This is a genomic window from Acidovorax sp. FG27 (assembly GCF_040365715.1).
Classification (GTDB): domain Bacteria; phylum Pseudomonadota; class Gammaproteobacteria; order Burkholderiales; family Burkholderiaceae_C; genus Paracidovorax.
Window position 1 is genome coordinate 1 of record NZ_BAABVY010000011.1, and the last position, 55,811, is coordinate 55,811.

Below are 55,811 nucleotides of genomic sequence, written 5' to 3' on the forward strand. Positions count from 1 at the left end.
ACGCGGCGGGCCTGGTTCACGATGTCGTCCATGGTGCTGCCGGCCTCGGCCACCAGCTGCGAGCCGGTCTCCACCTTGGAGACGCTCTCGCCGATCAGGCCCTTGATCTCCTTGGCGGCCTGGGCCGAGCGTTGCGCCAGGCTGCGCACTTCCGACGCCACCACGGCGAAGCCCCGGCCCTGCTCGCCCGCCCGTGCCGCCTCCACGGCCGCGTTGAGCGCCAGGATGTTGGTCTGGAAGGCGATGCCGTCGATCACGCCGATGATGTCGCCGATCCTGCGCGAGCTGCTCGTGATCTCGTCCATCGTGCGCACCACGTTGCCCACCACTTCACCGCCGCGGGTGGCCGTCTGGCTGGCGGACGTGGCCAGCTGCGAGGCCGTGCGCACGGTGTCCGCGTTCTGCTTCAGGGTGGAGTTCATCTCCTCCATCGACGCGGCGGTCTGCTGCAGGTTGGACGCCTGCTCCTCGGTGCGCTGGCTCAGGTCGGCATTGCCCGATGCGATCTGCGAGGCGCCGGTGGCGATCGATTCGCTGGAGAGCCGCACCTCGGACACCACCTGCGCCAGGTTGGCCCGCATCATGCCCATGGCTGCCAGCACGCTGGACGTGTCGCCGGCGCGCACGTCCACCCGCACGGCGAGGTTGCCGCGCGCCACCTCCTGGGCGATGGCGGCGGCATAGGCCGGCTCGCCGCCCAGCTGGCGCTTGACGTGGCGCGTGATGGCCCAGGCGATGAGCGCGCCCAGCAAGGTGGCGCCGATGGCCACGCCCAGCAGCACGGTGGCGGCGCGGTCCGCATCCGCGCGGGACCGGGCGACGGTGTCCGTCGTCTGCTTCTGCTGGTAGGTGCTCAGCGCCTCCAGTGAAGTGAAGTAGACGTTCTGCAGCTGCCGCGCCTCGTTCAGCAGCAGGGTGCGCGCCGCCTCGGCCTGGTTCGACAGCCCCAGCTCGGTCGCCCGGCGGATGCTGGCGAGGTATGGACCGCGTGCTTCGGTGGTCTTGTCGAAGAGGGTTCGCGCCTCCCCGGGTTCGATCATGCTGTCGAGCTGCTTCAGGACTTCGGAATTCTTGCGCGCCATCTCGTCGATGCGCGCCTTCTCCACCTGGATCAGCCGCTCGTCGGTCAGCATCGCGACGTTGCGCACCGCACGGGCTGCCACGTTCACGTTGTCCTTCACCTGCTGGATCAGCAGGATCTTGGCCAGACGCTCTTCGGAGATCTCCCGCACGACCGCGCTCGCCGCGACGAGGTAAGAACGCCCGAGAAGGGCCAGCGCGAGCCCGATAAGGATCACGGTGGCGAAACCGGCGCCCAGCATGGTGCCGAGCTGCATACGCGCCAAAAAGTTCTTCATCCGAATTCCTCCAGCCTGGTGATGTAACGAGATTCCTTAATTGTAAATATACGTTACATTCCACTGGAGATCAGGGGATTTACCTACTGCTGCGTCACGGGTGGCAGCCACCGCCCCAGGGCTCAGACCAGGGCGATGGCGAGCAGCCCGGCCAGCCCCGCGGCGTGCTGCGCGTTCGGCGGTTCAGCCGTTGCGAAAAAGAAAGCTGTAGGCATTGAGCGCCGGCACACCGCCCAGGTGCGCGTACAGCACCTTCGAGCCGGCCGGGAATTCGCCCAGGCGCACTTTCTCGATCATCCCGTGCATGGACTTGCCCTCGTACACCGGGTCGGTGAGCATGCCCTCGGTGCGGGCGCAGAGGCGGATCGCTTCCAGCGTGCCTTCATTGGGCAGGCCGTACTCGGGGCCGCCGAAGCGTTCGTCCAGCACGATGTCGGCATGCGTCATCTCCCGGCCCAGTTCGACCAGCCGGGCCGTGTTCTGGGCGATGCGCAGGATCTGCGTACGCGTCTGCGCCGGCTTGGCCGATGCGTCGATGCCGATCACCCGGTCCGCCCGCCCATCCGCCGCGAAGCCCACCGCCATGCCGGCGTGCGTGCTGCCGGTGACCGAGCAGACGACGATGTAGTCGAACCGGAAGCCCAGTTCCTTTTCCTGCTGGCGCACTTCCTCGGCGAAGCCGACGAAGCCCAGGCCACCGTACGGGTGTTCGGAACAGCCCGCCGGAATGGGGAAGGGCTTGCCGCCCGCCTTCTTCACGTCCTCCATGGCCTGCTCCCAGCTGGGGCGGATGCCGATGTCGAAGCCCGCGGCATCCAGGCGCACGTCCGCGCCCATGATGCGGCTCATCTCGATGTTGCCGACGCGGTCGTACACGGCGTCTGAGTAGTTCACCCAGTTCTCCTGCACCAGCACGCACTTCATGCCCAGGTGCGCGGCCACGGCGGCGACCTGGCGCGTCTGGTTGGACTGGATGCCGCCGATCGAGACCAGCGTGTCGTAGCCGCCCGCGATCGCTTCCGGAATGAGGTATTCCAGCTTGCGCGTCTTGTTGCCGCCGAATGCCAGGCCGGAGTTGCAGTCCTCCCGCTTGGCATACAGATCGACCTGGCCGCCCAGGTGGGCCGACAGGCGCTTGAGCGGCTGGATCGGGGTGGGGCCGAAGGTGAGCGGGTAGCGTTCGAATTGCTGCAGGTTCATGGAAGGCTTTCGGTGGTGATGGCGAGCGAGGAAAGAGGGATTCGGCGGCGGGCCGTCGTTGCATGACGCACCCTGTCGCACTGGCCACCATCGTAGGAAAATGCGTACGCAACAGGGTTGCAAAAGTGCTGCCACCGGCGCGCTGAAAAGCGGCTCATCAGCCATTCCACATATTTTTCATTGCTTCAAACAAGCCATGTGCGCAACAAAATCAAGATTCTCGTCGGGCGCGGCGCAGGCCGTCGACCGGCTCGGCGAACTCGACCGCACCGACCGCGCCATCCTTCGCGCCCTGCAGCGCGACGCCTCCATCTCCAACGTGGCGCTGGCGGCCAAGGTGCATCTGAGCGCGCCCGCCTGCCTGCGGCGGGTGGAGCGGCTCAAGCGCCTGGGCCTGATCGACGGGGTGGTGGCGCTGCTCAACCCCAAGGCCGCCGGGGCGGGCATGCTGGTGATGATCGGCGTGGTGCTGGACCGCTCCACGCCGGAGTCGTTCGCCGAGTTCGAGAAGGCGGCGGTGAAGATCTCCGGCTGCATGGAATGCCATGTCGTGACCGGCGAATTCGATTACTTCCTGCTGGTGCGCACGAAGGACGGCGAGAGCTTCAACCGCCTGCATGCCGAGCAGCTGCTGTACCTGCCCGGCGTACGGCAGGTGCGCTCGTTCATGGTGATCCGCAGCGTGCTGTCCACCACCGAGTTGCCGCTCGCGGTGTGACCGCCCGGGCGCACGCACCCGGCGCCCAGCCTGGGCGCGGGCTCCGGTGGCGGCACGCCCTCAAGGCGGGGAAAGTATCGCGTCGCGATACCCGGCAGCGTGCACAAAGCCACTGGCGGCATCGAATGCGGACGGCAACGCGATGCGCGGCGACGATTCGCTCCGTGTCCCACCACGGCCTTCGCGGCCCCTGCCTTCCATGACTTCCACAGACACCTTTCTCGTTCAGCGTGACACCCGTGCCTGGCAGCTGCAGGTCTGGGTGTCGTTCGGCCTCGCCGTCTTCCTCTGCGGCGTGGGCCTGGCCTGGCTGCCCGGTGCGCAGCTGGAGCGGGCCTTCATGGTGATGGGCTACGTGTTCTGCCTGTCGGCCGCGTTTGGGCTCGCCAAGTTCGTGCGCGACAGCGAAAGCGCCGCGCGCCGGGGCGGCGGCGACACGCCGCTCTGGAAGCTGGTGGTCTGGGGCGGCTTCGCCGTGGCCATGGGCCTGACGGGCTGGGGGCTGCTGGGCATGCAGATCAACGTGACCTACAAGGCCTTCCTGGGTGTGGGCTGGCTCTACCTCATCACCACCGCGTTCACGCTGGCCAAGATGCTGCGCGACCGCCATGAAGCCGACCTGGCCGACGCCCGCCTGCAGGGGCGGCGAGAGGCTGCGCGGGCGCCTGCGAGCGTGCCATGACACAGGGCCAGTCCCTCCCCGCAGCGACCTGAAGGAGTCCACACCATGATCCATTCGACCGTTTTTCGCCCGGCCTTCGCCCAAGCGTCACTCGCACTGGCCTGCCTGTGCTGCGCGGTGGCCGGGCCGGCCCGCGCGCAGAGCGAGGCGTCGGCCGCGCTGTCGCTGATGCCGGTGGCCTCGGCCGTCGGCTCGGCGGGTGCCGCCTCGGCGGCGGCCGGGGCCGTGGCGGCCTTGCCGGTGGCTCTGTCGGTGGGCGGCGCGGTGCTCACGGTCAAGGCCGTGCAGGCCTCGGCCACCGGCACCGTGTATCTGCTGGAGCGCGCATCGGACGGCGCGCAGGCCAGCATCGAAGTCACCGGCCGGGCGGCCTCGGCCGCCGCGCACGGCGTGGGCACGGTGGTGTCCTGCAGCGTGATCGGCACGGGCGTCGTCCTCTCGGCGGCGGGCGAGGTGCTGGCCTTCGTGCCCAATGCACTCGGCCGTGCGCTGCTGCACAACGAGCGTCTGTGATGCCGTGCGCCACCATCGCCTACGCCTGCGCCATCGCCCGGCGCAGCCTGCCCTCGGTCGGGGCCGCCGTCATCGCCGCGCTGGCCTTCGCCGGCACCGCCCGGGCCGGGCGCACCTGCGAGCAGCGCCCGCCCTCCGCGCAGGTCGTCGAGCGCGGCATGCAGCTGGCCGAGCGCACGGCCCGGGCCCTGGACGCGGAGCATGCGCGTTCCGGCACCCGGGTGGTGGTGCTGGCGCGGGCCGGGCAGGACCTGTCGAAGTACGGACTGCACTGGTCGCACCTGGGCTGGGCCTACCGCACGCCCGAGGGCCCGTGGCGCGTGGTGCACAAGCTCAACGCCTGCGGCACCGCCGTCGCCCACGTGTACCGGCAGGGGCTGGGCGAATTCTTCCTCGACGACCTCTGGCGCCATGAAGCCGCCTGGGCCGTGCCCACGCCCGCCGTGCAGCAGCAACTGCTGCCGTTGCTGGCCGATGGCGCCCGCGCCAAGGCCCTGCACGAGCCGGCCTACAGCATGGTCAGCTATGCCTGGGGCACGCGCTACCAGCAATCAAACCAGTGGGCGCTGGAGACGCTGGCCGCCGCCATGGAGCCCGCCACCGTGCGCACGCGCAGCCAGGCGCAGGCGTGGCTGCGGTTCAAGGGCTACGAGCCCGCCACGCTGAAGATCGGCCCGCTCACCCGCCTTGGCGGCCGTGTCGCGTCGGCCAACGTGGCGTTCGACGACCACCCGGGCGAAAGGCGCTTCGCCGACCGCATCGACACCGTGACGGTGGAGTCGGTCTTCGCGTGGCTGCAGCGCGTGCCGCTGGCCGGCCCGCCAGTGTGGCTGCAGGCCGGGCCGTGAAGCAGCCGGGCCGGCCACGGGCTTCGAATTGGCGTCAAAATGGCCGCGGGCGCTTGTGCTTCAAGCGCATGCAGCTATTAAAAACATAGCATCAACAGCAAGGAGTCCGCATGAGCAAGGGTTTGCGTCTGTCCGAGAAATGGTTTCGCCGGGGCCTTTGGCTGGTGGCGGTGGTGTTCGCCAGCTTCCTGATCGGCCTGGGCGGCACGGTGGTGGGCGATCTGCCGCGGGTGGAAGCGCCGCTGCAGCTCGACGACTACCTGGACCGCAACGCCGCCGAGGCGCTGCGTGCACAGGTCGCCGCCGCAGAGCGCGCCCAGTCCGCCGCCGAAGACGCGCTGGAACAGGCCCGGCTGCAGCGCGACAAGGCCCGCAGCGAGACCGCCGCCGAGCGCGAGACCTTCGACAACTGGCTGGCCACCCGCAGCGCCACGCAGCAGGCCGAGCACAACCCCGAGGTGGTGCGCCGCACGCAGGCGCTGGACGCGCTCAAGCAGCGCGAGCGCCAGGCGCAGCAGGCCGTGCAGGCGCAGCAGCAGGCGCACTTGGACGCCCGCCAGGGCGCCGCCGCCGCGCGCCAGCGCCTGAGCGCGCTGGAGGACGGCGGCTACCAGCGCATGCAGCAGGCCATGCGCCGGGTCGAGCTGCGCGTCTTCCTCTACCGCCTGGCGCTCACCCTGCCGCTGCTGGTCGCCGCCGGCTGGCTCTTCGCCAGGAAGCGCAAGAGCACCTGGTGGCCGTTCGTGTGGGGCTTCATCTTCTTCGCGCTGTTCGCCTTCTTCGTCGAGCTGGTGCCCTACCTGCCCAGCTACGGCGGCTACGTGCGTTACGTGGTGGGCATCGTCGTGACGGTGCTGGTGGGCCGCTACGCCATCGTGGCGCTCAACCGCTACCTGGAGCGCCAGCGCCAGGCCGAGGCCCTGCCCGACCAGCAGCGCCGCAAGGATCTGAGCTACGACGTGGCCCTGGCCCGGCTGGCCAAGGGCGTCTGCCCGGGCTGCGAGCGCGCCGTCGACCTGAAGAACGAGGCCATCGACTTCTGCCCGCACTGCGGCATCGGCCTCTTCGACCACTGCGGCGCCTGCAGCACCCGCAAGAGCGCCTTCGCCCGGTTCTGCCATGCGTGCGGAACGCCGGCCGAGGCCTCGGGCACAGCATCGGCCGCTCCACATTGAGGGGCGCAGGCGTGGACGACAATCCGGCATGGCCAAACTCTCCGACACCCTTTACGCGGACTTGCGCCGGCGCCTCATGTCCGGCTACTACGAGCCGGGAGCCAGGTTGCGTGAAGAGCACATCGCCGAGGAAATGAAGGTCAGCCGCACGCCGGTGCGCGCGGCGCTGCAGCGGCTGGTGGAAGACGGCCTGCTGGTGGCCGCCGCACGCGGCGCCACCGTGGCGGAATGGACCCGCTGGGACGTGGCCGAAGTGTTCGAGCTGCGCATGCTGCTGGAGCCCCACGCGGCGGGCCTGGCCGCCGAACGGGCCACGCCCGAGCAGGTGGCCGAGATGGAGGCGCTCAACGACGAGATGCTGGAATGGGTGAAGTCGCGCAAGGACGACCGCCTGGCCCGCATCCAGGCCGTGAACAACCGCTTCCACCACCTGCTGGTGGAAGCCGCCCGCTCGGGCCGCCTGAAGGCCATGCTGCAGAACTTCCTGGACATGCCGATCATGATCGGCTCGTTCTACTTCTACACCGAGCAGGACATGCTCAACAGCGTGGAGCACCACCGCCAGGTGACCGAGGCCATCCGCCGCCGGGACCGGCGCCATGCCGAGCAGGCCATGGCATTCCACCTGCGGGCCTCGTTCCTGCGCTTCGAGAGGCAGCGCGTGGCCTCGGCGGACGTCACTCCTGAATCGGACAGCCCAGGCGCTTGAGCGTCTCGTCGATCCAGGGTGCGCTGTACGTGCCCGCCGCGATGTCGGCCACCATCTTCGCCTCGACGACCTGCTTGCCATGCGCGGCTTGCAGCAGCGCCTCGGCCTGGCCGAAGGGCACGCACAGCAGGCCGTCGTCGTCGCCGATCACCAGGTCGCCCGGCTCGATCACCATGCCGTCGATGGCGATGGGCACGTTGATCTCGCCCGGCCCGTCCTTGTAGGGTCCGCGGTGCGTGACGCCTGCCGCGAACACGGGGAAGCTGCCGGCCCGGATCCAGGCCGCATCGCGGATCGCGCCGTGGATGACGATGCCGCCGAGCTGCCGGCGCATCGCGTCACCCACCATGATCTCGCCGATCAGCGCATTGGTGAGGTCGCCGCCCGCGTCCACCACGATCACGTCGCCGGGGCAGGCCATCTGCAGCGCCTTGTGGATCATCAGGTTGTCGCCCGGGCGGGTCTTGATGGTGAGCGCCGGGCCGGCCATGCGGCCGCCGGCATGCATGGGCCGCAGGCGGGCGCCGCCGGCCGTCATGCGGGCCATGCAGTCGCTCACGTTGGCGACGGGAACGTCCAGGTAACGCTGGGCGAGGTCGAGGCTGACGGCGCGCTGGCGCTTGAGGATTTGGAGGCCGATCATGGTGTTGCTTCAGGTTGGGATGGAAGAGAGGGAGGAAGGGCGGGTGCCGGGAACCGGTAGAGGCGCGCGGGGTTGTCCACCAGCACGCGCTGCCGCTCCCCGGGCGAGAGCCAGCGCGCGAGCCGCTGCATGAGCGCTGCGTCGTCGGGTGGGTCCGGCTCCGTGACATGCGGCCAGTCGGTGCCCCAGACCAGCCGGTCCGGCGACGCGTCGGCCAGCCGACGCACGAAGCCGTCCAGCGCCGCAGCGGGCTCGAGGCCCGGCGCGGCGATGTAGGGGGCCGAGAGCTTCAGCCACACCTTGCGGCTGGCCAGCAGGCGCGCCACCGTGTCCTCCACCGGTCCTGCCGCCACCCCGTCGGCATGCACGCGGGCGAAGTGGTCGATGACCAGCGGCACCGGCAGCGCCAGGATGCGATCGGTGAGCCCGACCAGCTCGGTGGACCGCACATGCAGCTGGATGTGCCAGCCGAGCGGCTCGATCCGGCGCGCCACCGGCTCAAGCATGTCCAGCGTCGTGGCGCCGGCCTGCACCAGGTTGAACCGGACGCCCACGACGCCGTGGTCGCGCAGCACCTGCAGCTCGGCCGGGCTGGCGTGCGGGTCGATCACCGCCACACCCCGTGCGCTGCCGCCCAGGCGGCGCAGGCCCGCCAGCAGCACGCGGTGGTCCCGCCCGTAGCTGGAGGGCTGCACCAGCACGTTGCGCTCGATGCCGAGGCGGCCCGCGAGCCGCCGGTACTGCGCCACGCTGGCCTCGGCGGGCCGCAGCAGGGCGCCGGGCGCGAAGGGCAGGGCGGGGTCGAAGAGGTGCATGTGGCAGTCGCACGCCCCGGCGGGCATGTCGAACGGCGCCGCGGGCCCTGGCGGCGCATGCCGTGCCCGGGCCGTCATGGGGTGGGCTTGGCGGCGTGCCAGAACCTGTAGGACCGGGCCAGTTCCGCGGCGGACTGCTCCAGGTCGGTGGGTGCGAGCTCCAGGGACATGTCCTGCACCTTGGCCTGCACCTCGGGGTCTTTCAGCACGCTGTGCAGCGCGGCGTTGAACTTCTCGGCCAGCGGGGCGGGCAGGCCCTTGGGCGCGAAGAAAGCGTTGAAGCTGCTCACGTTCACGCCGCTGAAGCCCTGTTCCTCGAAAGTGGGCACCTCGGGCAGCAGCGCCGATCGCTTGCCGCCCGAGATGGCCAGGATGCGCACCTTGCCGCCGCGCGACATGGTCACGCCTTCGGGCTCGCCGGTCACGCCCGAGGCCAGCTGCCCGCCGATCAGCTGCGGCATCATCTGCGCCGAGCCGCCGAAGGCGATGGCCTCCATCTTCACGTGGGCCTTGCGGCTGATCGCTGCGCCGATGATGTCTGGCACGCCGCCGATCAGCGGCATGCCGTAATTGCCCAGCTGCGGGTTCTGGCGCACCGCCTCGACGAATTCCGGCAGGGTCTTAGCCGGGCTGGTCAGCGGCACGGCGAAGGTCCACTGGAAGCGGGCCACCTGGCCGACGGGCATGAAGTCCCGCACCGCGTCGTAGCCCGCGCTCGGTGTGATGAGCGGCACGACGACGACCGAATGGTCGAGCGCCAGCAGAAAGGTGGAACCGTCCGGCGCCGCCGTCTTGACGAAGGCGGTGCCGATCTGGCCGCTGGCGCCGGGCTTGTTCTCGATGACGACGGTCTGGGACAGCTCCTTGCCCAGCCGTGGGCCCAGCAGCCGCGCCAGGGCGTCGGTGGCGCCGCCGGGCGCGAAGGGCACGACGATCTTGATCGGGTTCTTGAAGTCCTGCGCGGCGGCGCCGGCGGCCAGGGCGGCGAGGATCGCGCCGGCGAAGAGGGTGCGGAGTGTCTGCATGGTCCGTACGAGGTGAGAGCGGGCGGAGGGGCCGTGTGGTTCAGTCGAGCTTGGTGCCCGAATCGCGCACCACGGGAGCCAGGCGCGCCCGGTCGGCGGCGTAGAGGTCGCCCATTTCCTTGGGCGTGCTGCCCAGGATGTCGGCGCCGCTCGCGAGGATCTTGGCGCGCGTGTCGGGCTGCTGCAGCACCTGGTTGACGGCGGCGTTGACGCGGCTCACCACCTCGGGCGGGGTGCCGGCCGGGGCCATCACGCCCCAGACGCTCGCCAGCTCCACGCCGGCGATGCCCGATTCGGTGTACGTGGGCACGTTGGGCAGCACGGGTGAGCGCTTGGCGGTGGTGACGCCCAGCGCCCGCACCTTGCCACCCTGGATGTGGCTCTGCAGCGTGGGGATGGAGCCCATGTACATGTCGACCTGGCCGCCGATGAGGTCGGGCAGCGCCTGCGCCATGCCCCGGTAGGGCACGTGCGTGAGCTTCATCCCCGAGCTTTTCTGCCACAGCTCGCTGATCAGGTGGGCCACCGTGCCGGTGCCGGGCGAGGCGAACGTCAGGTGGCCGGGCTGGGCCTTGGCCGCCGCGATCACGTCGGCCAGCGTCTTGTAGGGCGAGTCGGCCCGCACCACCAGCACGGCCGGGCCGCTGGCGACCAGGCCCACGGGGACGAGGTCCTTCACGAGGTCGTAGGTCAGCCTGGAATAGAGCAGCGGGTTCAGCACCACGTTGTCGGTCTGCGCCATGACCAGCGTGTAACCGTCGGCCGGCGCCTTGGCCGTGGTGTCCAGCGCCAGGTTGCCGCCCGCGCCGGGCTTGTTCTCGACCACCACGGTCCACTGCAGGGTGTCGGCCAGCTTGGTGGCGACCAGCCGCGTCAGGTTGTCGGTGCCGCCGCCGGGCGGGAACGGCACGATGAACTTGATCGGCTTGGCGGGATAGCCTTGCGCGAGGGCGGTGGCGCCCGCCGCCAGCAGGCAGGCGGCGGCGAGGATGCGTTGAAGAATAGGGCGCATGGTGGTCTTGTCTCCGTGTGGGTGGGGTTCAGGCGAAAGGGGAATTCATGCGCGGCCCGCTGGCGGGGTGCGCGCCAGCGTGGCCAGCCAGGCCAGGGCATCGGCCGTGCTGCTGCCGGCGTAGGGCGCGTCGACCTGGCCCTGCACCGTGTGCTCGAACAGTTGCTGCACGCCAGGCAGCACGATGGGCTCGACGCCCGCCAGGCGCATCTGGCGCTGGGCCTCGACCACCTCGTTGCGCCGGCGGCCGGCGTGGGGGATGTGGGTGCGCACCATCGATTCCATGGTCTCGCGCAGCGATCCCTGGTCGATGTCCAGCAGCACGTCGTGCAACTCGGCGCGCAGCCCCTGCTGCTCGGCCGTCACCAGGCATTCCACCGCCAGCGCTTCCATGCCCTTGGTGAAGATGCTGCGCAGCAGCTTCAGCGCTGCGGCGTCGCCGGGCCGGGCGCCTACGGTGCGCACCGGCGCGCCGCAGGCGCCCAGCAGCGCGGCCACTTCCGGCGCCGCCGTGCCGGAACACAGCACCGGGGTGCGCGCCCCGCTCAGGTTCACCGCGCCGGTGATGGCCACGTCCACGAAGCGGTGCCCGCCTGCCTCGGCCTCGCGTGCCGCCTGCCGCATGTCGTCGGGGTCGGCGGTGGTCATGTCGACATACAGCGCGCCCGGGGGGAGATGGGCGAACGCCTGGCGGGCGACCTGCAGCGCGACGGTGCCGAACACGGCGCTCACGGCCATCTGTGCCGCATGCAGCCACGCGCCTGGCGCGGCATGCACGCCGGCCCCGAGACGCTGCGCCAGCCCGCGCAGCGCGGCGCCGGGCTGCGGGTCGACGAAGCCGGCGATGGTGTGCCCCTGGGCGGCAAGGGCCTCGGCGTAGCACTGCCCGACCACGCCTCCGCCAAAAATGACTATGTTCATAAAAATACAATAAAAGTACAAAAAAGATTGGACATGGCGAGATGTACGTCGTCAATCGCTTGAATCGACGTTTTCATTAGGGTTTGTGTTTATTTCTTGTACTTTTCAAACATGCCGTACGCGCTTGGCCGTGCGTGCGTGGCGCAGCCGCCGCCGCGTGCCGACAAGGATTGGGGCGGGTTCTCCTACAGCTCGGGCACGCCGGCGCTTCCCAGACTGCGGGGCTGGAGGCGCCCCTTCACGGCGCCCGATTCGTTTGTCCATAACCCCTCGCAGGAGCCTGTTCCATGCCTCTCGATCCCCGCACCGCCGGCCCCCGGCCCCCGTTCTCCGACCAGCAGCCCCTGACGCCGCCCGGCGCCGAAACCGACATGAATCCACGGCCCGATTACGGCGCCGACTCGTACCAGGGCTCGGGCAAGCTCAAGGGGCGCAGGGCCGTCATCACGGGCGGCGACAGCGGCATCGGGCGGGCGGTGGCGCTGGCCTATGCGCGCGAGGGCGCGGACGTGCTGATCGCCTACCTGCCCGAGGAGGAGGGCGATGCGCGCCACACGCTGGAGATGGTCGAGGCCGAGGGCCGCCGCGCCATCGGCGTGCCGGGCGACATCCGCGAGGAAGCGCACTGCAACGGCATCATCGAGCGCGCGGTGAAGGAGCTGGGCGGCATCGACATCCTGGTCAACAACGCGGCCTACCAGATGTCGCACGACAGCATCGACGAGCTCACGGCCGAGGAGTTCGACCGCACCTTCCGCACCAACGTCTACGCCACCTTCTACCTGAGCAAGGCAGCGGCGCGGCACATGCCGCCGGGCAGCGCGATCATCAATACGGTGTCGGTGAATGCGGACAAGCCGAACAAGACGCTGCTGGCCTATGCCTCGACCAAGGGCGCGTTGCAGAACTTCACCGGCGGGCTGGCGCAGCTGCTGGCCGACAAGGGCATTCGCGTGAACTGCGTGGCGCCGGGGCCGATCTGGACGCCGCTGATCCCCTCCACGCTGGACATAGAGCGTGCGCGCGAGTTCGGCAAGCAGGTGCCCTTCCAGCGCCCCGGCCAGCCGGCGGAACTGGCGCCCGCCTACGTGCTGCTGGCGTCCGACCAGGCGAGCTACATCTCCGGCGCGACCATCGCCGTCACGGGCGGCGTGCCGATCATCTGACGGGGCGCGCTGGTCAGGCCGACATGACGACCGGCCCGCCCTTGTCCAGCGCCCGCTGGTATGCGGGCCGGGCGCGCACGCGGTCGCGATAGGCGCGCAGGTGGGGGTGGCGGTCGGCGCCCTCGGCACGCGAGAGGGCGGCCTCCACCGGGAAGCTCATCTGGAAGTCCGCCAGGCTGAGGTCGTCGCCCGCGAACCAGGTGTGGTGCGACAGGTGTTCGTCCATGAAGGCGAGCGCGGTGGCCAGGTTCGGATCGACGAGCTTTTGCTGCGCCTGGCCGCAAATGCCGCGTGCCACCGGCCGCACGAAGAACGGCATGGGCCGGGTCGGCAGCGTCTTGAACACCAGCTTCAGCATCAGCCAGTTCATCAGCGAGCCCTCGGCGTAGTGCATCCAGAAGCGGCACTGCCGCAGTGCGGGCGTGCCCCGGGCGGGTACCAAGTGCGCCAGCTCGGGCGGTGCGGCGTCGCCGAAACGGTCGGCCAGGTATTCGAGGATGGCACCCGACTCGGCCACCGTGTCGCCCTCATCCGTGATGACGGGCGACTTGCCCAGCGGGTGGATGCGCTTGAGCTCGGGCGGCGCGAGCCGCGTGCGCGGGTCGCGCTGATACCGCTTCAGCGTGTAGGGCACGCCCAGCTCCTCCAGCAGCCACAGAACGCGCTGCGAGCGCGAGGTTTCGAGATGGTGGACGGTGATCATGGCTGCATGCTAGCCAGGGGTGCCGCAGCGGGTGCGTACGACAAGTTCGCCAGGCTCTGCGCGACGCCTGGGCTCCGAGCGGGTTGGCTTGCTGCGCGGGCTGGCTGCACCGCCCCTGGCGGCGAAGGCATGCCCTTCGATTCAGACGCCGCGCGCCCGGTCGGCCGCGAAGCGTTGGCGGAAGGCCGCGAACTCGCCCGCGTCCAGCGCTTGCCGCACTTCGCGCATCAGGTTCAGGTAGTAGTGCAGGTTGTGGATGGTGGTGAGCATGGGGCCCAGCATCTCGCCGCAGCGGTCGAGGTGGTGCAGGTAGGCGCGGCTGAAGCCGCCCCGGCCGCCGTCGGCCCAGGCCACGCCGTCCTTGCCGGCGCAGGCGTGGCAGGTGCAGGTGGCGTCCAGCGGCTGGTGGTCGGCCTTGTGGCGGGCGTTGCGCAGTTTCAGGTCGCCGTAGCGCGTGAAGATGGTGCCGTTGCGCGCATTGCGGGTGGGCATCACGCAGTCGAACATGTCCACGCCGTCGGCCACGCCCTGCACCAGGTCCTCGGGCGTGCCTACGCCCATCAGGTAGCGGGGTTTGTTGGCCGGCAGCAGGTGCGGCGTGTGGGCCATGATCTCCAGCATCTCGTCCTTGGGCTCGCCCACGCTGACGCCGCCCACGGCGTAGCCGGGAAAGTCCATCTCGACCAGGGCCTGCAGCGATTCCTCGCGCAGGTTCGTGTACATGCCGCCCTGCACGATGCCGAAGAGCGCGTTCGGGTTGCCCAGCCGCTCGAACTCGTTTTTGGAGCGCACGGCCCAGCGGCGGCTCATCTCCATTGACTTGCGCGCCTCGGCCTCGGTGGTCTTCTGGCCCTTGGTCTCGTACGGCGTGCACTCGTCCAGCTGCATCACGATGTCGGAGTTGAGCGTGGTCTGGATCTGCATGCTTACCTCGGGCGACATGAAGAGCTTGTCGCCGTTGACCGGGCTGGCGAAGGTCACGCCTTCCTCGGTGATCTTGCGCATGGCGCCGAGCGACCACACCTGGAAGCCGCCCGAATCGGTGAGGATGGGCTTGTTCCACTGCTCGAAGCCGTGCAGGCCGCCGAAGCTCCGCATCACGTCCAGCCCCGGGCGCATCCAGAGGTGGAAGGTGTTGCCCAGGATGATCTGCGCGCCCATGTCGTGCAGGCTTTGCGGCATCACGCCCTTGACGGTGCCGTAGGTGCCCACGGGCATGAAGATGGGCGTCTGCACCACGCCGTGGTTGAGGGTGAGGGTGCCGCGCCGCGCATGGCTGGTCGGGTCGGTCTTGAGAAGGTCGAACTGAAGCATGGGCGCGATTGTCCCAGACCGCAGGGGATTGGCCCGCCGCCGTGCCGGCCCGCCGCTACACTGAATCGGACGGGGATGGACTGGCACCGTCCCCCCCTACCAACGCTGCGAAAGGACCGACCATGACCAAGATTCTGATTGCCGCCGACGGCTCCGACCTCTCGCTGGACGCCGTGCACCACACCCTGTCGCTGCTGCGCGGCGGCCTGCGCGGCGAAGTGGTGCTGGCCCATGTGCAGGAGCCCGCCACGCTCTACGAGATGGTGACCACCCGCGACCCCGACCTCATCGCCGCGGCCAGCGTGGAGGCCGGCGAGCACCTGCTGGCCCCGGCCCGTGCGCTCATCGAGGCGGCGGGCGTGGCCTGCGAAACCGAGGTGGGCGTGGGCGACGTGGCGCACACCCTGGTGGACATCGCCGAGCGGCGTGGCTGCGACATGATCGTGGTCGGCGCGCGCGGCCAGGGCGCCATCGCCAGCGCGCTGCTGGGCTCGGTGTCGCAGGCGCTGGTGCAGGCCAGCCCGGTGCCGGTCACCATCGTCAAGCACGCCGACACGCTGGCGGAGGTGGAAGCCGAGCCTGCCCTGTCGGCGGACGTGGCCGCGGGCCGGGGCGTCCTTTGAGAAAGGGGCTGGACCGGAGGGCGGCAGCGCAGTTGCGCGGGCGGTGACGCCAGCCAGCGACCCCGCGCCCGTCCCGCCGTGCCGTCCGTTCGCCCGTTGATTCGTTCGTCAGGCCGCCTGGCGGAAGGGTTCGGCCGTGCGCTGCAGCTTGCCATGCGGCAGGCTGGCCAGGCGCTTGAACATGCGGCGGCAGTAGCCGTTGATCCAGAGGCACTTGTTCAATTCGTCCACCGGCAGCGGGCCGGAGACGACCACGATGTCGTTGGCGGCCTCCACCGCGCCGGCGGCCCGCAGGCGGCGGCGCGTGTGGCTGGCCCACGACTGGATGCGCACGGGGCTGCCGTGCTGGTGCACTTCGCCCGTGTGCGCATCGAAGGCGATGGCCACGGTGTCGGTCTTGAGCTTGAACCGCCGCTCGCCGGTGACGGCGCTGGGCGCATCGCGCATGTCGTACAGGTAGTAGCTGCCCGACTTGAGCTGGTATTGCATGTCCATTGTTTTCGTCCTCCGAGCGGCATTTTCGAGGGGGCTCGTGGCCGGCAAAGGCGGAGAAAACGGGAAGAAAACCGCTCTTATTCCAGGAGCTGCGCGGGGAGCGCCGTGTGCCTGCCGGGCTGCTGCATTGTGTCGGCGCCGGGTGGCGGCTTCAAGGCATCGGGGCCGGCAAAGGGTAACGGGTTGTGATGCGGGCGGCGCCGGGCCGCGGCGGCGCAAGTCTCGCCTCCTGCCGGCCGCCGCCCGACCGGCGCCCGGTCAGAAGTCGACCAGGCTCAGGCCCACGCTGAACACGGTGCGCTTGCGGTTGTAGTCGATCATGCTGTCGCCGTAGCCGCTGAAGAGGGCAGTGTGCAGCCGCAGGTTGCTCTTGCCCGCGCCCAGGTTCTGGCCCAGCGTCTGCATCCATTCGAAGCGTGCCGAGCCCCGGTGCGCCGAGCCCAGCGAATGCCGGCCCGTGAAGATGAAGGTGTTGTTGCGGTCGCGGTTCCACGACACCGTCATCTCGCCGCGGCCCAGGTAGTTGCTGATGCCGGGGTTGTCGTCGCTGTCCGCGCCTTCGTTCAGGCGCTTCCAGACGCGGCCGGTCACGGTCCAGCGGTCGTCCAGTTCGATACCGCTCATCAGGTAGACGCGGTTCCAGCTGCGCGACAGCGGCAGGCTCTGGCCGTTGGACTGGTGCACCAGCCCGAGGCCCGTGTAGCGCCAGCGCCAGCCGAAGGGCAGCTTGGCATCGGTCGGGTAGACGTACATCACTTCCGGCTCGTGGTCGGTGGAGCGGAAGGGGCGCGAGATGTCGGGGCTGAACAGCTGCCAGTACGACTGCTGGGTGTAGCCCACCCAGAGCGAATCGCTCAGCGTGGGGTGGCCCTGCGTGAGCAGCCCCTGGGCGAGCTTGGTGCGCACCGACAGCTGCACGCGCATCTCGGTCGTGCGGTAGTCGATGGCGGTGAGCGCGTTGTGGTCGGGCGCGTCCGACGTGGGCTGGCGGTTCACGTTGCTGCCCTTGGCCACCGACACGCTGATGGGCCGGTAGCCGCGGAAGCGGAAGGTGCCGCAGTCGCTGCCGGTCTCAAGCTCCCAGAAGCGCGACAGCGTGCTGTACTGCGCGTCGCGGCAGCCGTCGGTCTGCGCGACTTCGATCACGCGGGTGGCGGGCAGGGTGGCATCGACCGGCTTGGGCGGCGCGCTAGCGTCGGCGGGCGGCTGCGCCGAAGCGCTGGCCGCCGGTGCCTGCCACGACTGCTGGCCGGCCCACTGGTCGAAGCAGGCCAGGCGGGCGTTGCTGTCGCCCGTCATGGCGGAGCAGCGGCGCCAGGCGGCGTCGCTGCCCGGGCCGGTGGCGTTCTGGGCCGCGCCCGTCTGCGCCAGCGCGGCGCCGGCAGGGGCGCACAGCGCCAGCGCCAGGGCGCTCAGGCGGGCCGCCGGCAGGTGGCGGAAGGAAGGGGTGAAGGCAGGGGCAGAGGGCATGGTGCGCTGGTGATTCGGGCGGCAGGGGACGAGTATCGCTGCGCCGCCCGCCCACAGGAACGGGCGGAGTGGAGTGATGTTTTTAAGCCAAAAGTGCCTTCAGCGCCTATCCAATAATCGCCTTCAGCTATAAAAATTATAGCTATGGCGTCACGCGCCCGTCGCCGGCTGCGCCTTGCGGGCGGCGAATTCCGCACGCAGCGCGCGCAGCTTCTCGCGTGGGTCTTCCCGGGCGGTGTTCTTGTCCAGGCCCATTTCGGCGATGAACCGGCTGGGCTGGGCGGCCACCATCTCGCGGCCCTTCTTGCGGCGCTTGGTCCAGCTCACCGCCAGGCTGCGCTGGGCGCGGGTGATGCCCACGTACATCAGGCGGCGCTCTTCCTGCAGCCGCTGCACGGTCTCGTCGCTCACCGTGGTCGCCCGGCCCTCGTTGTCGTCCAGCTTGAAGGGGAGCATGCCTTCGGTCACGCCCACCAGCATCACGTGCGGCCACTCCAGGCCCTTGGAGGCGTGCAGGGTCGAGAGGGTGACCAGGTCTTCGTCCTTCTCGCGTTCGCTGATGGTGGAGAGCAGCGCGATGGTCTGCGCCACTTCCAGCAGGCTCTTGGTTTCCTTGGCCACCACGGCGCCGGCGGTGTCCTCGATCTGCCCGCCGGCGCGCTGGCTCATCCAGTCGCAGAACTCCAGCACGTTGCTCCAGCGCGCGGCCGCCACCGTCTCGCTGTCCTCGCTGTCGTAGAGGTACTGCTCGTAGCCGATCTCCTTGAGCCATTCCGTCATGAAGGCGCGGGCGTCCTGCGCGCCGATGGTGCGGCGGGCGCGGTACTCCAGGTCGTTGATGTAGCGGCCGAACTCCAGCACGCTTTCGTGCGCCTTGCGCGGCAGCACGGCCTCCAGCATGTGGTTGAACAGCGCGCCGAACATGCTCACCTTGTGCTGCGTGGAGAATTCGCCCAGCTTGGCCAGCGTGGTGTGGCCGATGCCGCGCTTAGGGGTCGTGATGGCGCGCAGGAAGGCCGGGTCGTCGTCGCTGTTGATCCAGAGGCGGAACCAGGCGCACAGATCCTTGATCTCCGCCCGGTCTAAGAAGCTGGTGCCGCCCGAGACCTTGTAGGGCACGTTCGCCTTGCGCAGCGCTTTTTCGAACGGCTTGGCCTGGTGGTTGGCGCGGTAGAGGATGGCGAAGCTCTTCCACGCCGGCTGCGGGTTGACCGTGGCGCGCAGGCTCAGGATGCGCGCCACGGCGCGTTCGGCCTCGTGTTCTTCGTTGTCGGCGTCCACCACGCGCACCGGCTCGCCTTCGCCCAACTCAGAAAACAGCGTCTTCGGATAGAGCTTGGGGTTGGGCTGGATGACGTTGTTGGCCGCCCGCAGGATGGCGCTGGTGGAGCGGTAGTTCTGCTCCAGCTTGATGACCTGCAGCTGCGGGTAGTCGACCGGCAGTTTCTTCAGGTTGTCCAGCGTGGCGCCGCGCCAGCCGTAGATGGACTGGTCGTCGTCGCCCACGGCGGTGAAGCGCGCGCGCTCGCCCACCAGCAGCTTGAGCAATTCGTACTGCGTGGCGTTGGTGTCCTGGTACTCGTCGACCAGCACGTGGCCCAGCGCGTCCTGCCATTTGGCGCGCACCTCGGGGTGGTCGCGCAGCAGGCGCAGCGGCATGCCGATCAGGTCGTCGAAGTCCACGCTCTGGTAGGCCGTCAGGCGCTCCTCGTAGCGCTGCATGATGAGGGCGATGCTGCGCTCGTTGTCGTCTTGGGCTTGCGCGAGCGCCTGGGCGCTGTCGAGGCCGGCGTTCTTCCAGGCGCTGATGGTCCACTGCCACTGGCGCGCCGTGGCGATGTCGGTGGTGCCGCCCGCCGCGTCCTTGATGATGCCGGTGACGTCGTCCGCGTCGAGGATGCTGAACTGGGGTTTCAGGCCCAGCACGGCGCCGTCTTCCCGCACCATGCGCACGCCCAGCGCGTGAAAGGTGCAGACCAGCACGTCCTTGGCCGCCCGGCCGATCAGGTGCTGCGCCCGCTCGCGCATCTCCGCCGCCGCCTTGTTGGTGAAGGTGATGGCGGCGATGCGGCGCGGCGCCAGGCCGGTCTCGATCAGCCGGCCGATCTTCATCGTGATCACGCGCGTCTTGCCCGAGCCGGCCCCGGCCAGCACCAGGCAGGGCCCCTCGGTGTAGTGGACGGCGCGGAGCTGGGCGAGGTTGAGGCCTGCGGACATGGGGGCGATGGAGCGGTTCGAAGGGGGAGGAAGCCGGAGGCGGTGCGTGGGCGAGCGGGAGCCCCGCAAGGGCCGAGCTCCCGGGCGCGCGCAGTTGACGGCGCCAGCCCGGCACTCCAGCGCCGGGGCCGGTGCTGGAGGGAGCGCGTCATCATATCGATCCCGGCCCTGGCCCTCCTGGCGCGGACGCGCCCGGGAAGGGGTGGCGGGCCGCCAGCCGGCACGCCGGGCGGAGATGGTGAATCAATGTCAAACGCGCCTCGACGGCGGCGTTCCCCGCAAAGTCGGGTGTCGAGATGAAGGCGTGCGCTCTTAGACTGAAAGCAGGGCTCTCGATCCTTCCGAACTCCCGTCCACCCCGCATGCCCACGACTTCGGCCACCTTCGCGACCCATCTGCTCGGCGAATCCTCCCGTGAGCGCTTCCAGCGCGTGTCGGCGCAGGTGCTGCCGCATGCGATCTGCCAGTGGCGCGAAACGCAGGCCCAGCAGGCCCAGCTCTGGCTGGTGGATGCGTCCTCCCCCATCCCGGCAGGGGCGCAACCCCTTTGCATGATCTACGTCGGGCCGACCGTCCCGCAGCAGTTGCCGCCGGTGCATTGGCTGACCCGGCTGGACATCGGCTACACCGCTGCGGACCTGACCGACGTGCTGCACCGGGCAGCGGTGTTTCTTGGCGACTGGGGCGCGCGCCACCGCGCCTGCCTGCTGCGGGACGCCGGGCCACCCGCATCTGCCGCGCCGCAGCGCTGGCGGCTCCGCGCCTGGCCGTCGCTCGGCGCACCCTACGACTCCGGCCAGCATCTGTGCGCGCTCGCGCTGCTGTCGCGCGAAGCCGTGACGGCGGACCAGATCCGGCGCCATGCCGGGCTGGACGACGCCCATGTGCGGGCCCTGCTGGCCGAACTGCAGCGGCGCGGCCTGGTCCGGGCCGTACCCGCCTCCGTCACTGTGCCTGCGGCGGGCCCTGCCGCGGTGCCGATCGCGCCGCCCGCCTCCGCCACATGGGGTGTCGGCCCTGTCCTCGCCAGCCAACCCGCCGAAGGCCCCGGCCCCGCTGCCGCTGGTCTGGCGAGGCAGCTTTCGTCGTGGGTCGGTGGCGAGGGGCATGGCGGGTGAGCTCCGGCGTCTCCCGCATCGCGTTCGTGGGCCCATTGGGGTCGGAGTTGACGACGGCGCTGCAAACGCTGTGCGGCAGCGTGCGCTCCACCGCCGATGCCTCCAGGCTGGGCCGCAGCCCGCAGGGCGAGGCGCTCACCAGCGGCCGCATCGAATTCGGCGAGATCGACCTGGGCGGCGGTCAACGGCTGCAGCTGTGCGGCTGCCAGGGCACGCAGCACCTCGACTTCGTGAGCCGGTGGGTGTTGTCGGTATCGGTGGGCGCGTTCATCATGGTCGACGTGACCGCGCCGGACGGGGCCGAGCGGGCGCGTGCCCTGCTGGCGGAGGTGACAGCGCATTCCTGCACCGCCATTGCGCTGGTGCTGAGCGCCCGCCCGGCAACGCCGGCGCAGCGCGAAGCCTTCGGCGCCGCCCTCGCGGCCGGCGGCGGCGTGATCGTCCCGATCCTGCAGGTGGACCCCGCCAACCGGCTGCAGCTGCTGGATGCGCTGGGCGTGCTGGCGTCGCTGCTGGCACTGCAGCAAGAAGCTCCCCCGGCGCGCTGAACGGGCAGCCTGGCTGTTTTCGGTCGGGCCGCCCGCTCCCCGCGGCGCGCCACATGGCGACAATCGCCCCGTGCTGTCCATCCTCGCCATCACCTTCCCCTTCTTCGCCATGGTGCTTTGCGGCTACCTCGCCGCGCGCGGCGGGGTGCTGCCCCAGGCCGCCATTCCCGGGCTGAACGCCTTCGTGCTGTTCTTCGCGCTGCCGTGCATGCTGTTTCGTTTCGGCGCGCGCACGCCCATCGCCGATCTGCTGGATCCGGCGGTGGCGGTGGTATACGTTGCCTGCGCCCTGGTGATGGTGGCCGGGGCGGTGGCGTTCACCCGGCGCCGGCTGGGCTGGAACGATGCCGCCTTCGGCGCGCTGGTGGCGGCTTTCCCCAACACCGGCTTCATGGGCGTACCGCTGCTGGTGGCGCTGCTGGGCACGGCGGCGGCCGGGCCGGCCATCTTCACCATGCTGGTGGACATGGTGCTCACCACGTCGCTGTGCATCGCCCTGTCGCGGCTGGACGGCGCGGGCGCGCACGGCGTGGCGGTGGCGGTGCGCCGGGCGCTGCGCGGCATGCTCACAAACCCCATGCCGTGGGCGATCGCGCTGGGCGCGGTGGCGTCGGCCGCCCGCTTCACGCTGCCCGGCCCGGTCGACCGCACGGTGGCGCTGCTGGCCGATGCGGCCTCGCCGGTGGCGCTGTTCACCATCGGCGCGGTGCTGGCGCGCTCGCACATGCAGGCCGCGGCCCATGCCAGCGAGCGGGTGGCGCCACGCGACTATGTGCCCATCGCGCTCGCCAAGCTGTTCGTGCACCCGCTGCTGGTGTGGGCGGCGGGCCACGCCGCCATCGCCGCCGGGCTGCCGCTCACGCCGTTCGCCCACACCGCGCTGGTGCTGGCGGCGGCGCTGCCCAGCGCCAGCAACGTGTCGCTGCTGGCCGAGCGATTCGGCGCGCACAACGGGCGCATCGCCCGCATCATCCTCGTGTCGACCGCGCTGGCTTTCCTGAGCTTCTCGGGCGCCGTGGCCTTGCTGGTTTGATGCTATCTAATTAATAGCGATAAGCGCAGGTGGATCAAGCGCCGGTGGCCTGAAACACCTGGAATTCGGTCATGCTGCGGGCGCCGGCGCGGGCCGCGCTGTGCTGCGCCGCCCCACCAGGTACACCACGCCCTGGGGGCCATACCACTCGGCATGCGGCTCTTCGTGCGCCAGGTGGAAGACGTCGCCCTCGCGGTAGGTGCGGTCGGTGCCGGCGCCGGTGCGAATGCGGATCTCGCCCGACAGGATCAGCGCCTTGGCCTCGAACGGATGGGTGTGCTCGTCCCAGCGGCCGTCTGCCTCGCGTTCCACGCGCACGGCGGGATCGAAGCCTTCCTCGGCAAGCTGGCGCTGGAATGTGGTGGTGGCGTCCATGGGTCTGCGGCGTGTGGGGTTGACAGGGAATCAAGGCTATCACCGGAGCCCGGCGGGCTGGATCGGCGTTTTCAATGTGCGCCATAGGCCAGCGGCAGTGGCCACGCGGGCCGTTGGGCGGTCCACTCCACGGCGCTCTCCGGCCGCGCCGGCCCGCCGCGGCGCGCGTCTTTACAATCGCACACCTCTCTTCCTGCCCGGCTTTCTCGATGCAAGCGACCGCCCCTTCGCCGCAGCTTTCCCTTCCACTGCGGCCCATCGCCTGGGTGGCCGTGGTGTATGTCCTCGCGTGGTCGCTGCTGCCGCCGCTGCTCAGCTCCAGCCTGCCGCTGGACGTGGTGGAAAGCCTGTCGTGGGGCCGCGAATGGCAGTGGGGCTACTACAAGCATCCGCCGCTCGCGCCCTGGGTGCTGGAGCTGTTCTTCCGCGCCTTCGGCTGGGTGGGCCCCTTCCTGCTGAGCCAGCTGTGCATCGCGGGCTCGCTGTGGCTCGTCTGGCGCATGGGCTGCCGGCTCATGTCGCCGGACCGGGCGCTCATCGGCGCGCTGCTGACGCTGGGCGTGGCCTACTACACCCGGCCCGCGCTGGAGTTCAACCACAACATCGCCCAGGTGCCGATCTGGGCGGCGCTGGGCTGGTGCCTGCTGGCCGCGCTGCAGGACGGTCGCCTGCGCCAATGGGCGCTGCTGGGCGTGATCGCCGGCCTGGGGATGCTCACCAAGTATTCGGTGGGCGCGCTGCTCGCCGTGATGGCGCTCTACCTGGTGCTGACGCCGGCGCGCCGCGTGCTGCTCACGCCCGGCCCCTGGCTGGCCCTGGCGGTGATGCTGCTGCTGTTCGCGCCGCACCTCCATTGGCTGCGCCAGTCGGAATGGCTGCCGATGGCCTATGCCCAGAGCCGCGCCGTCACCGAAAGCGCCAGCCCCCGGCTCGCAGCCCTCGCCTTCCTGGCGACGCAGGCCGTCAACCATGTGCCGCTGATCGTCATCGTGCTGGTGGCGCTGTTCACCAGTCGCCGCCAGCGCCGTGCCGCACAGGTCGCACAGGTCGCGCAGGCTGATGCGGCTGCCGGCTGGCGCCTGCATTGCCGCATGCCGGGCTACCTGCTGGCGGTGTCGCTCGGCGCCTGCCTGCTGGTCACCACGGCGGGCCTGGTCACCGGCCTGCGCCTGCGCGACATGTGGGGCGTGCCCATGTGGGTCTTCAGCGGCCTGCTGGTGGCCGCCTGGCTGCCGGCCGGCGGGCTGGCGGCGCTGCAGCCGCGCCTGCTGCGCGGCCTGGCCGTGTGGCTGGTGCTGATCTCGCTGCTGTCGGGCGCGTTTCTGGCCTATGGCGCCGCCTGGCGCAAGCGCCCGGCGCGCACCGACTGGCCGCAGGCCGCGCTGGCGCAGCAGGTGCAATCCACCTGGCAGGCGCAGACCGGTCCGCAATGCGCCCTCGATTCGGTGGCGGGCGACTACTGGCTGGTGGGCCTGGTGGCCGCGCAGCTGCCGGGGCGCCCCTCGGTCTTCATCAACGGCGACGAGCGCTTCTCGCCCTGGATCACGCCGCAGCGGCTGCAGGCGCACGGCACGCTGTGGCTCGGCGTGGAGGGCGACTTGGCGCTGCCGCAGCAGCCCATGCTGGCGCAGTTGCAGGCCGTGCCTGGCATGCGCGTGCAGCAGGGCCAGTGGCAGATCGCCTGGCCGGAGCGCCGGCTGGGCTCGCCGCTCGTCATCCACTGGCGCACCTACGTGCCGGCCGACTGTGCCCCCGCTTCCTGACCCGCTCGCAGCACCGGCCTTCACCGTACCCCGGAAAACGACCTCCTGATGAACAAGGCCTTCTTGCCGCCCACGGCGATCAACCCCGACTTCCACGCCGAATTCGCGCCGGCCGCGCCAGAAGGCGTGCTGCCCCGCGCGCCGCTGCGCCTGAGCTGCGTGGTGCCCGCCTACAACGAGGGCGAGAACCTGGACGGCTTTCTGCCCGCCCTGGCCCAGACCGTGCGGTCGCTCACGCCCGACTTCGAGATCGTCGTCATCAACGACGGCAGCCGCGACGCCACGCACGAGGTCGCGCTGCGTCTGGCGCAGGAGCTGCCGCTGCGCTACATCGCGCTGTCGCGCAACTTCGGCAAGGAAGCAGCGCTCTCCGCCGGCATCGACCATGCGCGCGGCAACGCCGTGCTGCTGATCGACGCCGACTTCCAGCACCCGCTGGAGATGGTGCCGCAGATGCATGCGCTCTGGCAGTCGGGTTTCGACATGGTGTATGGCGTCATCGCCGACCGCTGCGCCGAGAGCGGCGCCAAGCGCGTGGGCACCAACGTCTTCTACCGGCTGATGAACGCCGGCAACCACCGTGTGCGCATTCCGCCCCACGCGGGCGACTTCCGCTGGATGGACCGCAACGTGGCCGACGCCATGAAGGCCCTGCCCGAGCGCAACCGCTTCATGAAGGGCCTGTACGCCTGGGTCGGCTTCAAGACCGCTGCGCTGCCCTTCGTGCCGCTCGACCGCGCCGCCGGCGTCTCCAGCTTCAACCTGCGCAGCCTGGGGTCGCTGGCGCTCGCGGGGCTCACGTCGTTCACCACGCTGCCGCTGCGCATGTGGAGCCTGGCGGGCGGCATCATCTCGCTGGCCGCGCTCGCCTATGGCCTCTGGATCGCCGTCGCCACGCTGGTGTTCGGCAACCCGCTGGACGGCTGGCCCACGCTGGCCGCCAGCATCATGCTTTTTTCGGGCGTGCAGCTCATGTCCATCGGCATCCTGGGCGAATACATCGGCCGCATCTACGACGAGGTCAAGCGGCGCCCCATCTACCTGGTGGCGCGCGACGAAGACCGCAGCCCGCTGCGGGACCTGGACGAGCGCCCATGAGCGTGCTGCCCCGGTTGCTGCAACCGCTGCGGCGCCTGCCGCAAGGGCTGCAGTTCATGCTGGTGGGCGGTGCCGCCGCCGCCACGCACCTGGCCGTGGTGGGGTTGGCCGTGTCGCTGGCCGGCATGCCGCCGCTCGCAGCCAACGTGATCGCCTTCCTCGTCGCCTTCGTCGTCAGCTACCAGGGCCACGCCCTGCTCACCTTCGCCAGCGCCCAGGCGCGGGGCTGGGCCGTGGTGGCGCGCTATTTCGCCGTGGCCAGCCTGTCCTTCGTGGTCAACGAACTGCTCTACTTCATCGCCCTGCGCTGGCTGCACTGGCACTATCTCTGGAGCCTGTTCGGCGTGTTGGTGCTGGTGGCCGTCGGCACCTTCGTGCTCAGCAAGTTCTGGGCGTTCAAGGCGCCTGCCGCGCCCTGACCGCGCCTTCCACCGCCCATGCCCCAGCCCACCCGCCCCCTGCTGCTCTGCGCCGACGACTACGCGCTGCACCCGCTCGTCGATGAGGCCGTCGAACGGCTGACGCTCGCCCGGCGCCTGTCCGCCACCAGCTGCATGACGACGTCGCCGCTCTGGGCCGCGTCCGCGCCCCGGCTCCAAGGCCTGCGCCCGCAACTGTCCGTGGGCCTGCATTTCAACCTGACCGAAGGCCACGGCGGCGCACACCCCGCCCAGCCCCTGGGCGCCGTCATACGCCAGGCCTATGCCCGGCAAATGCTCCCCGGGGCGTCGCGTACCGCCTGGCGGGCGCAGCTCGATGCCTTCGAGCGCGCCCTGGGCACGCCGCCCGACTTCATCGACGGCCACCAGCATGTGCACCAGCTGCCCGGCCTGCGCGACGCCATGCTGGCCGAGCTGGAAACCCGCTACGCCACGCACGAACGGCCCTGGGTCCGCTCCACCGCCCCCGCCGGCGGCCTCTGGCGCCAGCCGAAGGCCGCCGTCATCGCCCTGCTGGGCGGCTGGGCCGCCACGCGCCGTGTGCGCCGGGCCGGCGTGGCCACCAACCGCGGGTTCGGCGGTGTCTATGGCTTCGATGCGGCCGACGAGGCGCAATACGGCGCGCAGATGGCGCGTTGGCTGCCGCACATGCCGGCCGGTGGGCTGGTGATGTGCCACCCGGCGACGGACGTGGTGCAGGGGGACGCCATCGGAGCGCAGCGGCCGGTGGAATATGCGTATTTGATGTCGGCGGCGTTCGGTGAACTGCTGGAGCGACACGGGTGCCGGGTGCACCAGGGACCTGCCAGGGATTGGATGAATCCGCAATCGTAGGCTGCGGGTCCTCCCCGATCCCGGATCGCTATTTCTTCTGTCCGTGATAGTGCAGGTGCACGACCCGCCATCGGGTCGCCTCCTGCCTCCACAGTTCTGTGAAATGGATGCGGCCGGTATGCCCAGAGGGTGTGGAGATCCGGCCCAGGCCATGCACTGACATGACATCCGGCGTGATGGGCAGGATCGTCGACTCGATGTCCTCTGCGCTGCTGCCTTCGGGGAACCACCTTCCGGCAGCTACCGACGCCGCGATGGTCGGAAGCCGCAGGTGCTGCTTCTCCATGCCTTCGGGGCTGATGACCACGAGGTCTGGGCTTTCAAGCTCTGCCAGCCGGTCCACGTCGCCCGCTACATAAGCCGCGTACCACGCCTTCCGGGCCTGGATGAATGCGTTGTTCGCCATGCGTTCCTGTGTCTCCAATGGGGTGGATGCCGAGTCTTGCTAGTCGCTATAGTAATAATAGCTATAGGTGCATTCGTGGCAAGCGCTGGGGGCAGATATGACCTCTTTTTTCCTGATCAGATCGCCAACGGATCCACATCCACCAGCCAGCGGATCAGCCCCTTGTGCTCCGGCAGCGCCCGGGTGGCGTGCAGCAGCGGCTGCCATGCCGCCAGAAAGTGCTGCAGCGCGGCGCGGTTGGGGCTTTCCAGCAGCATCTGAGCGCGCTCGACGTTGGCCACGCGCTGCACGGCCAGCGGCACCGGCGGGAAGATGAACACATGCTCCAGGCCCGGCAGCGCGGCAGCCTGGGCCGCGGCGCCTGCGGCAGACAGGAAGGCCTGGGCGAGCTCCTGCGTGCGGGCGTCGGCGCGCACCAGGGCCTGGTAGGCGAAGGGCGGCATGCCGGCCTCGGCGCGCTCGGCCAGCTGGCTGGCGGCGAAGGCCGGGTAGTCGTGGCGGCGCAGGGCGGCATAGAGGGGGTGGTCGGCGTGCCAGGTCTGCACCCACATCTCGCTCGCCTGGCCGCCCTGGGCGGCCACGTACTGCGCGTCGCGGCCGGCACGGCCGGCGGCCTGCATCAGCAGGGCGAAGAGCCGCTCGGGCGCGCGGAAGTCGCTGGAGAACAAGGCGCCGTCGGGCTGCACCGCCGCCACCAGGGTGATGCGCCGGAAATCGTGGCCCTTGGCGACCATCTGCGTGCCGACCAGCACGTCCACCTCGCCGGCATGAACCTGGGCCAGCTGCGCTTCGAGCGCGCCCTTGGCCCGCGTGGTGTCGGCGTCGATGCGGGCCACGCGGGCGGCGCGCCGCTCGGGGGTGATGACGTTGCGCAGCAGGGCGGCCAGCTGCTCTTCGAGCTGCTCGGTGCCCCGGCCGATGGGCGCGATGTCCGGGTTGCCGCAGGTGGGGCAGGCGTGGGGCACGCGCTGGGCGAAGCCGCAGTGGTGGCAGCGCAGCGACCGGTCGATCTTGTGGAACACCTGGTGGGCGCTGCAGTGCGGGCAGTCGCTCTTCCAGCCGCATTCGGTGCAGTGCAGCACGGGCGCGAAGCCGCGCCGGTTGAGCAGCACCAGGCACTGCTCGCCACGCTCCACCCGTTCGGTGATGGCGGCCACCAGCGGCGGCGAAAACACGGTGCCCCGGGGCTGCTGGGCCAGATCGACCAGCCGCACGCGGGGCAGGGCGCCAGCGCCGATGCGGCTGGGCATGGCCAGGCGCAGGTAGCGCCCGCCGGGGTCGTCGCCCTGGGGCGGGCGGCTGGCGTGCCAGCTTTCGAGCGACGGCGTGGCCGAGCCCAGGATGACCTTGGCACCCTGCTCGCGCCCGCGCCAGATGGCCAGGTCGCGCGCGGAGTAGCGGGCGCCTTCCTGCTGCTTGTAGCTGGCGTCGTGCTCTTCGTCCACCACGATCATCGCCAGCCCGGGCAGGCTGGCGAACACGGCCATGCGCGTGCCCAGCACGATGCGCGCGGTGCCGGCATGGGCCGCCAGCCAGCTTTTCAGCCGCTGGGGGTTGGTCATGCCGCTGTGCAGGCTGACCACGCTGCCGGGACCCCAGCGCCCGGCGAAGCGGGCGGTGAAGCGCTCTTCCAGCTGCGGCGTCAGGTTGATCTCCGGCACCATCACCAGCGCCTGCGAGGGCAGGCCGTCGGCCCGAACCGCCGCCAGCGCCTGCTCCACGGCGTGCAGGTACACCTCGGTCTTGCCGCTGCCGGTGCTGCCGTAGAGCAGGAACGGCCCGGGTTTTGAGTGAATTTGGGCGCAGGCGCTTGCCTGTTCTGTGCTGAGTGCTATGGTTTTTGAAGCGGCTGCGCCGTCCTCGCCCTGCGTACCTTCCGCCGTCGCCCGGGCTGGGCGGCGCAGGCGGCGCTCCAGCTGCTCGGGCGACAGGTCGCGCAACTGGGGAGGCAGCGCGTTCAGTGCCACCTCGCCCACCGACCGCTGGTAGTACCGGGCGGCGAACGCCACCAGCCGGCGCCAGGGCGCGGCCAGCGGCGGCAGCCCCTCCAGCACGCCCGCGATGGCCCGGGCCTCCATGCCCGGCGGCAGGGCGGCCGGCTCCGCCGGTGCGTCCCACACCACGCCCAGTACCTCGCGCCGGCCCAGCGGCACCCGCACCAGCGTGCCGGGCTCGAGCGGGCGCTCGCTGGCGTAGCTGAGCAGATCGCCCACGCTGCTGTGCGCGGGCGTCTGCACGGCCACGTGCACCAGGCAGTGGCCGGTGGCCGTCGGGGCTGGGCCTGGCGAATGAGGTCGAGGAGTTGCGGACACTTCTTCAGGGGCTGGTATGCAAAGCGGGGCTAAGTGGTTGATTCGTCAGGTGCTTCACCACCATCCACAGTTTCTGTGGATAACTTTGTTGACATCCGCAGTGGGAAAGCCTGCCAGGCCGCATGGGCGCTGGCTCGCGCCGGTATCCCCTTCTGCCGGGCGGTGCAAAAAACGTATATGAATCAAACCTCTTTGCTGCAGTGCAATGTAGACGGCTTTCGGCGCAACGCCAGACGGCGGCCGGGACCCGCTCGCAAAAATGTGTGCATAAGTCGCTTGTCAAGCGCTTCCCGGGCCCTCGAAATGTGCTAGCTGACTGGGTTGCTGCAGGATTGTGCGTGCAGTTACGCCGCCAAGTGCTTGATTTTCCTGGGTTTGCGAAGAAATCCCGAATTTCTGTGGATAACTTTGTTGATATCCTCGATCCAACTGCCGCAAATCCTTGATTCCAAAGGATTTCGTTACATTGCTCGGAAAATCGGCAAAGGCGATTGCCCTTATGAATCAAGCACTTGGCGGCAGTGTGTGGAATTTTGAAGTTTTGTCTCGCGTTGCGGCCGACCGGCCGTAACGGCACCACCGTCTCGCGTCTGATGTGCATAAGTCAGGTGCGCTCGGCTCAAGCCCGCCCACTGCCGGCAGGCGCCGACCAGGCGCTCGCCGGCAGCCCGCTCAGACAGCGGCGCGCTGGGCGCGCGAGTGGCCGTGCACGGCCTCCACCAGCGCCGCCACGTGCTCGGGCGGTGTGAACTGGCTGATGCCGTGGCCCAGGTTGAAGATGTGCGTGGGGCCGGTGGTCGTGCGGTCGGTGTGCGGCGTGCCGAAGCTGTCCAGCACGGCGTGGGCCTCGGCCGCGATGGCCTCCGGCGGGGCGAACAGCACGTTGGGGTCGATGTTGCCTTGCAGCGCCTTGCCGGGGCCGCCCACGGCGCCGCCCACCAGGGCGCGGGCCCGGGCGAGGTTGGCCGTCCAGTCCAGGCCCAGCACTTCGCAATCGAGCCCGCCCATGGCCTCCAGCCAGAGCGCGCCGCCCTTGGTGAAGACGATGCGCGGCACGTCGGTGCCGTCCACGCCGGTGCGCTGGAGCTGCGCCAGCACCCGGCGGGTGTAGGCCAGGCTGAAGCTGTGGAAGGCCGCATCCGCCAGCACGCCGCCCCAGCTGTCGAAGATCATCACGGCCTGCGCGCCGGCCGCGATCTGCGCGTTCAGGTAGGCGGCCACGGCGTCGGCGTTCACGGCCAGGATGCGGTGCATCAGGTCGGGGCGCGAATACATCAGCGTCTTGACGAGGCGATAGTCGTCGCTGCCCTTGCCTTCCACCATGTAGCAGGCCAGTGTCCAGGGGCTGCCAGAAAAGCCGATCAGCGGCACGCGCCCGTCCAGCGCCCGGCGGATGGAGGTCACCGCGTCGAACACGTAGCGCAGCTTGTCCATGTCGGGCACGGCCAGTTGCGCCACGGCGGCCTCGTCGCGCACCACCCGGGCAAAGCGCGGACCTTCGCCCTCGGCGAACGACAGACCCAGGCCCATCGCGTCGGGCACCGTGAGGATGTCGCTGAACAGGATGGCCGCGTCCAGCGGAAAGCGGTCCAGGGGCTGCAGCGTGACCTCGGTGGCGTAGTCCACGTTCGTCGCCAGCCCCATGAAGCTGCCCGCGCGCGCGCGCGTGGCCTTGTATTCCGGCAGATAGCGGCCGGCCTGGCGCATCAGCCACAGGGGCGTGTAGTCGGTGGCCTGGCGGCCGCAGGCGCGCAGGAAGGTGTCGTTCTGGAGGGGGGCGAAACTCATGCCGGTCATTGTCGCAGGCCGCATCGCCCGTGCGCCCCGCGCGGGGCAGAGGCTTGATTCGGGTCAAGCCCGGCGGCATCGGGCGCCCGGCGGCATATGCAAATGACGGGCGATGATGTGGCCTGTGCCAGCATGCGCCCTTTCCTTTCTTGTGAGGCGCACCCTCGCCGCGCTCTCGTGTTCGCAGCCTTCTCGTCTGGAGTCTTTCGATGACCTCTCGCCGCCTGTTCCTTGCCCGCTCCGCCCTGTGGGCTGGCGCGCCCTTGGCCGCGTCCGTGCCCGCCCGGGCGCAGGACGGCACCTTGCGCATCGTCGTGGGCTACCCGCCCGGCGGCTCCAGCGACCGCGTCGCCCGCCTGGTGGCCGACGGCCTGCAGCGCGTACTGGGCCAGACCGTGATCGTCGAAAACAAGGTGGGCGCGGGCGGCCGCATCTCGGCCCAGTACGTGAAGAACGCGCCTGCCCACCAGCCCATGCTGCTGCTGGCCAACCCGGCGGTCATGGTCGTGTCGCCCCTGGTGGTGCCTGACGCGGGCTACCAGCCTGAGCAGGACTTCGTGCCCGTGAGCGAGGTCAACAGCTATGTTTTCGGCGTGGCCGTGGCCACCGCCGTGCCGGTGCAGGAGCTGCAGCACCTGCTGGCCTGGCTGCGCGCCAACCCCGCCCAGGCCAACATCGGCGTGCCGGCCACCGGCAGCCTGCCGCACTTCTTCGCGCTCATGCTGGGCAAGCAGGCCGGCGTCAACATCGAGGCCGTGGGCTACCGGGGCTCGGGCCCGCTCATCACCGACCTGTTGGGCGGCCAGGTGCCCGTGGCGGTGGACACGCTCGACTCCCTGCAGCCGCAGCACGAGGCCGGCAAGCTGCGGCTGCTGGCGGTCTCCAGCGCGCAGCGCCTGCCCGACTTTCCGAAGGTGCCCACGCTGCGGCAGGCCGGCGTCGACCTGGCCGCGTCGGGCTGGAACACCCTGTTCGCCAGCCGGTCCATGCCCGCCGCGCAGGTCGAACGCTATGCCGAGGCCGTGCAGAAGGTCATGAAAGACCCCGACGTGGTGCGCCAGTTCAAGTCCAGCCACCTCGACCCGGTGGTCAGCACGCCCGCCCAGACCCGCCAGCGCATCGCGGCATATCAGAAGCAGTGGGAGCCCGTCATTCGCAACTCCGGCTACCGTCCATGAGCGCCGCCCGCCTGGAGGGCCCTGCCACCGGCACGGCAGGTCGCGCGGCCCCCCGGCCCAATATCGTCTTCATCGTGGCCGACGACCTGGGCTATGCCGACTTAGGCTGCTACGGCGGCCGCGACGCCGCCTTCGGCCCCGTCTCGCCAGTGCTGGACGGTTTGGCCGCCAACGGCCTGAAGCTCACCCAGGGTTATTCCAACTCGCCCGTCTGCTCGCCCACGCGCTTCGCGCTCATGACGGCGCGCTACCAGTACCGCCTGCGCGGCGCGGCCGAAGAGCCGATCCGCACCGCCACGCGCGGCAACGACCGGTTGGGCCTGCCGCCCGAACACCCCACGCTGCCCTCGCTGCTGAAAGGCGCCGGCTACCGCACCGCCCTCATGGGCAAATGGCACCTGGGCTACCCGCCGCATTTCAGCCCGTTGAAGTCGGGCTACGAGGAATTCTTCGGCCCCATGTCCGGCGGGGTGGATTACTTCACCCACTGCGGCGCCAACGGCACGCACGACCTGTGGTTCGGCGAAGAAGAAAAGGCGCAGGAAGGCTACCTGACCGACCTCATCACCGAGCATTCGGTGGACTACATCGAACGCATGGCTGTCGGCGCGAAGGAGCAGGGCACGCCCTTCTTCTTGAGCGTGCACTACACCGCCCCCCACTGGCCCTGGGAAACGCGCGACGACGAAGCCCTGGCCCACCAACTGCGCGACAGCAAGCAGGCCATCTACCACCTGGCCGGCGGCAACGTGGAGACGTACCGCCGCATGATCCACCACATGGACGAAGGCATCGGCCGCATCATGGCCACCCTGCGCGCCCATGGTCTGGAGCGCGACACGCTCGTCGTCTTCACCAGCGACAACGGCGGCGAACGCTTCTCCGACAACTGGCCCCTGGTCGGCGGCAAGATGGACCTGACGGAAGGCGGCATCCGCGTGCCCTGGATCGCCCACTGGCCCGCCGCGATCGCCCCCGGCGGCACCAGCGCCCAGCCCTGCCTGACGATGGACTGGAGCGCGACGATGGTGGAGCTGGGTGGCGCGGGGCCGCATCCTGACTACCCGTGGGATGGACAGACGCTCGTGCCGCTGCTGGACGATGCGGCCTGGATCGCCGACCGCCCCCTGTTCTGGCGCATGAACCACCGCGGCCAGCGCGCCATGCGATATGGGGACTGGAAATACCTGCGGGTGGATGGGGTGGATTACCTGTTCAATCTGGCGCATGACGAGCGAGAGCGCGCAAACCTGGCGCCGCTGGAGCCCGCAAGGCTGGCGGACATGGTACTGGCATGGGAGGCGTGGGAGGCGACCATGCCCGCGATTCCGAAGGACGCGACGGTGAGCCTTTGCTATACCGAGAAGAACATGCCGCAGCGATAGGTGCGCGGCGCTGGCCGGAGGGAGGAGCTGTGACCAACCGCTACAGCCATACCCTTTCAAAACCGCCCAAGCCGATAAGCCGAAAGATCGGGCAGCGCGTGCGATGCGGCCGCTGCCCCAGGCTGCAAGACGACGGCCAACTGCGCGATCCATTCGGCCGTGATGGCGGCCTGGGTCAGTCCCAGATGCTGGTGGCCGAAGGCGAGCAGCACCCGGCCGTCGCAGACCTGATCGATGACGGGCAGCGAGTCAGGCAGGGAGGGCCGGCGACCCATCCAGGTCGTTGCGTCCTTGGCGTCCAAATCCCTGTGGAACAGGCCCTCGCTCAACCGGTGCAGTTGCCAGGCGCGCTTCATGCGCGCAGGGCTGTCAAGGCCGGCGAATTCGACGGTGCCAGCCAGCCGAAGCCCGCCGCTCATGGGCGTCATGATGAACTTGCGCTCTAGTGATGTGACGGGGAAGGGCAGCCGCCCGTGCTCGTGGGGCAGCATCAGGTGGTAGCCGCGCTCGGTATCGAGGGGCACACGCGTGCCGGTCAGTTGCGCGACGAGCGGGGCCGAGTGGGCACCGCAGGCGATTAGCACGCGCCGGGCATTCAGCTCGCCCTGGCTGGTGGCCAGTGACACACCATGGGCATGCAAGCGGCCACCGTGAACCTGCTGCTGGAAAAAGCGCACGCCGCCGGCCTCGGCTGCTTCGACCAGGCGGCAGACCGCCAGGTAGGGGTCGATGAAATGCCCCGTCTCCTGAAAGAAGAGCCCGCCCAGAAGGCGTTCGCTCAGTTCGGGGGCAGCATCGCGAACCGCCTGGGCTGACCAGAACTCGACCGGTACGCCCTGCTGTAGCCAGCGCTTGCGCAGTGGATCGACGGTTTCCAGGGATTCGGCGCGCTCGAACACCAGCAGCGAGCCCCGCTTCTGGAGCAGATCCGCATGACCGATGGATTCCAGCAGGCGCTCCCAGGCGCCCAGACTGGCTTCGTTGAGCTGGCGCAGGCCTGCAACGGTCTGCTGAAAGGGCTCGGAGCGCAGGTTCAGCACCAACCGAGCGAACCACGGCAATGCGCGAGGAAGGTATTTCCAGTCGAGGCGCAGGGGACCCATCGGGTCGATGAGCATCGCCGGAATCCGCTGGAGGATCGATATGTCGGCGATGGGAAAGACCTGCTCGGCAGCCAGGTGTCCGGCATTGCCGTACGAGGCGCCATGGCCTGGCTCCTGGGCATCGACCACCGTCACGCGCAGGCCATGACGTGCCAGCGACAACGCGCAGGTCACACCGATGATGCCCGCGCCGACGACGGCGATATCCACCGCATCAGGCGTGGAACCTATATTGGAAGAGGTTGGCATCGTGTTCCCCGTAGGGCGTTATGTAGCTGGAGCATTTGCGAAAGCTGGCGTTGTGGGTTCCGCCTTCCTGGCATCGGCCTTCAGTGAGCAGCGGCCAATCACCCATGGAGCCGCAGTACACGACGGCACGCATGCCGATGTCGATCAGCTCGGACCCGCGGCAATGGGCGGCGAACTCCGGCTTGCGGTCAGCGATGCAGGAGTTGGCAACGCGTGTATGCAGCCGTTGAACATAGTGATGTTCATTGAGATCGATCTTCGAAGTCGTCGAGGGAGGGGGGAAAGGTACGGGCTCGGATATCGGAGGGCATGCCCCAACCCTCAGATGCCCCAGGCAAAAGGATCTTGCTCATCGATCAGCAGGGTGCTGTCGGCGGTCATGTAGGCGCGGCCGGTGATGAAGGGGCGGATGCGCTCGCCTTCCTGCTCGTAGCGGCCCAGGAACCGGCTGCCGGTGATGCTGGCCTGCACCCAGGGTTCCCCGGGTGCCAGCTTGCCATCGGCCGCAAGGCATGCCAGCTTGGCGCTGGTGCCCGTGCCGCAGGGTGAGCGGTCGTAGGCCTTGCCCGGGCACATGACGAAGTTGCGGCTGTCGGCGTTGTCGTCATCGGCGAACAACTCGATATGGTCGATCAAGGCGCCGCCTTCGCCGCGAATGCCTTGGGCTTCAAGGGCCTTGAGCATCGCCCAGGTGAAATCGGTCAGGGCTTCGACATGGTCGAGTCGCAGATCCTTGCCGTGCTCGGCCACCAGGAAGAACCAGTTGCCACCCCAAGCCACGTCACCGACCACGCGGCCATGGCCGGGCACGTCCACCGGCACCTGGCGACGGTAGCGGTAAGCGGGCACATTGCCGACGGTCACCGCCCCATCCCCATGCAAGGTAGCGCTAACAGGGCCGACCGGCGTGTCGATCTTGTGCATGCCCGGTTCGATCAGCCCGAGGTAGCGCAGCGAGGCCACCAGGCCGATGGTGCCGTGGCCGCACATGCCCAGGTAGCCGGCGTTGTTGAAGAAGATCACGCCGCAGGTGGCGTCTGGCGATACCGGAGGGCAGTACAGGGCGCCCACCAGCACGTCGTTGCCGCGTGGCTCCAGCAGACAAGCGCGGCGCCAATGGTCGTGCTGATCGCGCAGGGCATCGCGCTGCTCGGTCATGGTGGCGCCGGCCAACATGGGGAAGCCCTTCATGACCAGCCGCGTGGGCTCGCCGCCGGTATGGGAGTCGATGATGTGTATGTGCTTCATAAGGCTTTCCGGTGAGGGTACCGTGGGCGGATTGCTAGGCAGAGCCCTTGGGTGCGGCGGGCATGCCGTTCGCAACCGTCTCGCTTTCTTCGTCGTCATCCAGCTTGATCAGATCAGCGGGCACGCCGGTTGCCGCGCCCCACTGGTAAATGCCCAGTGCGCATGCCGCCACCACCAGCGTGTCGAACGGATGGCTGAGCACCCCCAGGCCGCCGAAGCTGCCCAGCTTGGAGAGCACGATGGTGATGGCATAAAAGCCGATCAGCCAGGCCGACGAGCGAACCTGCTGGCGCAGATTCAGGTGAGCGGTCGGCACGAAACGGCCGCACAGCAGGTACACCACGAACATCAGGATCTGCAGGCCCAGCAGCCACGACACAGTGCTCCAGCCGGACCAGTACACGATGAGTGCGGCGATGATGAATGACAGGGGGCCGAGCAGGCCCATCCAACGCACGCGGAACGGGCGGGGCATGTCGGGTGCATTGCGGCGCAGGGCGGCGACGGACACTGGGGCGACCGCATAACTCAGCACCAACGCAGCGGACACGACGTTGATCAGCGTCTCCCACGACGGGAACGGCAGGGTCCAGAACACCGAGAGGGCGAAGGTCAGCCAGAGCGCTGGGCGTGGAATGCCGGACTTCGGATCGATCCGGGTGAATACCTTGAAGAAAGTGCCGGTCTGCGCCCAGCCATAAACGACGCGGGGGGTGGCATTCATGTAGATGTTGCCGCAGCCGCTGGGGGAGATCACCGCATCGGCCACCACCAGATAGGCCAGCCAGCTGACGCCCAGCGCCAGGGCGATGTCGCGATAGGGCAGGGCAAGCTCCTTGGACACTGCGGCCCAGCCGTTGGCCAGCATGTCGGTGGGAACTCCGCCAAGGAACGCCACCTGCAGCAGCACGTAGATGGCGGTGGAAAGCAGCACCGAGAGAATCAGCGCGATCGGAATGGTGCGCTGTGGGTTCTTCACCTCGCTGGCCACCGAGATGATGGGCGTGAGTCCCAAGTAAGCGAAGATGACGCCGCCGGCGGAAACCGCCATCTCGATGCCGGAAAGACCGAAGGGGGCGAAACCCTGAACCTGGAAATTCTCTGGCTTGAAGAAGGTGAACAGCACACCGATGACCAGCAGCGGCACGACGAATTTAAACACGCTCACCAGATTGTTGGCTTTGGCGAAGGTCTTCACGCTGCGGTAGTTGAGCACGAAGAATACGCACAGCAGCCCGAATTGCACGAGCCATCCTACGACGGTCGGCTCACCGGAACCCCCATTGGTCAACCCGGGGAACCAGGCGGCCGCGTACTGTCGCGACGCCACTACTTCGATGGCCACCAGGCTGGAGAAAGCGATCAGTGTGATGAACCCCATCAGGTAGCCGAGCAACGGGCCGTGCGAATACACCGGATAGCGCACCACGCCACCGGCACGCGGCAGCGCCGCCCCCAGCTCGCAATAGACGATACCCAGCAGCAGCACGGCCAATCCGCCCAGCAGCCACGAGAAGATGCCGGCAGGGCCGGCGATGGCGGAAACATGGCTGGCAGCGAATAACCAGCCCGAGCCGAATATGGCTCCCAGTCCTATGAATGTGAGGTCTGTCAGCGACAGCTGCTTCTTGAATTTTCCTTGTCCCAACACGGCGTCTCCTGGTGTTTTTGATCTGAAAAGGCGTGCTTCCCGATCCGTTGCGGGTCGAGGTCGAATGGCTATGAATAGGGTGCAAAACGTCTGCTTGGCATTTGTGGGGCGACGGCGTAGCACGTCTTTGTAGAGCAGAATGCTTGGTTATCTTTGAGACGGGACAGTCTTCGAATAATCCGTGACGACTGATGAGTCGGGTCGGCCCTCAAGCTAAAACAGGCCGCTGAATTATTCCGCCGTGGAGTTAGACGGTGCTTGATGGTTTTATCAAGGGAAAACGACGATATCGGCATAGTCACGTTCCAGCCGGGGCGTTCGCGGGTCCGGAGAGGCCGAGGAGCGGCACGATGGCAGAGCCGAGGCAGGATGTCTCATGGTCGGTGTCGAACTAGAATCTAATACCTACCCTGCCTGTTGAATAATTCGGACAACCGATCCATGACGCTGAAGCTGCTGAAGTCCTTGAATAGCGAGCTGGACGCATACCGGCCCGAGAATATCGAGCAACTGGTCTCGAATATGTGGCTGCTACTGCCTATTCTGGATGCGGTTCCGAACGCTGCAATATTCATAAAGGATGCGCATGGGCGTTATCTGCTCGCCAATCGCACGCTGGTGGAGCGTTGCGGACTGAATCATTTGAAGCGGCTGATTGGCAAAACCAGTGCGGAGGTTTTCCCGACCCAACTGGGATCCGCATATACCGAGCAGGACCAGCGCGTCCTGGAACAGGGGGTGGTTTTAGGCGATCAACTGGAACTGCATCTGTTCGTGAGCCGGGAGCCTGGCTGGTGTTTGACGCACAAGCGGCCTGTTCGGGGCCGAGATGACCAGATCATCGGCTTGATAGGCATTTCGTTGGATCTCCCCTCCGCCAGTGGCACCCATCCTGCCTATCCACGCTTGGTCGCGGTGGATGAACACATTCGCAACCATTTCCATGGCGCGGTCACCATGAAGGAGCTGACGTGCATCGCCGGCATGTCGGTGGCGCAACTGGAGCGGTATTGCAAGCGCATATTCCATCTGACCCCCCGGCAGATGATTCACAAGGCTCGCCTGGAGCACGCACATCGGCTGCTGCACACGGATCTGCAGATCACTGAAATCGCACTGCAGTGCGGCTACACCGATCACAGCGCATTCACCCGTCAATTCAAACTGTTGACGGGGCTCACGCCCAGTCAGTACCGGGACGCTTCAGCGTGAACTGGCGTTCCGAGTGGGAGGGGGTTTCGTAATACCGCCCAATATCGGGACGACCGGGCGCCGAGCCGTCGGATTTAGGAGATTCATTCATCCCGCTTGCTCTCAGACACGTCCCGCGGCCAGGTCTTTACCGCGTTTTCAGCGGACAGGCGGGCCGCAGTGGGCTGGGGCGAGAATCATGGCTCCTCTCTCCACCAACCTCACCACCAGCGGATGCATCACCTTCCTCGCACTGAAGATCAGGTGAAACTGCTCCTGCACCTCCGCCGTCGTCCCCACCGCCACCAGCCCATGCGTGCGCGCCAGGTGCTCCCCCATCGACTCCGGCGCGGGCATTACGCCCATGCCGGTGCCGGCGAAGGTGGCCAGCAGGGCGCTGTCCTCGAACTCACCGGCGATCCGCGGGCGGATGCGTTCCCGCTCCAGCCAGTGGTCGATGCGGGCGCGGGCGGCGGCGTGGTCGGTCGGTAGCAGCAGGGGCACCACGGCCAGGCTGTGCGGAAAGCCGCGCGCGGCGGCGTCGGCCCAGGCGGGTGGGGCATACCAGGCGATGGGGCTGGTGCCCAGCAGCTGGCTGGTGGTCTTCAGCGCAGGGTTGGGCGGGGCGGGGCGGTCGGCCAGCACCGCGTCCAGCTTGTGCAGGGCCAACTCGCCCAGCAGGGGCTGGAACTCGCCTTCGTGGCAGAGCAGGCGCAGGTGGGGCGCGTCCAGCACGGGGGTGAGCAGGCGGTGCACGGCCACCTTGGCGATGCCGTCCGAAATGCCCAGATTCAGTCGCAGTACGCGGCCGGTGGCAGCTTCGGCCACGCGGTGCTGCAACTGTTCGCCCAAAGCGAAGATCTGGTCGGCCTCGTGCATGGCGGCCACGCCGGCGTCGGTCAGCACCAGGTTGCGGCCTTCGGTGCGCAAGAGGGCGATGCCCAGGTCTTTCTCCAGCGACCGCACCTGGGCGCTGATGGTCTGCACGGCCATGTCCAGGCGCTCGGCGGCCCGGGCCACGCCGCCTTCCTTGGCCACCACCCAGAAGTAGTACAGATGTCGGTAATTGAAGGTCTGGCTCATTTTTTGTAGGACGGAACAGGAAAACACTTCGCAAAAACCGAAGTGATCTTACGGCCGGGCTATCTTCCTTTGCGGGCGCGCAGGCTCGACAGTGCGGGCTCGTGTTTCGTATTCAAAAACGTCTCTTTCCCATCCACTCGACCCCCTCACCGCCATGACCACCACCCACCGACCGACCCTGGTGCCGCATGCCGCACCACCGGGCGCCGCGCCAGCCGGGCACGGCGCTTGTCCGGGGCTGACCGCCCGGACTGCCCTGACTTCACCGCGCCGCGTGCGCCAGGAGGGCTGAAGCCATGGTGGAAACCATCGGAACCCCCATGATGTGGGCCGGCTTCGGCCTGTTCGTGGTCGTGGCGATCGCCATCGACCTGCTGGTCATGGAGCGCCAGGGCGCGCACAAGGTGACCATGAAGGAGGCGCTGAGCTGGAGCCTGCTGTGGTTCTCGCTCGCGTTCGTGTTCGTCGCCATCCTGTGGTGGTACCTCGACGGCGCGCAGGGCCGCGAGGTGGCCAACACGGTATCGATGCAGTTCATCACCGGCTACCTGGTGGAAAAGAGCCTGTCGGTGGACAACATCTTCGTCTTCCTGATGATCTTCAGCTACTTCGCCGTGCCGGCGGAATACCAGAAGCGCGCGCTCATCATCGGCATCATCGGCGCGATCGTGCTGCGCACGGTGCTGATCCTGGCGGGCGCCTGGCTGCTGGCCACGTTCCACTGGCTGCTGTACGTGTTCGGCGCGTTCCTCGTCATCACGGGCGTGAAGATGTGGATCGCCGCGGGGCAGGAGCCTGACATCTCCAGCAACCCGGTGCTGAAATTCCTGCGCAAGCGGATCCGCATGTCGGACCACTTCGACGGAGAGAAGATGACCACCGTAGTCAACGGCGTGAAGCTGTTCACCCCCCTATTCGTGGTGCTGATCATGATCGGCGTGACGGACGTGATCTTCGCGGTGGACAGCATCCCGGCGATCTTCGCGATCACGAGCGATCCGTTCATCGTGCTCACCGCCAACATCTTCGCCATCCTGGGTCTGCGGGCGCTGTATTTCCTGCTGGCCGACCTGGCGGACCGCTTTCACCTGCTGGCCTACGGCCTAGCCCTGGTGCTGGTGTTCATCGGCTCGAAGATGCTGCTGATCGACGTCTACAAGATCCCGATCGGCTATGCCCTGCTGGTAACGGGCGCGCTGATCGCCGGTTCCATCGTCGCGTCGCTCTGGACGTCCCGCGGCAAGGGCGGTGGCGATGGCACCCCGCCTCCCGCCCTGCCGGGCGCGGGCGCCTGACCCAGGTGTGATCCACGAGGACCGATTCGATGGAAATGACGATGTTCGAGGCCGTGATGGCCACCATGCTGGCCGCGCTCGCGCTCACCACCTGGATGAGCTGGCGCGGCGGCAACGAGCGCCGCGACGTGCGCTTGCTGGCGGGCCTGACCGGCGCCTGGGGCGCCGCCACCGCGGTGGCGGTCGCCCTGTGAGCTCCGCCGGGGCGCTGGCCGGCCGGGTGGCGCTGCCGCTGGCGCGGCTGATGACCGGCGTGCGCCGCTGGCTGCGCCGGCAGGAGCCGGCCACCCGCGCGCTGATGGACCGGCCATCGCTCGCCCGGCTGCGCCCCTGGCTGGAGCGGCGCCAGCTGCTCTGCCTGCGCCGCGAGGCCCTGGCACGCGGTACGGCGGCGGGCCTCTTTTGCGGCCTGATCCCCGGGCCGCTGCAGATCCCGGCCGCCGTCGCCACCTGCGCCGCATTGCGCGGCAACGCGGTGGCGGGGGCGGCTGTGACGCTCTACACCAACCCGCTCACCACCTTGCCGCTCTACGCCCTGGCGTTCCAGTTGGGCGCCTGGGTGCTGCCCGGCGAGCAGCGGCTGCCGGCGTGGGAGGGCTTTTCCGCAGCGGGCGGTGTGGAGGCCATGGCCGCGTGGGTGCACGCATTGGGCGCGCCGCTGGCCGTGGGTTTGCCGTTGCTGGCGCTGGGTTTGGCGGTGGCGGGGTACGCGGCGGTGCAGGCCTTGTGGCTGGTGCCGGTGTGGCACCGCGCGCAGCGCATGCGCTGACAACGGGCCCGGCCACGGCGGGCCGCCGCAACGCCTGCCGGGTCTGCCCGGAATGGGCGAGGGGCTCCGTCTGCCGCCCGCATCGAGGCCGGCGGGGCCGCCGGACGTGCCTACACTGGTGGCTTCCGAGTGGCCGCCGCCCCGGCCACGATCCGCCCCATGGGGCCCTGCTTCTGTCTGGAAAGCCCGCATGCCGCAAGCCCATCGCCGTTCGCACCTGCCATCGACCGCGTCCTGGCCCGTGCGCTCGCCGCAGGGGTGCGCATCGCTCATGGGCATCATGGTGGCCGCCGCGCTGCTGTCGCTGGCCGCACTGGCGCCCACGGTCCGCGCCGAGCAGCGGGCCGCGCCGGCGGCACCCGCCGTGTGGACCAATTCCCTGGGCATGCCGTTCGTTCGCATCCCTGCCGGCAGCTTTCGCATGGGCAGCGACGAGCCGGTGGAGCGCCTGGCGCGCGACTACCCGGGCATGGAGCCGAGCCGGCTCAGCTCCCTGGCCGACGAGGCTCCGGTGCACACGGTGCGCATCACCCGCGCCTTCTACCTGGGGCAGACGGAAGTGACGGTGGGCCAGTTCAGGCGCTTCGTGCAGGCGGCGGGCTACCGCGCCGAGTCCGAGGCCGACGGCACGGGCGGCTACGGCTACAACCCGGCCTACGACCCCGACAAGAGCGCGCGCGGCGACGCCTTCGAGGGGCGCGATCCGCGCTATTCGTGGCGCAACCCGGGCTTCGCGCAAGGCGACGACCACCCGGTGGTCAACATCACCTGGCACGACGCACACGCCCTCGCGGCCTGGCTGAGCGCCACCGAAGGCCACCGCTACCGCCTGCCGACCGAGGCCGAGTGGGAATATGCCTGCCGCGCCGGCAAGGCTGCGCGCTACGGGCATGGGGACGACCCCGCGGCGCTGGCACGCAACGCCAACACCTTCGACCAGGACGCCGCGCCCTACTGGCCGCGCTGGCAGGCCCAGGCCGTGCCCGGCCGCGACGGGCATGCGTTCACCGCGCCGGTCGCCAGCTACCCGGCCAACGCCTTCGGGCTGCACGACATGTCGGGCAACGTGTGGGAATGGGTGTCCGACTGGCATGCGGACGATGCCTATGCACGCTCGGCGCGCGACGACCCGCAGGGGCCCGCCACGGGCAGCGTGCGCGTGCGGCGCGGCGGCTCTTGGCACACCTGGCCGCTGTATGCCCGGTGCACCTATCGCAACTGGAACAGCCCGGACACGCGCTACACGCTCGTGGGCGTGCGGCTGGTGCGGGAGGCGGGTGATCCCTCCGGCGCATCGCCGCGACCGCTGCGCGGCAGGCCGTGAAGACGCCCTTCCTGCGTCAGACCCGGCTCAGGCCCGCCGCGACGTGAAGGCCGACAGCCCCGCCAGCACGATCAGCAGCGCGCCATACCCCAGCGCCGTGGCGCGCAGCCCCCACAGGCCGGTGAGCAGCCCGGCGGCGATGGCGGGCAGGCTGAAAGCGAGATAGCTCAGCACGAAGAAGCTGGCCATGAGGCCGGCCCGGTCCTGCGCCGACGCCAGCGGCACCAGGCAGCGCACGGCGGCGTTGAAGCCCGCGCCAAAGCCCAGCCCCGCCACCAGCGTGCCGCCGAAGAAGGCCGCCGGGCTGTGCCAGGCCACGCCGGCCAGGGTGACCGACAGGCCCACCGCCAGCGCGGCGGCGCTGCCCTGCAGCACGCCACGCGGCGGCCGCTCTCGCACGAAGCCGATGGCGACCGCCCCGGGCAGCACCAGCGCGGCGATCAGCACCCCGCCGAGCAGCGGCGACGCGCTGCCCGTCACCAGCCGCGCCAGCGAAGGCCCGAGCGACAGGAAGAAGCCGCCCAGCGCCCAGCCGGCCGTGCTGAGCGGCAGGATGCGCAGCAGCGGCGCCCGCGCGGCCTGCGGCACGTGCATGCTCGGCACGAGCGACCGCCAGACGCCCGGCCGGCGCGCCACGGTTTCCGGCAACCAGAAGGCGGCGGCGCACTGCAGCGCGATCACCCCCAGCAGCAGCTCGAACACCAGGTGGGTGGGCGCGGGCAGGTACTGCACCAGCATGCCGGTGCCCAAGGCGCCGATGGCCATGCCCACCATGGGCGCCATGCTGTTCATCAGCGGGCCGCGCACCGGGTGCAGGTCCACCAGCAGGGCACTGAGCGCGCTGGTCGCCATGCCGGTGGCGACGCCCTGCAGCACCCTCGCCGCCAGCAGCCAGGCCACCGACTCGGCCCGCCAGAAGGTGACGATCGAGACGAATTCGAGCACCAGCGCCGCGACGACCACGCTGCGCCGGCCGATGTGATCCGACAGCGCGCCGAAGCACAGCAGTGCCGCCAGCAGGGCGAAGGCGTAGCTGGAAAAGATCACCGTCAGGCTGAAGGCCGAGAAGCCCCACATCTCCCGGTAGATCGCATAGAGCGGCGACGGCGCGCTCGACGCGGCGAGGAACATCATCACCAGCGACACCGTGAGCCACAGAGCGGCGCCGGGCTCCAGCCGGCGGGCGGGCCAGGTGGGGACGGTGGAAGAGGGAGAATGGTGGAGGGCAGCAGCCATGGCATTAACGCTAAAAAATTGCGTTAACGGATTGTCGCACTAAAGCAAAGTGTTTGCTTTAGTGCCGCGCCTGCGGGCGACCCTCCTAAAATGGCGGCATGACGTCTGGAGCCACCCGATTGCGCCCCGGCGGGCGCAGTGCCCGCGTGCAGGCCGCCGTGCACCAGGCCGTGCACGACCTGACGGCGCTGCACGGCCGCGAGGCGCTAACCATTCCGCAGATCGCCGCGCAGGCCGGCGTGACGCCGTCCACCATCTACCGCCGCTGGGGCGACCTGGTCGAGCTGCTGGCTGACGTGTCGATCGAGCGCCTGCGCGACGAGGCCGAGCCGCCCGACACCGGCAGCGTGCGCGGCGACCTGCTGGCCTGGGGCGAGCAATTCATCGAGGAAATGTCGTCGGACCTCGGCCGCCAGGTGCTGAAGGACGTGCTCACCGCCAGCGGCTACGGCGACGGCTCGGCGCCCTGCCAGTGCCTGCAGATCACGGCCGGCCAGATGACCATGCTGGTCGAGCGCGCCCGCGCACGCGGCCAGGCCACGCCGTCCGTGGACTGCGTGCTTGATACCCTGGTGGCGCCCATCGTCTACCGCCTGCTGATGGGCGCGGGCACGCCCACCGGGCCGCAGCTGGCGCGGTGGGTGGATACGTGCATGGCGCAGGCGGCTGCAGCGGAGCCCACTGGCCCTTGAGCAGGCCGCCGCGCCTCGCGGGCTCTACAGGCTCTTGAGCGGCACCACGTCCTTGCCCTTGAAGGTGAACACCGTCACCGCCGACGAGCGCAGGTCGTGCTTGTCGTCGTAGCTGTACTCGCCGCTCACGCCGGCGTACTTGCCTTTGGCGATGTGGTCGATGATCTTCTTGCCGTCGGTGCCCTGCGTGGCCTCGATGGCGCCGGCCAGCAGGTGCATGCCGTCGTAGAACGCGGCGGCATAGGTCAGCGGGTCGCGCTTCCATTCGGCGCGGTAGCGCTCGATGAACTTCTGGCCCTTGTCGCTGCGGTCGAGCATGGAGCCGCCCTGGGTGCAGTACACGTTCAGGTTGCCCGCCACCTGCGACAGCGTGGCCGTCTCCGACGAGCAGATGCCGTCGCCGCCCAGCAGCGGCATGTTCAGCCCCAGCGCACGCATCTGGCGCAGCATGGGGCCGCCCTGGGGCGAATAGCCGCCGTAGAACACCGCGTCCGCCTTGGCGGCGCGCACGTTGGTCAGGATGGCGGTGAAGTCGGTGGCCTTGTCGGTGGTGAATTCGCTGGCCACCACCTTCATGCCCTGGCGCTTGGCTTCGTCGGCGAATTCCTTGGCCACGCCCTGGCCGTAGGCCGTGCGGTCGTCGATGACGGCCACTGTCTTGAGCTTCAGCTCCTGCGCGGCATAGACCGCCATCTTGGTGCCCAGCTGGTTGTCGCTCGCGCCGATGCGGAACAGCGGCCGGTAGCCCTGCTGCGTGATCTTGGGGTTGGAGGCGACCGTGAAGGTCACGATGTCGGCTTCGGCCAGCACGCGCGACGCAGGCATGGCCACGCCCGAGTTGTAGGGGCCGAGCACGAACCGGATCTTCTTGTCGGCCAGGCGCTGGGCGATCTGCACGCCCTGCTTGGGGTCGGCGCCATCGTCGTTGATGTCCAGCTCGAACTGCACCGGCTTGCCGCCCACCTTGATGCCACGGGCATTCAGCTCCTTGATGGCGAGCAGCGCGCCATCGCGGTTGTCTACGCCGTTGGCGGCCTGCGGGCCGGTGACGGGGCTCATGAAGCCCACCACGATGCGCTCCTGCGCGTGGCTGAAGCCGGCGGCGGCCAGGCTGGCGATGAGCAGGGTGGAGCGCAAAAACTTCTGTCGAATCACGGCATGTTCCTTGTGTCTGGTTGATTCAGGGGTTGCGCCCGCTTCCGCCCGGGCGGGTGGCCTGGGCGAAACGGGTGCGGGAGTATGCCGCGAGCAGCGGCTGCCTTTTTGCCGCGATGCGATCGGCCCGGACCCGGAAGGCGTCAGGGCGTGGCCTGCGCCCACGGCGCCTGCCACCCGCCCCCCAGCGCCTGCACCAGCGCGGCGGCCGCCAGCTGGCGGCTGGCCTGCAGCTGCAGCAGCGCCCGCCGGGCCGACAGCGCGGTGATCTGCGCCGTGACCACCTCGGTGTAGCCGACCTGGCCGGCGCGGTAGCGGTTCTGCAGCTGGGTTTCGGTCAGCCGGGCGGCGTTCACGGCCTCCTGGCGCAGCGGCTCCTGGGCCTCCAGCGTGCGGATGGTGCCGAGCTGGTCTTTCACCCCCTGGAAGGCGGTCAGCACCGTCTGGCGGTAGCTGGCCGCCCGGGCATCGCGCGCGGCCTGGGCGGCGTCCACCCGCGCCGCGATGGCGCCGCCGTCGAACACGGTCTGCGCGGCCGACAGGCCCAGCGACCAGAGCGCGCCCGAGGCGCTGAACAGATCGCCCAGGCCCGTGCCGCTGCGCCCCAGGGACGCGGACAGGCCGAGGCTGGGGTAGTACGCCGCGCGCTGCACGCCGATCTGCGCGTTGGCGGCGGCCACGGCGCGTTCGGCCGAGGCGATGTCCGGCCGGCGCTGCAGCAGCTCCGAAGGCAGCGTGGCCGGCACCTGCGGCACGCGGGCGATCCACGGTGCGGGCGGCAGGCCGAAGCTGCCGGGCGGCACCCCCGTCAGCACGGCGATGGCGTGTTCGTAGCGGGCTCGGTTCTGCCGCACGCCCGCCAGGTCCGCCTGGGCGTTGGCCAGCTGGGTGCGCGCCTGCTGTACGTCGGAGGCGGGCGCGATGCCGGCGTCATAACGGTTGCGGGTGATCTGGAGGCTGCGCTGGTAGGCCTCCACGATGTCCTGCAGCAGCGCGATCTCGGCGTCGGCCTCGCGCAGCTGGAAGTACGCGGCCACCAGCGATCCCACGGCCGAGAGGCGGGCCGAGGCCAGGTCCGCCTGGCTGGCCTGCGCGCTGGCCTGCGCGCCGCTCACCGCGCTGCCCAGGCGCCCCCACAGGTCGGGCGCCCAGCTGGCGCCCAGGGCCGCCTGCGCGGTCGTGCCGCGCCGGGCCGAGCCTTCGCCGCCCGAGCGCGTTGCGCCGCCCGTGAGGTCGACCGACGGCAGCAGCCCCGCGCCCTGTTCGCGCACCAGCGCCTGGGCCTGCGCGTAGGCCGCCACGGCGGCGGCGATGTTCTGGTTGGACAGCTGCACCTGCGCGGCCAGGCGGTTCAGGTCGTCGTCCTGGAACAGCGTCCACCAGTTGCCCCGGTCAATGGCGTCGGCCGGCTGCGCGGGCTGCCAGAGCGCGCCGGCGGCGCTGACCGGGCCGGCTTCCTTGTAGGCGGCGGGCAGGGCGGCCACCTCGGGGCGCTGGTACACCGGTGCGACCGAGCAGGCGGCCAGCGGCAGCAGGGCGCCCAGGCAGGCGGCGCGCAGGCTGCGGGAGGCGCGTGGGGGGAAAGGGGTGCGGCGGCCGGTGGTCATGAGAGAGGGTTCAGTGGGGCTGGGGTGCGGCGGGCGGCGGGGCCAGGCGGCTCAACTGGCGGTCGTTGGCGGCGGGGCGGCGCAGCCGGTCCAGCAGCACGTAGACCACGGGCGTGGTCAGCAGGGTCAGCAGCTGGCTGGCCAGCAGGCCGCCGATGATGGCCACGCCCAGGGGCTGGCGCAGCTCCGAGCCCTGGCCGAAGCCGATGGCCAGCGGCAGCGCGCCCAGGGCGGCGGCCAGCGTGGTCATCAGGATGGGGCGCAGGCGCAGCATGCAGGCCTCGCGCACGGCCTCGGTGGCCGAAAGCCCGCGCGCGCGCTCGGCCTCCAGCGCGAAGTCGATGATCAGGATGGCGTTCTTCTTCACGATGCCGATCAGCAGGAACACGCCGATCAGCGCGATCACGGTGAACTGCATGTGAAAGAGCAGCAGCGCCAGCACCGCGCCCACGCCGGCCGAGGGCAGGGTGGTGAGCACGGTGATCGGGTGGATCAGGCTCTCGTAGAGCACGCCCAGCACGATGTAGATCACCACCAGCGCCGCCAGGATCAGGAACAGCTGCTGCGACTGCGACTGCTGCGCGCCGAGGGCCGTGCCCTGGAAGCTGCCGCGCACGTTGGTGGGCATGGCGATGTCGGCCTCGGCCTGCGCGACGATCTGCCGGGCCTGCTCCAGCGTGGTGCCTTCCGCCAGGTCGAACGACACGGTGGTGGCGATCTCCCCGTCCTGGTGGCTGATGGAAGTGGGTGAGGCGCGCTCCACCACCCGCGCGATGGCACTGAGCGGCACCATGGTGGATGCGGTGTTGCTCAGCACCTGGCCGGTCGATGCGCCGCGCTGGCCCGGGTTGGCGGCGGTGCCCACGGCGCCGCTCGGGTTGGCCGGAACGTAGATGTCGGCCAGGGCCGGCGGGCCCCGCGTGGTGTCGGGCGCCCATTCCATGATCACGGAATACTGGTTCAGCTCGCCGTAGATGGTGGCCACCGAGCGCTGGCCGAAGGCGTTGTAGAGAGCGCTGTCGATGGCCGAGGCGCTCACGCCCAGGCGCGAGGCGGTCGCCTTGTCCACCTCCACGAAGGCTTCCACGCCGTTCTCGGCCTGGTCGCTGTCCACGTCCACCAGCTGGGGCTCCTGCTTGAGCCGCTCGGTCAGGCGCGCCGCCCAGACGCGCATGTCCGCCAGGTTGTCGCTTTGCAGCGTGTACTGGTAGGTGGAGTTGCTCGAGCGCCCGCCCATGCGCAGCTCCTGCACCGGGCTCAGGAACACGCGCAGCCCGGTGATCTGCGACAGCTGCGGCCGCAGGCGGTTGATGACGGCGGCGCTGCTGTCGGTGCGCTGGCTGGCGGGCTTCAGGTTGACGAACATGAAGCCGCCGCCCGCGCGGCCCCCGCCCGAAAAGCCCACCACCGTGTCCACCGCCGGGTCGCGGTGGATGATGTCCACCGCCTGCCGCAGCTTGGCGGCCAGCGCGGTGGACGAGATGCTCTGGTCGGCCCGTAGCCCGGCGTTGATCTGGCCGTTGTCCTGCTGCGGGAAGTAGCCCTTGGGAATGTGGCTGAAGAGGTAGACGTTCAGCCCCACCACGACCAGCAGCAGCACCATCACCAGCGCCTTGCTGGCTAGCGCCCAGTCCAGCGCATGGCCGTAGCCGCGCAGCAGGGCCTGGTAGCTGCGCTCGCCCACCCGGGCGAAGCGGCCCGGCGGCTGGGCTCCATGGGGGCCTTCGGCGCGCAGCAGCCAGGCGCACATCATGGGCGTGGTGGTGAGCGAGATCACCAGCGAGATCGCCACCGCCGCCGACAGCGTGATGGCGAATTCGCGGAAGAGGCGGCCCACCTGCCCGTCCATGAACAGCAGGGGAATGAACACCGCCACCAGCGAAAGGCTGATCGACAGCACGGTGAAGCCCACCTCGCGCGCGCCCAGCAGCGCGGCCTCCAGCCGGTCCATGCCGGCCTCGATGTGGCGGCTGGTGTTCTCCAGCACCACGATGGCGTCGTCCACCACGAAGCCGGTCGCCACGGTGAGCGCCATCAGGCTGAGGTTGTTGAGGCTGAAGCCCAGCAGGTACATCACGCCGAAGGTGCCCAGCAGCGACACCACCGTGGCCACCGCCGGAATGATGGTGGCGCGTGCCTTGCGCAGGAAGAGCCCCACCACCAGCACCACCAGGGCGATGGAGAGCATCAGCGTGAATTCAATCTCGTGCAGCGAGGCGCGGATGGAGTTGGTGCTGTCCGAGGCCACCGCGATGCGGATGTCCTGCGGCAATTGCGCCTGCAATTCGGGCAGCAGGTCGCGCACGCCGTTCACCGTCTCGATGATGTTGGCGCCCGGCTGGCGGGTGATGAGCACGATGATGGCCGGCTGGCCGTTGAAGAGGCCCAGCGTGCGCGTGTTTTCCACGCCGTCCACCACGCGGGCCACGTCGCCCAGGCGCACGGCCGCGCCGTTGCGCCAGGCGATGACGAGCGAGGCGTAATCGGCCGCCCGGCGCGAGGGCGAGGGCGTGTAGATCTGCAGGCGCCGGCCGGCGCCTTCCACCGCGCCCTTGGGCCGGTTGGCGTTGGCGGCCTGGATGGCGGCGCGCACGTCTTCGGTGCTGATGCCGTAGCGGTTGAGCGCGAACGGCAGCAGCTCCACCCGCACGGCGGGCAGCGAGCCACCGCCGATCTCGACCTCGCCCACCCCGTCCACCTGCGACAGCCGCTGGCTGATGACGTTGGAAACCTCGTCGTAGATCTCGCCCGGCGTGCGCGTCTGCGAAGTGAGCGCCAGGATGATGGCCGGCGAGTCGGCCGCGTTGCGCTTGCGGTAGGTGGGGTTGCTGCGCAGCGTGGCGGGCAGGTCGGCGCGCGACGCGTTGATGGCGGCCTGCACCTCGCGCGCGGCGCTGTCGATGTTGCGGCTCAGGTCGAACTGCAGGCTGATGCGCGCCGAGCCCTGCGAGCTGCTGGAGGTCATCTCGTTGACCCCAGCGATCACCCCCAGGCGGCGCTCCAGCGGCGTGGCCACGCTGCTGGCCATGGTCTCGGGGCTGGCGCCCGAGAGGCTCGCCGACACCGAGATCGCCGGATAGTCCACCTGCGGCAGCGGCGCCACGGGCAGCACGAAGAAGGCGGCGATGCCCGCCAGCGCCAGCCCGATGGTCAGCAGCACGGTGGCCACCGGCCGCTCGATGAAGGGGCGCGAGAGATTCATGGCGCGGCGGGGCCGGCCTCGGCATGGGTGACCGGCGCGGCGGCCGTGCCGCGGCCCGTCCACCGGCGGCCCAGGCGGTCGAAGGCCAGGTAGATCACCGGGGTGGTGAAGAGCGTGAGCAGCTGGCTCAACACCAGCCCGCCGAAGATGGCCAGGCCTAGCGGCCGGCGCAGCTCGGCGCCCTCGCCCCAGCCCAGCATCAGCGGCAGCGCGGCGAAGAGGGCCGCCAGCGTGGTCATCAGGATGGGCCGGAAGCGCAGCAGCGCGGCCTGGTGGATGGCCTGCTGCGGGCCCATGCCCTGGTGGCGTTCAGCGTCGATGGCGAAGTCGATCATCATGATCGCGTTCTTCTTGACGATGCCGATCAGCAGGATGATGCCGATGATGCCGATCACCCCCAGGTCGTTGCCCGTGAGCATCAGCGCCAGCAGCGCGCCCACCCCGGCCGAGGGCAGGGTGGAGAGGATGGTGAGCGGGTGCACGTAGCTCTCGTACAGCACGCCCAGCACGATGTACACGCAGACCATGGCCGCGAGGATCAGCCAGAGCTGGCTGGTGAGCGATTTCTCATACGCGCTGGCCGCGCCCAGGAACTCCATCGACAGCCCGGCGGGCATGCCGATCTCCTGCGCCGCCGCGCGGATGGCGCTGACGGCGCGGCCCAGCGACACGCCGGGCGCGGTGTCGAAGCCCAGTGTGGCGGCGGGGTACTGCGCCACGCGGGTCACCTGCAGCGGCGCCAGCTGCTCGCGGATGGTGGCCACCGCCGCCAGCGGCGTGGGCGCGGCGCTGCCGGTGCGCAGCGGCAGCGTGCCCAGGCCTTCGAGGCTGCCCAGTTGCTCCTGCTGCGCCTCCAGGATCACGCGGTACTGGTTCGTCTCGGTGAAGATGGTGGAGACGATGCGCTGGCCGAAGGCGCTGTAGAGCGCGTCGTCGACGGCGCTGGCCGTGACCGACAGGCGCGAGGCCGTGTTGCGGTCGATGTCCACATAGGCCGACAGCCCCTGGGCGCCCGCGTCGGTGGTGGCGTTGCGCACCTCCGGCACGGTTTTCAGCCGTTCGACCAGCTTCTGCGTCCAGCCGTTCACCTGGGCGGCCTCCACGCCGCCGATCGAGGCGCGGTATTCGGTCGGGCCGGTCTCGGTGTCGATGGTCAGGTCCTGCGTGGGCTGCAGGAACAGCGTCACGCCCGCCACGCCGGCCACCCGCTCGCGCAGGCGCTGCATCACGTCGGCCTGCGCGCCGTGGCCGGGCTTCAGGTTGATGAGCATGCGGCCGGCGTTCAGCATGGTGTTGTTGGCCGCATCCACGCCCACGAACGAGCTGAGCGACTGCACGTCCGCATCCTGCAGGATGGCCCGCGCGGCGGCCTGCTGCAGCTCGCTCATGCGGGCGTACGACACCTCCTGCGAGGCCTGCAGCCGCGCCTGCAGCTGGCCCGTGTCCTGCGTGGGAAAGAGCCCCTTGGGGATCAGCACGTAGAGCAGCGCGGTGAGCGCCATGGTCAGCACCGCCACCACCAGCGTGGCGCGCTGGTGGCGCAGCACCCATTGCAGCCAGCCGTCGTAGCGCCCGATGACGCGGTCGAAGCCGCGCTGCACCGCGCCCGCCCAGCCGCGCTGGCTGCCGTGGGCGGGCCCGGCCTTGAGCCAGCGCGCCGACATCATCGGCACCAGCGTGAGCGACACCACGGCCGAGATCAGGATGGTGAGCGCCAGCGTCACCGCAAATTCACGGAAGAGGCGCCCCACCACGTCGCTCATGAACAGCAGCGGAATCAGCACCGCGATCAGCGACACCGTGAGCGAGATGATGGTGAAGCCGATCTGGGTGGCGCCTTTCAGCGCGGCCTGGAACGGCGGGTCGCCCTCTTCCAGGTAGCGGGCAATGTTCTCGATCATCACGATGGCGTCGTCGACCACGAAGCCGGTGGCGATGGTCAGCGCCATCAGGCTCAGGTTGTTGAGGCTGTAGCCCAGCAGGTACATCACCCCGCAGGTGCCGATGAGCGAGATGGGCACGGCCAGGCTGGCGATGACGGTGGCGCGCAGGCTGTGCAGGAAGAAGAAGATCACCAGCACCACCATCAGCACCGCCAGCACCAGCTCCATCTGCACGTGCTCGACCGATGCGCGGATGCCGGTCGTACGGTCGGACAGCACCTGCACCTGGATGGAAGCCGGCAGCTGCGCCTGCAGCCCGGGCAGCTGACGCTGGATGCCGTCCACCGTGACGATGACGTTGGCGCCCGGCTGGCGCTGCACGTTGAGGATGATGGCTGGAGTGAGTGTGACCCCCACGCTCCCCGCTTCGCGTGGTTCGCTGCCCCCCGAGGGGGCCTCCGCTTGCTTGGGGCGGCCCGGCGCGGCGCGGACGGGGTCGCTGACCCCGGCCCACGCCCCCAGCCGGTTGTTCTCCGGTGCATCCACCACCCGCGCCACGTCCGACAGGCGCACGGGCGCGCCGTTCTTCCAGGTGACGATGAGCCGCCGATAGTCCTCGACCGTCACCAGCTGGTCGTTGGCGTTGATGTTGTAGGCGCGCTGCGGGCCGTCGAAGCTGCCCTTGGCGCTGTTGGCGTTGGCGGCGGAGATGGCGGTGCGCAGCGTGTCCAGCCCCAGGCCGTAGGAAGCCAGCGCCTGGGTGTCGGCCTGGATGCGCACGGCAGGGCGCTGGCCGCCCGCCAGCGTGACCAGGCCCACGCCCGGCACCTGGCTGATCTTCTGCGCCAGGCGGGCGTTGACCAGGTTCTGCACTTCGGTCAGCGGCAGGGTCTCGGAGCTGATCGCCAGCGTCAGCACCGGCGCGTCGGCCGGGTTCACCTTGGCATAGACCGGCGGGGCGGGCAGGTCGGTGGGCAGCAGCGAGGCGCCCGCGTTGATGGCCGCCTGCACCTGCTGCTCGGCCACGTCCAGCGCCAGGCCCAGGTTGAACTGCAGCGTGACGATGGACACGCCCGCCGCGCTGGTGGACGCCATGCGCGCCAGCCCCGGCATCTGGCCGAACTGGCGCTCCAGCGGCGCGCTGACGGTGCGGCTCATCACCTCGGGGCTGGCGCCGGGGTAGAGGGTCTGCACCTGGATGGTGGGGTAGTCCACCTCGGGCAGGGCCGACAGGGGCAGCAGGCGAAAGCCCAGCAGCCCCGCCAGCACGATGGCCACCATCAGCAGCGCGGTGGCGACGGGCCGCTCGATGAACGGGCGCGACGGGCTCAGGGCACTCATGGACGGGCGGGCGGGGCGGAGGTCAGCGGGCCGCCGGCTGCGGCGCCGGCGTGGCGGGGGCGGATGCTGCGGCCGCAGGCGGGGCCGTCTGCGCTGCGGCCGCAGGCGCCGTGCCGTCCTGCGACGGGCGGTGGCGGCGCCGCTCGCCCTGCGCCTCGGAGCCGCGCGCACGGCGGCCCGGGGCGCCTTCCGCGACGCCCGGCCGCTGCCCCGGCTGGCCCTGCTGCCCCTGGAGCTGCACCTTCACCCCGTCCTTCAGCCGGTCGCCGCCTTCGGTCACCACGCGCTCGCCGGCCTGCAGGCCTTCGGCGATGGCGACCTGGCTGACCGTAGCCTGCCCGCGCTTGACCTTGCGCAGCGACACGGTGCGGTCGTCGTTGATGACGTAGACGAAGTCGCCGTTCGCACCGGTGCGCACGGCCGTCACCGGCACCACGACGGCCGGCACCTCGCGCAGCAGCAGCCGCACGTTGACGAACTGGTTGGGAAAGAGTGCGCCCTCGGCATTGTCGAAGCGCGCCTTGGCCTTGACGGTGCCGGTGGCCGTGTCCACCAGGTTGTCCAGCGTGGAAAACCGCCCCTCGGCCAGCGCCCGGGTGCGGGTGCGGTCGAAGGCGGTCACCGCCAGCGGGGCGCCGGCCGGCCGGGCGTCGTTCGGTGGCTTCGCGTCTCTCTGCGCGGCCTGCACGTCGGCCAGCCGGTCCTGCGGAATGGAGAACTGCACGTCGATCGGCGCCACCTGGGTGATGGTGGCGATGCCATTGGCTTCGCCCGCGCTCACGTAGTTGCCGGCATCCACCGCCCGCAGGCCGATGCGGCCGCTGGCGGGGGCGGTGATGCGGGTGTAGTCCAGGTTCAGCCGGGCAGTCTTTTCCTGCGCCAGGTCGGCGGTGACGG

49 protein-coding genes and 1 pseudogene (1 of these 50 running past the window's edge) are annotated in these 55,811 nt (G+C 69.6%); 23 read left to right on the top strand and 27 right to left on the bottom strand.

What is annotated here, in order from left to right; genetic code table 11:
* Both ABWV53_RS15150 and ABWV53_RS15155 read right to left on the bottom strand, forming a co-directional pair.
* The coding region (locus ABWV53_RS15150) for a methyl-accepting chemotaxis protein (RefSeq protein ID WP_353366982.1) at positions 1-1,358 on the bottom strand (1,358 nt) is incomplete at its 3' end.
* Positions 1,359-1,541: 183 nt separating this feature from the next.
* Positions 1,542-2,558 carry a 1-aminocyclopropane-1-carboxylate deaminase gene (locus ABWV53_RS15155; protein ID WP_353366983.1) on the bottom strand — a complete coding sequence of 339 codons (1,017 nt, stop codon included), beginning with the start codon at positions 2,556-2,558 and terminating at the stop codon, positions 1,542-1,544.
* Between the two features lie 196 nt (positions 2,559-2,754).
* On the opposite strand from ABWV53_RS15155, the gene ABWV53_RS15160 reads away from it, so the two are divergent.
* The 6 genes from ABWV53_RS15160 to ABWV53_RS15185 all read left to right on the top strand — a co-directional run bounded on the left by ABWV53_RS15160 (position 2,755) and on the right by ABWV53_RS15185 (position 7,203).
* Positions 2,755-3,276 (top strand): Lrp/AsnC family transcriptional regulator, encoded by a 522-nt coding sequence (locus tag ABWV53_RS15160; RefSeq protein ID WP_353366984.1) that lies wholly within the window; start codon positions 2,755-2,757, stop codon positions 3,274-3,276.
* 199 nt (positions 3,277-3,475) lie between these two features.
* Positions 3,476-3,958, top strand: a complete 483-nt coding sequence (locus ABWV53_RS15165) for a YiaA/YiaB family inner membrane protein (RefSeq protein ID WP_353366985.1) — start codon at positions 3,476-3,478, stop codon at positions 3,956-3,958.
* A gap of 45 nt (positions 3,959-4,003) precedes the next feature.
* Entirely contained in the window at positions 4,004-4,471 is a 468-nt protein-coding gene (locus tag ABWV53_RS15170) for a hypothetical protein (protein ID WP_353366986.1), read from the top strand.
* Complete coding sequence (locus tag ABWV53_RS15175; protein WP_353366987.1) at positions 4,471-5,319, top strand: DUF2145 domain-containing protein; 849 nt, start codon at positions 4,471-4,473, stop codon at positions 5,317-5,319. Before ABWV53_RS15170 ends, ABWV53_RS15175 begins: the two co-directional genes overlap by 1 nt.
* Before the next feature lie 110 nt (positions 5,320-5,429).
* Positions 5,430-6,494 (top strand): zinc ribbon domain-containing protein, encoded by a 1,065-nt coding sequence (locus tag ABWV53_RS15180; RefSeq protein ID WP_353366988.1) that lies wholly within the window; start codon positions 5,430-5,432, stop codon positions 6,492-6,494.
* A 28-nt stretch (positions 6,495-6,522) separates the two neighbouring features.
* Positions 6,523-7,203, top strand: a complete 681-nt coding sequence (locus ABWV53_RS15185; RefSeq protein ID WP_353366989.1) for a GntR family transcriptional regulator — start codon at positions 6,523-6,525, stop codon at positions 7,201-7,203.
* On the opposite strand, the gene ABWV53_RS15190 is transcribed toward ABWV53_RS15185, so the two are convergent.
* Genes ABWV53_RS15190 through ABWV53_RS15210 form a run of 5 tightly spaced genes read right to left on the bottom strand, consistent with a single transcriptional unit; the run spans position 7,172 to position 11,619 of the window.
* Entirely contained in the window at positions 7,172-7,846 is a 675-nt protein-coding gene (locus ABWV53_RS15190) for an RraA family protein (RefSeq protein WP_353366990.1), read from the bottom strand. The genes ABWV53_RS15185 and ABWV53_RS15190 overlap by 32 nt on opposite strands.
* Positions 7,843-8,739 (bottom strand): amidohydrolase family protein, encoded by an 897-nt coding sequence (locus tag ABWV53_RS15195; RefSeq protein WP_353366991.1) that lies wholly within the window; start codon positions 8,737-8,739, stop codon positions 7,843-7,845. Before ABWV53_RS15195 ends, ABWV53_RS15190 begins: the two co-directional genes overlap by 4 nt.
* Positions 8,736-9,686, bottom strand: coding sequence for a tripartite tricarboxylate transporter substrate-binding protein (locus ABWV53_RS15200; protein WP_353366992.1), 951 nt, complete (start codon positions 9,684-9,686; stop codon positions 8,736-8,738). Before ABWV53_RS15200 ends, ABWV53_RS15195 begins: the two co-directional genes overlap by 4 nt.
* Before the next feature lie 40 nt (positions 9,687-9,726).
* Positions 9,727-10,698, bottom strand: a complete 972-nt coding sequence (locus ABWV53_RS15205; RefSeq protein WP_353366993.1) for a Bug family tripartite tricarboxylate transporter substrate binding protein — start codon at positions 10,696-10,698, stop codon at positions 9,727-9,729.
* A 45-nt stretch (positions 10,699-10,743) separates the two neighbouring features.
* Entirely contained in the window at positions 10,744-11,619 is an 876-nt protein-coding gene (locus ABWV53_RS15210; protein ID WP_353366994.1) for an NAD(P)-binding domain-containing protein, read from the bottom strand.
* Positions 11,620-11,906: 287 nt separating this feature from the next.
* Here ABWV53_RS15210 and ABWV53_RS15215 point away from each other — a divergent pair, with 287 nt between their 5' ends.
* The gene (locus tag ABWV53_RS15215) at positions 11,907-12,785 is read left to right on the top strand and encodes an SDR family oxidoreductase (protein ID WP_353366995.1); all 879 of its coding nucleotides are present in this window, start codon (positions 11,907-11,909) and stop codon (positions 12,783-12,785) included.
* 13 nt (positions 12,786-12,798) lie between these two features.
* On the opposite strand, the gene ABWV53_RS15220 is transcribed toward ABWV53_RS15215, so the two are convergent.
* Complete coding sequence (locus ABWV53_RS15220) at positions 12,799-13,488, bottom strand: glutathione S-transferase family protein (protein WP_353366996.1); 690 nt, start codon at positions 13,486-13,488, stop codon at positions 12,799-12,801.
* 141 nt (positions 13,489-13,629) lie between these two features.
* Positions 13,630-14,802, bottom strand: a complete 1,173-nt coding sequence (gene tgt, locus ABWV53_RS15225; RefSeq protein ID WP_353366997.1) for a tRNA guanosine(34) transglycosylase Tgt — start codon at positions 14,800-14,802, stop codon at positions 13,630-13,632.
* 122 nt (positions 14,803-14,924) lie between these two features.
* On the opposite strand from tgt, the gene ABWV53_RS15230 reads away from it, so the two are divergent.
* Positions 14,925-15,425: a universal stress protein gene (locus ABWV53_RS15230; RefSeq protein WP_353366998.1), complete on the top strand. Its 501-nt coding sequence runs from the start codon at positions 14,925-14,927 to the stop codon at positions 15,423-15,425.
* A 108-nt stretch (positions 15,426-15,533) separates the two neighbouring features.
* On the opposite strand, the gene ABWV53_RS15235 is transcribed toward ABWV53_RS15230, so the two are convergent.
* The 3 genes from ABWV53_RS15235 to ABWV53_RS15245 all read right to left on the bottom strand — a co-directional run bounded on the left by ABWV53_RS15235 (position 15,534) and on the right by ABWV53_RS15245 (position 19,607).
* Positions 15,534-15,920 carry a hypothetical protein gene (locus ABWV53_RS15235; protein ID WP_353366999.1) on the bottom strand — a complete coding sequence of 129 codons (387 nt, stop codon included), beginning with the start codon at positions 15,918-15,920 and terminating at the stop codon, positions 15,534-15,536.
* 258 nt (positions 15,921-16,178) lie between these two features.
* Entirely contained in the window at positions 16,179-17,390 is a 1,212-nt protein-coding gene (locus ABWV53_RS15240) for a phospholipase A (protein ID WP_353367000.1), read from the bottom strand.
* A 150-nt stretch (positions 17,391-17,540) separates the two neighbouring features.
* On the bottom strand, positions 17,541-19,607 hold the full coding sequence (locus tag ABWV53_RS15245) for an ATP-dependent helicase (protein WP_353367001.1): 2,067 nt from the start codon (positions 19,605-19,607) through the stop codon (positions 17,541-17,543).
* Positions 19,608-19,969: 362 nt separating this feature from the next.
* Between ABWV53_RS15245 and ABWV53_RS15250 the strand changes: the two genes are divergently transcribed.
* The 3 genes from ABWV53_RS15250 (at position 19,970) to ABWV53_RS15260 (ending at position 22,306) form a co-directional block, all read left to right on the top strand.
* Positions 19,970-20,725: a DprA-like winged helix domain-containing protein gene (locus tag ABWV53_RS15250; RefSeq protein ID WP_353367002.1), complete on the top strand. Its 756-nt coding sequence runs from the start codon at positions 19,970-19,972 to the stop codon at positions 20,723-20,725.
* Positions 20,722-21,273, top strand: a complete 552-nt coding sequence (locus tag ABWV53_RS15255) for a GTPase (protein WP_353367003.1) — start codon at positions 20,722-20,724, stop codon at positions 21,271-21,273. The genes ABWV53_RS15250 and ABWV53_RS15255 overlap by 4 nt, the downstream gene beginning before the upstream one ends.
* A gap of 70 nt (positions 21,274-21,343) precedes the next feature.
* Entirely contained in the window at positions 21,344-22,306 is a 963-nt protein-coding gene (locus ABWV53_RS15260; RefSeq protein WP_353367004.1) for an AEC family transporter, read from the top strand.
* 69 nt (positions 22,307-22,375) lie between these two features.
* On the opposite strand, the gene ABWV53_RS15265 is transcribed toward ABWV53_RS15260, so the two are convergent.
* Complete coding sequence (locus tag ABWV53_RS15265; protein WP_353367005.1) at positions 22,376-22,681, bottom strand: cupin domain-containing protein; 306 nt, start codon at positions 22,679-22,681, stop codon at positions 22,376-22,378.
* Between the two features lie 209 nt (positions 22,682-22,890).
* On the opposite strand from ABWV53_RS15265, the gene ABWV53_RS15270 reads away from it, so the two are divergent.
* Genes ABWV53_RS15270 through ABWV53_RS15285 form a run of 4 tightly spaced genes read left to right on the top strand, consistent with a single transcriptional unit; the run spans position 22,891 to position 26,816 of the window.
* On the top strand, positions 22,891-24,444 hold the full coding sequence (locus ABWV53_RS15270) for a glycosyltransferase family 39 protein (protein ID WP_353367006.1): 1,554 nt from the start codon (positions 22,891-22,893) through the stop codon (positions 24,442-24,444).
* Positions 24,445-24,492: 48 nt separating this feature from the next.
* Positions 24,493-25,542, top strand: a complete 1,050-nt coding sequence (locus ABWV53_RS15275) for a glycosyltransferase family 2 protein (protein WP_353367007.1) — start codon at positions 24,493-24,495, stop codon at positions 25,540-25,542.
* Positions 25,539-25,961, top strand: coding sequence for a GtrA family protein (locus ABWV53_RS15280; protein ID WP_502903915.1), 423 nt, complete (start codon positions 25,539-25,541; stop codon positions 25,959-25,961). Before ABWV53_RS15275 ends, ABWV53_RS15280 begins: the two co-directional genes overlap by 4 nt.
* 18 nt (positions 25,962-25,979) lie before the next feature.
* Complete coding sequence (locus ABWV53_RS15285; protein ID WP_353367008.1) at positions 25,980-26,816, top strand: ChbG/HpnK family deacetylase; 837 nt, start codon at positions 25,980-25,982, stop codon at positions 26,814-26,816.
* A 28-nt stretch (positions 26,817-26,844) separates the two neighbouring features.
* Here the strand turns inward: ABWV53_RS15285 and ABWV53_RS15290 are convergent, their stop codons facing one another.
* The 3 genes from ABWV53_RS15290 to hemE form a co-directional block, all read right to left on the bottom strand.
* Positions 26,845-27,222 (bottom strand): YybH family protein, encoded by a 378-nt coding sequence (locus ABWV53_RS15290; protein ID WP_353367009.1) that lies wholly within the window; start codon positions 27,220-27,222, stop codon positions 26,845-26,847.
* A 116-nt stretch (positions 27,223-27,338) separates the two neighbouring features.
* Positions 27,339-29,534, bottom strand: coding sequence for a replication restart helicase PriA (gene priA / locus ABWV53_RS15295; RefSeq protein ID WP_353367010.1), 2,196 nt, complete (start codon positions 29,532-29,534; stop codon positions 27,339-27,341).
* A 672-nt stretch (positions 29,535-30,206) separates the two neighbouring features.
* On the bottom strand, positions 30,207-31,322 hold the full coding sequence (gene hemE, locus ABWV53_RS15300) for a uroporphyrinogen decarboxylase (RefSeq protein ID WP_353367011.1): 1,116 nt from the start codon (positions 31,320-31,322) through the stop codon (positions 30,207-30,209).
* 209 nt (positions 31,323-31,531) lie between these two features.
* Between hemE and ABWV53_RS15305 the strand changes: the two genes are divergently transcribed.
* Both ABWV53_RS15305 and ABWV53_RS15310 read left to right on the top strand, forming a co-directional pair.
* Positions 31,532-32,500, top strand: a complete 969-nt coding sequence (locus ABWV53_RS15305) for a Bug family tripartite tricarboxylate transporter substrate binding protein (protein ID WP_353367012.1) — start codon at positions 31,532-31,534, stop codon at positions 32,498-32,500.
* A complete protein-coding gene (locus ABWV53_RS15310) occupies positions 32,497-33,885 on the top strand; it encodes a sulfatase family protein (protein ID WP_353367013.1) in 1,389 nt (462 codons plus the stop codon). The genes ABWV53_RS15305 and ABWV53_RS15310 overlap by 4 nt, the downstream gene beginning before the upstream one ends.
* A gap of 56 nt (positions 33,886-33,941) precedes the next feature.
* Here the strand turns inward: ABWV53_RS15310 and ABWV53_RS15315 are convergent, their stop codons facing one another.
* The 4 genes and pseudogenes from ABWV53_RS15315 to ABWV53_RS15330 all read right to left on the bottom strand — a co-directional run bounded on the left by ABWV53_RS15315 (position 33,942) and on the right by ABWV53_RS15330 (position 38,133).
* On the bottom strand, positions 33,942-35,237 hold the full coding sequence (locus ABWV53_RS15315) for an NAD(P)/FAD-dependent oxidoreductase (RefSeq protein WP_353367014.1): 1,296 nt from the start codon (positions 35,235-35,237) through the stop codon (positions 33,942-33,944).
* 61 nt (positions 35,238-35,298) lie between these two features.
* Positions 35,299-35,483 (bottom strand): annotated as a pseudogene (locus ABWV53_RS15320) (dihydrodipicolinate synthase family protein); the annotation flags it as partial.
* A gap of 75 nt (positions 35,484-35,558) precedes the next feature.
* Positions 35,559-36,485 carry a 4-hydroxyproline epimerase gene (locus tag ABWV53_RS15325; RefSeq protein ID WP_353367015.1) on the bottom strand — a complete coding sequence of 309 codons (927 nt, stop codon included), beginning with the start codon at positions 36,483-36,485 and terminating at the stop codon, positions 35,559-35,561.
* Between the two features lie 34 nt (positions 36,486-36,519).
* On the bottom strand, positions 36,520-38,133 hold the full coding sequence (locus tag ABWV53_RS15330) for an APC family permease (RefSeq protein ID WP_353367137.1): 1,614 nt from the start codon (positions 38,131-38,133) through the stop codon (positions 36,520-36,522).
* A gap of 444 nt (positions 38,134-38,577) precedes the next feature.
* Between ABWV53_RS15330 and ABWV53_RS15335 the strand changes: the two genes are divergently transcribed.
* Entirely contained in the window at positions 38,578-39,348 is a 771-nt protein-coding gene (locus ABWV53_RS15335) for a helix-turn-helix domain-containing protein (protein WP_353367016.1), read from the top strand.
* A 138-nt stretch (positions 39,349-39,486) separates the two neighbouring features.
* Here ABWV53_RS15335 and ABWV53_RS15340 read toward each other — a convergent pair whose 3' ends face one another.
* Positions 39,487-40,410 carry a LysR family transcriptional regulator gene (locus tag ABWV53_RS15340; protein ID WP_353367017.1) on the bottom strand — a complete coding sequence of 308 codons (924 nt, stop codon included), beginning with the start codon at positions 40,408-40,410 and terminating at the stop codon, positions 39,487-39,489.
* Between the two features lie 296 nt (positions 40,411-40,706).
* Between ABWV53_RS15340 and ABWV53_RS15345 the strand changes: the two genes are divergently transcribed.
* The 4 genes from ABWV53_RS15345 (at position 40,707) to ABWV53_RS15360 (ending at position 43,798) form a co-directional block, all read left to right on the top strand.
* Positions 40,707-41,705 (top strand): TerC family protein, encoded by a 999-nt coding sequence (locus tag ABWV53_RS15345; RefSeq protein WP_353367018.1) that lies wholly within the window; start codon positions 40,707-40,709, stop codon positions 41,703-41,705.
* Positions 41,706-41,734: 29 nt separating this feature from the next.
* Positions 41,735-41,899 carry a hypothetical protein gene (locus ABWV53_RS15350; RefSeq protein ID WP_353367019.1) on the top strand — a complete coding sequence of 55 codons (165 nt, stop codon included), beginning with the start codon at positions 41,735-41,737 and terminating at the stop codon, positions 41,897-41,899.
* A complete protein-coding gene (locus ABWV53_RS15355) occupies positions 41,896-42,474 on the top strand; it encodes a DUF2062 domain-containing protein (RefSeq protein WP_353367020.1) in 579 nt (192 codons plus the stop codon). The genes ABWV53_RS15350 and ABWV53_RS15355 overlap by 4 nt, the downstream gene beginning before the upstream one ends.
* 280 nt (positions 42,475-42,754) lie before the next feature.
* A complete protein-coding gene (locus ABWV53_RS15360; RefSeq protein ID WP_502903921.1) occupies positions 42,755-43,798 on the top strand; it encodes a formylglycine-generating enzyme family protein in 1,044 nt (347 codons plus the stop codon).
* A gap of 27 nt (positions 43,799-43,825) precedes the next feature.
* Here ABWV53_RS15360 and ABWV53_RS15365 read toward each other — a convergent pair whose 3' ends face one another.
* Positions 43,826-45,034, bottom strand: a complete 1,209-nt coding sequence (locus tag ABWV53_RS15365) for an MFS transporter (protein WP_353367021.1) — start codon at positions 45,032-45,034, stop codon at positions 43,826-43,828.
* 98 nt (positions 45,035-45,132) lie between these two features.
* Between ABWV53_RS15365 and ABWV53_RS15370 the strand changes: the two genes are divergently transcribed.
* Complete coding sequence (locus tag ABWV53_RS15370; protein ID WP_353367022.1) at positions 45,133-45,726, top strand: TetR/AcrR family transcriptional regulator; 594 nt, start codon at positions 45,133-45,135, stop codon at positions 45,724-45,726.
* Between the two features lie 24 nt (positions 45,727-45,750).
* On the opposite strand, the gene ABWV53_RS15375 is transcribed toward ABWV53_RS15370, so the two are convergent.
* The 5 genes from ABWV53_RS15375 to ABWV53_RS15395 form a co-directional block, all read right to left on the bottom strand.
* The gene (locus ABWV53_RS15375; RefSeq protein WP_353367139.1) at positions 45,751-46,863 is read right to left on the bottom strand and encodes a branched-chain amino acid ABC transporter substrate-binding protein; all 1,113 of its coding nucleotides are present in this window, start codon (positions 46,861-46,863) and stop codon (positions 45,751-45,753) included.
* A gap of 161 nt (positions 46,864-47,024) precedes the next feature.
* Positions 47,025-48,488, bottom strand: coding sequence for an efflux transporter outer membrane subunit (locus ABWV53_RS15380; protein ID WP_353367023.1), 1,464 nt, complete (start codon positions 48,486-48,488; stop codon positions 47,025-47,027).
* 10 nt (positions 48,489-48,498) lie between these two features.
* Positions 48,499-51,690 carry an efflux RND transporter permease subunit gene (locus ABWV53_RS15385; protein WP_353367024.1) on the bottom strand — a complete coding sequence of 1,064 codons (3,192 nt, stop codon included), beginning with the start codon at positions 51,688-51,690 and terminating at the stop codon, positions 48,499-48,501.
* Positions 51,687-54,905, bottom strand: coding sequence for an efflux RND transporter permease subunit (locus ABWV53_RS15390; protein WP_353367140.1), 3,219 nt, complete (start codon positions 54,903-54,905; stop codon positions 51,687-51,689). Before ABWV53_RS15390 ends, ABWV53_RS15385 begins: the two co-directional genes overlap by 4 nt.
* A gap of 31 nt (positions 54,906-54,936) precedes the next feature.
* A protein-coding gene (locus ABWV53_RS15395; protein WP_353367025.1) for an efflux RND transporter periplasmic adaptor subunit crosses the window boundary here: on the bottom strand, positions 54,937-55,811 show its 3' portion. The gene runs 571 nt beyond the window's last position; the window shows 875 of its 1,446 coding nt (coding positions 572-1,446); its start codon lies off the right edge, out of view; its stop codon occupies positions 54,937-54,939.

Excerpts from the sequence above, each read along its gene's own strand:
- ABWV53_RS15305 (WP_353367012.1), top strand. The coding sequence starts at position 31,532 with ATGACCTCTCGCCGCCTGTTCCTTGCCCGCTCCGCCCTGTGGGCTGGC.
- ABWV53_RS15195 (WP_353366991.1), bottom strand. The coding sequence starts at position 8,739 with ATGACGGCCCGGGCACGGCATGCGCCGCCAGGGCCCGCGGCGCCGTTC.
- ABWV53_RS15335 (WP_353367016.1), top strand. The coding sequence starts at position 38,578 with ATGACGCTGAAGCTGCTGAAGTCCTTGAATAGCGAGCTGGACGCATAC.
- ABWV53_RS15310 (WP_353367013.1), top strand. The coding sequence starts at position 32,497 with ATGAGCGCCGCCCGCCTGGAGGGCCCTGCCACCGGCACGGCAGGTCGC.
- ABWV53_RS15365 (WP_353367021.1), bottom strand. The coding sequence starts at position 45,034 with ATGGCTGCTGCCCTCCACCATTCTCCCTCTTCCACCGTCCCCACCTGG.
- ABWV53_RS15235 (WP_353366999.1), bottom strand. The coding sequence starts at position 15,920 with ATGGACATGCAATACCAGCTCAAGTCGGGCAGCTACTACCTGTACGAC.
- ABWV53_RS15220 (WP_353366996.1), bottom strand. The coding sequence starts at position 13,488 with ATGATCACCGTCCACCATCTCGAAACCTCGCGCTCGCAGCGCGTTCTG.
- ABWV53_RS15205 (WP_353366993.1), bottom strand. The coding sequence starts at position 10,698 with ATGCGCCCTATTCTTCAACGCATCCTCGCCGCCGCCTGCCTGCTGGCG.
- ABWV53_RS15315 (WP_353367014.1), bottom strand. The coding sequence starts at position 35,237 with ATGCCAACCTCTTCCAATATAGGTTCCACGCCTGATGCGGTGGATATC.
- tgt (WP_353366997.1), bottom strand. The coding sequence starts at position 14,802 with ATGCTTCAGTTCGACCTTCTCAAGACCGACCCGACCAGCCATGCGCGG.
- ABWV53_RS15155 (WP_353366983.1), bottom strand. The coding sequence starts at position 2,558 with ATGAACCTGCAGCAATTCGAACGCTACCCGCTCACCTTCGGCCCCACC.
- ABWV53_RS15345 (WP_353367018.1), top strand. The coding sequence starts at position 40,707 with ATGGTGGAAACCATCGGAACCCCCATGATGTGGGCCGGCTTCGGCCTG.
- ABWV53_RS15265 (WP_353367005.1), bottom strand. The coding sequence starts at position 22,681 with ATGGACGCCACCACCACATTCCAGCGCCAGCTTGCCGAGGAAGGCTTC.
- ABWV53_RS15360 (WP_502903921.1), top strand. The coding sequence starts at position 42,755 with ATGGTGGCCGCCGCGCTGCTGTCGCTGGCCGCACTGGCGCCCACGGTC.
- ABWV53_RS15210 (WP_353366994.1), bottom strand. The coding sequence starts at position 11,619 with ATGAACATAGTCATTTTTGGCGGAGGCGTGGTCGGGCAGTGCTACGCC.
- hemE (WP_353367011.1), bottom strand. The coding sequence starts at position 31,322 with ATGAGTTTCGCCCCCCTCCAGAACGACACCTTCCTGCGCGCCTGCGGC.
- ABWV53_RS15340 (WP_353367017.1), bottom strand. The coding sequence starts at position 40,410 with ATGAGCCAGACCTTCAATTACCGACATCTGTACTACTTCTGGGTGGTG.
- ABWV53_RS15240 (WP_353367000.1), bottom strand. The coding sequence starts at position 17,390 with ATGCCCTCTGCCCCTGCCTTCACCCCTTCCTTCCGCCACCTGCCGGCG.
- ABWV53_RS15185 (WP_353366989.1), top strand. The coding sequence starts at position 6,523 with ATGGCCAAACTCTCCGACACCCTTTACGCGGACTTGCGCCGGCGCCTC.
- ABWV53_RS15170 (WP_353366986.1), top strand. The coding sequence starts at position 4,004 with ATGATCCATTCGACCGTTTTTCGCCCGGCCTTCGCCCAAGCGTCACTC.
- ABWV53_RS15280 (WP_502903915.1), top strand. The coding sequence starts at position 25,539 with ATGAGCGTGCTGCCCCGGTTGCTGCAACCGCTGCGGCGCCTGCCGCAA.
- ABWV53_RS15215 (WP_353366995.1), top strand. The coding sequence starts at position 11,907 with ATGCCTCTCGATCCCCGCACCGCCGGCCCCCGGCCCCCGTTCTCCGAC.
- ABWV53_RS15180 (WP_353366988.1), top strand. The coding sequence starts at position 5,430 with ATGAGCAAGGGTTTGCGTCTGTCCGAGAAATGGTTTCGCCGGGGCCTT.
- ABWV53_RS15370 (WP_353367022.1), top strand. The coding sequence starts at position 45,133 with ATGACGTCTGGAGCCACCCGATTGCGCCCCGGCGGGCGCAGTGCCCGC.
- ABWV53_RS15165 (WP_353366985.1), top strand. The coding sequence starts at position 3,476 with ATGACTTCCACAGACACCTTTCTCGTTCAGCGTGACACCCGTGCCTGG.
- ABWV53_RS15175 (WP_353366987.1), top strand. The coding sequence starts at position 4,471 with ATGCCGTGCGCCACCATCGCCTACGCCTGCGCCATCGCCCGGCGCAGC.
- ABWV53_RS15230 (WP_353366998.1), top strand. The coding sequence starts at position 14,925 with ATGACCAAGATTCTGATTGCCGCCGACGGCTCCGACCTCTCGCTGGAC.
- ABWV53_RS15190 (WP_353366990.1), bottom strand. The coding sequence starts at position 7,846 with ATGATCGGCCTCCAAATCCTCAAGCGCCAGCGCGCCGTCAGCCTCGAC.
- ABWV53_RS15275 (WP_353367007.1), top strand. The coding sequence starts at position 24,493 with ATGAACAAGGCCTTCTTGCCGCCCACGGCGATCAACCCCGACTTCCAC.
- ABWV53_RS15350 (WP_353367019.1), top strand. The coding sequence starts at position 41,735 with ATGGAAATGACGATGTTCGAGGCCGTGATGGCCACCATGCTGGCCGCG.
- ABWV53_RS15325 (WP_353367015.1), bottom strand. The coding sequence starts at position 36,485 with ATGAAGCACATACACATCATCGACTCCCATACCGGCGGCGAGCCCACG.
- ABWV53_RS15250 (WP_353367002.1), top strand. The coding sequence starts at position 19,970 with ATGCCCACGACTTCGGCCACCTTCGCGACCCATCTGCTCGGCGAATCC.
- ABWV53_RS15200 (WP_353366992.1), bottom strand. The coding sequence starts at position 9,686 with ATGCAGACACTCCGCACCCTCTTCGCCGGCGCGATCCTCGCCGCCCTG.
- ABWV53_RS15245 (WP_353367001.1), bottom strand. The coding sequence starts at position 19,607 with ATGTCCGCAGGCCTCAACCTCGCCCAGCTCCGCGCCGTCCACTACACC.
- ABWV53_RS15270 (WP_353367006.1), top strand. The coding sequence starts at position 22,891 with ATGCAAGCGACCGCCCCTTCGCCGCAGCTTTCCCTTCCACTGCGGCCC.
- ABWV53_RS15285 (WP_353367008.1), top strand. The coding sequence starts at position 25,980 with ATGCCCCAGCCCACCCGCCCCCTGCTGCTCTGCGCCGACGACTACGCG.
- ABWV53_RS15160 (WP_353366984.1), top strand. The coding sequence starts at position 2,755 with ATGTGCGCAACAAAATCAAGATTCTCGTCGGGCGCGGCGCAGGCCGTC.
- ABWV53_RS15380 (WP_353367023.1), bottom strand. The coding sequence starts at position 48,488 with ATGACCACCGGCCGCCGCACCCCTTTCCCCCCACGCGCCTCCCGCAGC.
- ABWV53_RS15290 (WP_353367009.1), bottom strand. The coding sequence starts at position 27,222 with ATGGCGAACAACGCATTCATCCAGGCCCGGAAGGCGTGGTACGCGGCT.
- ABWV53_RS15385 (WP_353367024.1), bottom strand. The coding sequence starts at position 51,690 with ATGAATCTCTCGCGCCCCTTCATCGAGCGGCCGGTGGCCACCGTGCTG.